49 protein-coding genes, 1 tRNA gene and 1 other annotated feature (2 of these 51 cut by a window edge) are annotated in these 57,671 nt (G+C 41.8%); of the genes, 45 read left to right on the forward strand and 5 right to left on the reverse strand.

Going from position 1 to position 57,671, the window contains the following annotated elements; all coding sequences use genetic code 11:
* A protein-coding gene (gene pyk, locus G5B12_RS07800; RefSeq protein ID WP_021977692.1) for a pyruvate kinase crosses the window boundary here: on the forward strand, positions 1-789 show its 3' portion. The gene continues 648 nt to the left of window position 1, outside the view; only the last 789 of its 1,437 coding nucleotides appear in the window; its start codon lies beyond the left edge, outside the window; the stop codon is at positions 787-789.
* Positions 790-840: 51 nt separating this feature from the next.
* Positions 841-2,130, forward strand: coding sequence for a diaminopimelate decarboxylase (locus G5B12_RS07805; protein WP_021977691.1), 1,290 nt, complete (start codon positions 841-843; stop codon positions 2,128-2,130).
* A 118-nt stretch (positions 2,131-2,248) separates the two neighbouring features.
* Here the strand turns inward: G5B12_RS07805 and G5B12_RS07810 are convergent, their stop codons facing one another.
* Positions 2,249-3,625 (reverse strand): MATE family efflux transporter, encoded by a 1,377-nt coding sequence (locus G5B12_RS07810; RefSeq protein ID WP_174088016.1) that lies wholly within the window; start codon positions 3,623-3,625, stop codon positions 2,249-2,251.
* 77 nt (positions 3,626-3,702) lie between these two features.
* Positions 3,703-3,784, reverse strand: a tRNA-Leu gene (locus tag G5B12_RS07815).
* Between the two features lie 221 nt (positions 3,785-4,005).
* On the opposite strand from G5B12_RS07815, the gene ftsH reads away from it, so the two are divergent.
* Positions 4,006-5,883 carry an ATP-dependent zinc metalloprotease FtsH gene (gene ftsH, locus G5B12_RS07820; protein ID WP_021977689.1) on the forward strand — a complete coding sequence of 626 codons (1,878 nt, stop codon included), beginning with the start codon at positions 4,006-4,008 and terminating at the stop codon, positions 5,881-5,883.
* Positions 5,884-5,943: 60 nt separating this feature from the next.
* On the opposite strand, the gene G5B12_RS07825 is transcribed toward ftsH, so the two are convergent.
* Positions 5,944-6,813, reverse strand: a complete 870-nt coding sequence (locus G5B12_RS07825) for a DegV family protein (RefSeq protein WP_021977688.1) — start codon at positions 6,811-6,813, stop codon at positions 5,944-5,946.
* A gap of 261 nt (positions 6,814-7,074) precedes the next feature.
* Between G5B12_RS07825 and G5B12_RS07830 the strand changes: the two genes are divergently transcribed.
* From G5B12_RS07830 to G5B12_RS07875, 10 genes are all read left to right on the forward strand, one after another.
* A complete protein-coding gene (locus G5B12_RS07830) occupies positions 7,075-7,422 on the forward strand; it encodes an anti-sigma factor family protein (RefSeq protein ID WP_021977687.1) in 348 nt (115 codons plus the stop codon).
* Positions 7,423-7,424: 2 nt separating this feature from the next.
* On the forward strand, positions 7,425-10,064 hold the full coding sequence (gene polA, locus G5B12_RS07835; protein ID WP_021977686.1) for a DNA polymerase I: 2,640 nt from the start codon (positions 7,425-7,427) through the stop codon (positions 10,062-10,064).
* Positions 10,065-10,664 carry a dephospho-CoA kinase gene (gene coaE, locus G5B12_RS07840; protein ID WP_174088017.1) on the forward strand — a complete coding sequence of 200 codons (600 nt, stop codon included), beginning with the start codon at positions 10,065-10,067 and terminating at the stop codon, positions 10,662-10,664.
* Entirely contained in the window at positions 10,651-11,448 is a 798-nt protein-coding gene (locus G5B12_RS07845; RefSeq protein ID WP_021977684.1) for an MBL fold metallo-hydrolase, read from the forward strand. Before coaE ends, G5B12_RS07845 begins: the two co-directional genes overlap by 14 nt.
* A 13-nt stretch (positions 11,449-11,461) precedes the next feature.
* Positions 11,462-11,734, forward strand: a complete 273-nt coding sequence (locus G5B12_RS07850) for an ACT domain-containing protein (RefSeq protein WP_021977683.1) — start codon at positions 11,462-11,464, stop codon at positions 11,732-11,734.
* A 120-nt stretch (positions 11,735-11,854) separates the two neighbouring features.
* Positions 11,855-13,219, forward strand: a complete 1,365-nt coding sequence (locus tag G5B12_RS07855) for a PFL family protein (RefSeq protein WP_118062476.1) — start codon at positions 11,855-11,857, stop codon at positions 13,217-13,219.
* A gap of 117 nt (positions 13,220-13,336) precedes the next feature.
* Positions 13,337-13,587 (forward strand) — a binding site (T-box leader).
* A 133-nt stretch (positions 13,588-13,720) separates the two neighbouring features.
* Positions 13,721-14,749, forward strand: coding sequence for an ABC transporter substrate-binding protein (locus G5B12_RS07860; protein WP_021977681.1), 1,029 nt, complete (start codon positions 13,721-13,723; stop codon positions 14,747-14,749).
* Positions 14,750-14,820: 71 nt separating this feature from the next.
* Positions 14,821-15,732: an ABC transporter permease gene (locus G5B12_RS07865; protein WP_118062515.1), complete on the forward strand. Its 912-nt coding sequence runs from the start codon at positions 14,821-14,823 to the stop codon at positions 15,730-15,732.
* Between the two features lie 3 nt (positions 15,733-15,735).
* Positions 15,736-16,524, forward strand: coding sequence for an ABC transporter ATP-binding protein (locus G5B12_RS07870; protein WP_021977679.1), 789 nt, complete (start codon positions 15,736-15,738; stop codon positions 16,522-16,524).
* A gap of 188 nt (positions 16,525-16,712) precedes the next feature.
* On the forward strand, positions 16,713-17,882 hold the full coding sequence (locus G5B12_RS07875) for a pyridoxal phosphate-dependent aminotransferase (RefSeq protein ID WP_021977678.1): 1,170 nt from the start codon (positions 16,713-16,715) through the stop codon (positions 17,880-17,882).
* Here the strand turns inward: G5B12_RS07875 and G5B12_RS07880 are convergent.
* Positions 17,872-19,149 carry a tRNA(Met) cytidine acetate ligase gene (locus G5B12_RS07880; RefSeq protein ID WP_118071645.1) on the reverse strand — a complete coding sequence of 426 codons (1,278 nt, stop codon included), beginning with the start codon at positions 19,147-19,149 and terminating at the stop codon, positions 17,872-17,874. The two genes, G5B12_RS07875 and G5B12_RS07880, sit on opposite strands and share 11 nt — an antisense overlap.
* Positions 19,150-19,460: 311 nt before the next feature.
* On the opposite strand from G5B12_RS07880, the gene pta reads away from it, so the two are divergent.
* The 6 genes from pta to G5B12_RS18015 all read left to right on the forward strand — a co-directional run bounded on the left by pta (position 19,461) and on the right by G5B12_RS18015 (position 26,247).
* Positions 19,461-20,468, forward strand: coding sequence for a phosphate acetyltransferase (gene pta, locus G5B12_RS07885; protein ID WP_021977676.1), 1,008 nt, complete (start codon positions 19,461-19,463; stop codon positions 20,466-20,468).
* 88 nt (positions 20,469-20,556) lie between these two features.
* Positions 20,557-21,747: an acetate/propionate family kinase gene (locus G5B12_RS07890; RefSeq protein WP_021977675.1), complete on the forward strand. Its 1,191-nt coding sequence runs from the start codon at positions 20,557-20,559 to the stop codon at positions 21,745-21,747.
* A 254-nt stretch (positions 21,748-22,001) separates the two neighbouring features.
* Positions 22,002-22,529, forward strand: coding sequence for a YceD family protein (locus tag G5B12_RS07895; protein WP_118062474.1), 528 nt, complete (start codon positions 22,002-22,004; stop codon positions 22,527-22,529).
* Between the two features lie 3 nt (positions 22,530-22,532).
* Entirely contained in the window at positions 22,533-22,715 is a 183-nt protein-coding gene (rpmF, locus tag G5B12_RS07900; protein WP_015525241.1) for a 50S ribosomal protein L32, read from the forward strand.
* Between the two features lie 95 nt (positions 22,716-22,810).
* A complete protein-coding gene (locus G5B12_RS07905) occupies positions 22,811-24,178 on the forward strand; it encodes an MATE family efflux transporter (RefSeq protein ID WP_021977673.1) in 1,368 nt (455 codons plus the stop codon).
* A 320-nt stretch (positions 24,179-24,498) separates the two neighbouring features.
* Positions 24,499-26,247, forward strand: coding sequence for a sensor histidine kinase (locus G5B12_RS18015; protein WP_118071646.1), 1,749 nt, complete (start codon positions 24,499-24,501; stop codon positions 26,245-26,247).
* Here the strand turns inward: G5B12_RS18015 and G5B12_RS07915 are convergent.
* A complete protein-coding gene (locus tag G5B12_RS07915; protein WP_021977671.1) occupies positions 26,186-26,914 on the reverse strand; it encodes a LytR/AlgR family response regulator transcription factor in 729 nt (242 codons plus the stop codon). The two genes, G5B12_RS18015 and G5B12_RS07915, sit on opposite strands and share 62 nt — an antisense overlap.
* A gap of 516 nt (positions 26,915-27,430) precedes the next feature.
* Here G5B12_RS07915 and G5B12_RS07920 point away from each other — a divergent pair.
* From G5B12_RS07920 to neuC, 26 genes are all read left to right on the forward strand, one after another.
* A complete protein-coding gene (locus G5B12_RS07920) occupies positions 27,431-29,263 on the forward strand; it encodes an ABC-F family ATP-binding cassette domain-containing protein (RefSeq protein WP_118062472.1) in 1,833 nt (610 codons plus the stop codon).
* Positions 29,264-29,511: 248 nt separating this feature from the next.
* The gene (gene plsX / locus G5B12_RS07925; protein ID WP_118062471.1) at positions 29,512-30,558 is read left to right on the forward strand and encodes a phosphate acyltransferase PlsX; all 1,047 of its coding nucleotides are present in this window, start codon (positions 29,512-29,514) and stop codon (positions 30,556-30,558) included.
* 76 nt (positions 30,559-30,634) lie between these two features.
* Complete coding sequence (locus G5B12_RS17435) at positions 30,635-30,883, forward strand: acyl carrier protein (RefSeq protein ID WP_021977668.1); 249 nt, start codon at positions 30,635-30,637, stop codon at positions 30,881-30,883.
* A complete protein-coding gene (gene rnc / locus G5B12_RS07935; protein WP_021977667.1) occupies positions 30,873-31,553 on the forward strand; it encodes a ribonuclease III in 681 nt (226 codons plus the stop codon). Before G5B12_RS17435 ends, rnc begins: the two co-directional genes overlap by 11 nt.
* Before the next feature lie 14 nt (positions 31,554-31,567).
* On the forward strand, positions 31,568-35,128 hold the full coding sequence (gene smc / locus G5B12_RS07940) for a chromosome segregation protein SMC (protein WP_174088018.1): 3,561 nt from the start codon (positions 31,568-31,570) through the stop codon (positions 35,126-35,128).
* A gap of 18 nt (positions 35,129-35,146) precedes the next feature.
* Positions 35,147-36,085 carry a signal recognition particle-docking protein FtsY gene (gene ftsY / locus G5B12_RS07945; RefSeq protein ID WP_118062468.1) on the forward strand — a complete coding sequence of 313 codons (939 nt, stop codon included), beginning with the start codon at positions 35,147-35,149 and terminating at the stop codon, positions 36,083-36,085.
* Between the two features lie 2 nt (positions 36,086-36,087).
* Positions 36,088-37,299, forward strand: a complete 1,212-nt coding sequence (gene ilvA / locus G5B12_RS07950; protein WP_119248029.1) for a threonine ammonia-lyase — start codon at positions 36,088-36,090, stop codon at positions 37,297-37,299.
* A gap of 470 nt (positions 37,300-37,769) precedes the next feature.
* A complete protein-coding gene (locus tag G5B12_RS07955) occupies positions 37,770-38,852 on the forward strand; it encodes a sugar transferase (protein ID WP_330597653.1) in 1,083 nt (360 codons plus the stop codon).
* A gap of 234 nt (positions 38,853-39,086) precedes the next feature.
* Positions 39,087-39,596, forward strand: a complete 510-nt coding sequence (locus tag G5B12_RS07960) for a hypothetical protein (protein ID WP_117636401.1) — start codon at positions 39,087-39,089, stop codon at positions 39,594-39,596.
* 70 nt (positions 39,597-39,666) lie between these two features.
* The gene (locus G5B12_RS07965; protein ID WP_244096061.1) at positions 39,667-41,610 is read left to right on the forward strand and encodes a polysaccharide biosynthesis protein; all 1,944 of its coding nucleotides are present in this window, start codon (positions 39,667-39,669) and stop codon (positions 41,608-41,610) included.
* A 55-nt stretch (positions 41,611-41,665) separates the two neighbouring features.
* Positions 41,666-42,949, forward strand: coding sequence for a DegT/DnrJ/EryC1/StrS family aminotransferase (locus tag G5B12_RS07970; RefSeq protein WP_174088020.1), 1,284 nt, complete (start codon positions 41,666-41,668; stop codon positions 42,947-42,949).
* Positions 42,950-42,971: 22 nt separating this feature from the next.
* Positions 42,972-43,718 (forward strand): sugar transferase, encoded by a 747-nt coding sequence (locus G5B12_RS07975; RefSeq protein WP_272491531.1) that lies wholly within the window; start codon positions 42,972-42,974, stop codon positions 43,716-43,718.
* Complete coding sequence (locus G5B12_RS07980) at positions 43,718-44,482, forward strand: glycosyltransferase family 2 protein (protein ID WP_055282591.1); 765 nt, start codon at positions 43,718-43,720, stop codon at positions 44,480-44,482. The genes G5B12_RS07975 and G5B12_RS07980 overlap by 1 nt, the downstream gene beginning before the upstream one ends.
* Positions 44,483-44,484: 2 nt before the next feature.
* Positions 44,485-45,642, forward strand: a complete 1,158-nt coding sequence (locus G5B12_RS07985) for a hypothetical protein (protein ID WP_117636403.1) — start codon at positions 44,485-44,487, stop codon at positions 45,640-45,642.
* The gene (locus G5B12_RS07990) at positions 45,639-46,136 is read left to right on the forward strand and encodes an acyltransferase (protein ID WP_055282588.1); all 498 of its coding nucleotides are present in this window, start codon (positions 45,639-45,641) and stop codon (positions 46,134-46,136) included. Before G5B12_RS07985 ends, G5B12_RS07990 begins: the two co-directional genes overlap by 4 nt.
* A 12-nt stretch (positions 46,137-46,148) precedes the next feature.
* Positions 46,149-47,456 carry a glycosyltransferase family 4 protein gene (locus G5B12_RS07995; protein ID WP_117636404.1) on the forward strand — a complete coding sequence of 436 codons (1,308 nt, stop codon included), beginning with the start codon at positions 46,149-46,151 and terminating at the stop codon, positions 47,454-47,456.
* A gap of 40 nt (positions 47,457-47,496) precedes the next feature.
* Complete coding sequence (locus tag G5B12_RS08000) at positions 47,497-48,720, forward strand: hypothetical protein (protein ID WP_117636405.1); 1,224 nt, start codon at positions 47,497-47,499, stop codon at positions 48,718-48,720.
* Entirely contained in the window at positions 48,713-50,137 is a 1,425-nt protein-coding gene (locus G5B12_RS08005; protein WP_118238166.1) for a lipopolysaccharide biosynthesis protein, read from the forward strand. Before G5B12_RS08000 ends, G5B12_RS08005 begins: the two co-directional genes overlap by 8 nt.
* A gap of 12 nt (positions 50,138-50,149) precedes the next feature.
* The gene (locus G5B12_RS08010) at positions 50,150-51,289 is read left to right on the forward strand and encodes a polysaccharide pyruvyl transferase family protein (protein ID WP_055282580.1); all 1,140 of its coding nucleotides are present in this window, start codon (positions 50,150-50,152) and stop codon (positions 51,287-51,289) included.
* A 3-nt stretch (positions 51,290-51,292) separates the two neighbouring features.
* Entirely contained in the window at positions 51,293-52,093 is an 801-nt protein-coding gene (locus G5B12_RS08015; RefSeq protein ID WP_117636408.1) for a DUF2334 domain-containing protein, read from the forward strand.
* Between the two features lies 1 nt (position 52,094).
* Entirely contained in the window at positions 52,095-53,231 is a 1,137-nt protein-coding gene (locus G5B12_RS08020) for a Coenzyme F420 hydrogenase/dehydrogenase, beta subunit C-terminal domain (RefSeq protein ID WP_117636409.1), read from the forward strand.
* Between the two features lies 1 nt (position 53,232).
* On the forward strand, positions 53,233-53,877 hold the full coding sequence (locus tag G5B12_RS08025) for a hypothetical protein (protein WP_174088021.1): 645 nt from the start codon (positions 53,233-53,235) through the stop codon (positions 53,875-53,877).
* Positions 53,878-54,241: 364 nt separating this feature from the next.
* Complete coding sequence (locus G5B12_RS08030; RefSeq protein WP_055282573.1) at positions 54,242-54,862, forward strand: acetyltransferase; 621 nt, start codon at positions 54,242-54,244, stop codon at positions 54,860-54,862.
* A gap of 2 nt (positions 54,863-54,864) precedes the next feature.
* A complete protein-coding gene (neuB, locus tag G5B12_RS08035; protein ID WP_055282571.1) occupies positions 54,865-55,896 on the forward strand; it encodes an N-acetylneuraminate synthase in 1,032 nt (343 codons plus the stop codon).
* A complete protein-coding gene (locus G5B12_RS08040) occupies positions 55,889-56,569 on the forward strand; it encodes an acylneuraminate cytidylyltransferase family protein (RefSeq protein WP_055282569.1) in 681 nt (226 codons plus the stop codon). The genes neuB and G5B12_RS08040 overlap by 8 nt, the downstream gene beginning before the upstream one ends.
* 12 nt (positions 56,570-56,581) lie before the next feature.
* Positions 56,582-57,671 carry the 5' portion of a UDP-N-acetylglucosamine 2-epimerase gene (neuC, locus tag G5B12_RS08045; protein WP_055282566.1) on the forward strand. Its footprint extends 53 nt past the window's final position, so only the first 1,090 of its 1,143 coding nucleotides appear in the window; the start codon lies at positions 56,582-56,584; the stop codon falls past the right edge of the window.

Consider the following 57,671-nt stretch of genomic DNA (forward strand, 5'->3'; position numbering starts at 1 on the left):
ATTGCGAAGATTGAGAATGCAGAAGGTGTTGAGAACATTGATTCCATCATTGAAGCATCGGATGGTATCATGGTTGCCAGAGGAGATCTTGGCGTGGAGATTCCTGCAAGCCAGGTGCCGCACATCCAGAAAGAGATCATCCGTAAATGCAATGAACATTATACACCGGTTATCACAGCAACACAGATGCTGGATTCCATGATCCGTAATCCGCGTCCGACACGTGCGGAGGTAGCGGACGTTGCCAATGCGATCTACGATGGAACCGATGCGATCATGCTTTCCGGTGAGACAGCAGCTGGTAAATATCCGGTTGATGCCCTTCAGATGATGGCAGAGATCGCAGAGATGACAGAGCCGCATCTGGATTATAAGGTATTTATTGAGCACCGCTCCATGGATGGAAGAGAGAAGATCTCCAGCGCAGTTGCACTTGCAACAGTCCGCACTGCGAAGAATCTGAAGGCAAATGCTATCGTGACACCGACCATGAGTGGAAATACAGCCAGACTGATTTCCAATTTCCGCCCGAAGGTTCCGATCTATGCCATTACACCGAACTCAACCATCCAGCACAAACTTCAGCTGATCTGGGGTGTAACACCTCTGAAAGGATATCAGAGAGATACCACGGACCATATCATGTCTCAGGCTATGAATGTTGTCCGCAGCCGTCATCTGATCCATAAAGGAGACCTTGTTGTATTTACAGCAGGAGACCCTGCGACCAACATGACAAACGGTCATGGTGCAGTGACAAATATGATGCACGTGATCGAGGCAGAATAAGACCGGGGGTTCTTAAGGAACAGCGGTCGGAAAACAGGAGATACAGTTATTATGAAAAAAGTACCATTTGTGACACTTGAGAAACTCAACGAGATTACCGAAAAATATCCGACACCTTTCCATCTTTATGATGAGAAGGGAATCCGTGAGAATGCAAAAGCTCTGAAAGAGGCTTTCGCCTGGAACAAAGGATTCAAGGAATTTTTTGCAGTAAAAGCAACACCGAACCCTTATCTGATCAACATTCTTCAGGAGTATGGCTGCGGCTGTGACTGCTCCTCCGCCACAGAGCTTATGATGGCAAAAGCAGTGGGCTGCAAGAAGGGCGATATCATGTTCTCCTCCAACGATACACCGGAGAAAGAGTTCAAATATGCAGATGAGATCGGTGGAATCATCAATCTTGATGATATCACACATATTGAGAGCGTAGAGAGAGCTCTCGGAAGAATTCCGGAAGTGATCAGCTGCCGTTATAATCCAGGCGGAGTATTCAAGATCAGCAACGGTATCATGGATAATCCTGGAGATGCAAAATACGGAATGACTACCGAGCAGATTTTTGATGCATTCCGCATCCTGAAATCCAAAGGTGCCAAAGAATTTGGAATCCATGCATTCCTTGCCAGCAACACCGTAACCAACGACTACTATCCGATGCTTGCAAAAGTTATGTTTGAGCTTGCCGTAAAGCTTCAGAAAGAGACTGGCGCACATATTAAATTTATCAACCTTTCAGGCGGTATCGGAATTCCTTACAAACCGGATCAGGAGCCAAATGACATCCGCGTGATCGGTGAGGGTGTCCGCAAGGTTTACGAGGAAGTTCTTGTTCCGGAAGGAATGGGTGATGTTGCGATCTACACAGAGCTTGGCCGTTTCATGATGGGACCGTATGGCTGTCTTGTTACAAAAGCCATCCACGAAAAACATACACATAAGGAGTACATCGGTGTAGATGCCTGTGCGGTAAACCTGATGCGTCCGGCTATGTATGGTGCTTACCATCACATTACCGTTATGGGAAAAGAGAACGAGCCATGTGACCATAAATATGATGTGACAGGTTCCCTTTGTGAGAACAATGATAAATTTGCCATTGACCGTATGCTTCCGAAGATCGACATGGGAGATCTCCTTGTGATCCACGATGCAGGCGCTCATGGTTTTGCAATGGGCTATAACTACAATGGTAAACTGAAATCTGCAGAGATCCTTCTTCATGAGGATGGCAGCTTTGAGATGATCCGCCGTGCCGAGACACCAAGAGATTATTTTGCAACATTTGACTGCTTCCCTGTTTTTGAAAAACTTCTTCAGGATGAAGACGAACTGAAATAAAATAGCAGAAAGATATAGAAATAGCCTTCCATGCATCTTGGTAATGATGCAGGAAGGCTGTTTTATATTTAAGCGTCTGGTAAGAACTGTAAGATCGCTGGCAGGGTCAAATGCAGGGTTACTGCGTCTTGCTGTCGGAAATTTCTGCCAGAGCTTTTTTAAACTCAAAGAAAAACAGGATGGCAGTGAAGGTAACAGCCAGGATATCTGCAACCGGCTCAGCCATATAAACTGCATTTGTTTGATCAGCACGAAAAATATTGGGCAGGATATAGATCAGCGGGATGACCAGGACAAATTTCCGGACAATAGCCACAATGATGGAATCCTTGGCTCTGCCAAGGGAGATAAAGGTCATCTGGCAGGCAATCTGGATACCAAAGATAAACACAACTGCCATATAGATCCGGAGAGCTGTCTTTGTGAAAGCAAGTAATGTACTGTCCGAAGTAAACATTCCGGCAAAGATCTGCGGGAAGATCATAATGATCAGCCACAGGATCACGGAATAAGAAACACTTGTTTTTACAAGAAGCTTAAATGTAGAACGTACACGCTTTTCGTTACGTGCACCATAGTTGTAGCTGATGATAGGCTGTGCACCCTGACCAAGTCCCTGAAGAGGAAGCATGGCAAACTGCATGACGCTGGTGAGGATGGTCATGGCTCCTACGGCAACATCCCCGCCGTATTTTAAGAGTGAGGAGTTGTAGCAGACAGAGATAATGCTTTCACTGAGCTGCATGACAAAGAGAGAAGAGCCAAGAGCCATACAGGGCAGAATGATATCGGCTTTCAGTTTCATGGTGCTTTTCCGAAGCTTCAGGAAGGTCTTTTTTCCAAAGAGGAATGAGAGGACCCAGATGCAGGAAAATGCCTGGGAGATCACTGTTGCCAGAGCAGCACCGCGGACACCCATGTGGAATCCGAAAATAAAAACTGGATCCAGAATAATATTGGAGACTGCACCGATCAGTACGGAGAGCATTCCTGTTTTTGCGAATCCCTGGGCTGTGATGAAATTATTCATGCCAAGGGTCAGCTGTACAAAGATGGTTCCCACTGCATAGATATTCATGTAGCCCACTGCATAGTCGATGGTATTTGCGCTGGCGCCGAAGGCAAGGAGAAAGCTGCGGTTTCCGAGAAACAGGATAACAGTCAAGATCAGGGAGATGATGATCTGCATGGTGAAGCAGTTTCCGAGAGTCTGTTCAGCTTTTGAGGTGTCATTTTTACCCATAAAGATGCTGGCTCTGGGAGCACCTCCGTTTCCGACAAGAGCAGCAAAGGCAGATACGACCATAATAAGCGGCATACAGACACCTACACCGGTAAGGGCAAGAGCACCCTCTCCGGGAATATGACCAATATAGATACGATCGACGATATTGTAGAGCATATTGATGAGCTGTGCAGCAACTGTGGGAAGTGCAAGCTGCAGAAGCAGCTTTCCGACAGGCTTGGTTCCTAAAAAGCTTTTGTCTTTTTCCATTTTTTGTTCCTTTCGTGATTTTTTTGTATCATATAATAAAGACCTGACAAATCTCTCCGTCAGGTCTTTTATGCGAATGCCGCTGGCCGGACTCGAACCGGCACGGATTGCTCCGCTTGATTTTGAGTCAAGTGCGTCTGCCAATTCCGCCACAGCGGCATAACCGTTTATTATAATAGCACAGCACCAGTTGGTTTGCAAGGATTTTTTCAGAATAAAGGGATTATTTGGAAATATTTTCAATTCTAAAAAGTTTATGAAATCGGAGGCTGGCTCCTTGAAATTGACTGAAAAAAGTGGTAGAGTGTGCTACAAGGCTGTACCACCTGATATAGCACTGTGGATATAGCAATATACTATAAGATAACGGAGGAGACTGCATGAATCTGAATTCCAAAAAACCAGAGAAGCGGCCGTTGTATGTATATTACATCATCGCGGTCGTAATTATTATTCTGCTGAATGTTTTTGCTCTTCCTGCCCTTTCTGAGCGAAGTGTAAAGGAAACCGATTACACCACCTTTCTGAAAGCCGTAGACGGAGGAAAAGTATATGAGGCAACCATTGATTCTGATTACATTTACTATACGATGAAAGTAGATGGAAATGATGTCTATTGTAAGACCGTATCGGTAGATGATCAGGATCTTGTATCCCATCTTTATGATGCAGGTGTAAGCATTGAGGGTACTGCACCTCAGAGGCAGTCCCTGCTTTTGTCCCTGATCCTGGGATATGTATTTCCGATTGCCATTTTTGTTCTGCTGGGACGCTGGCTCAGCAAGAAGATGATGAGTTCCATGGGCAATGGTGGCCCTGGAGGCATGATGTCCTTTGGTAAAAGTAATGCCAAGGTTTATGTAAAGTCCTCCACAGGAATTAAATTTACAGACGTGGCAGGCGAGGATGAAGCCAAGGAGCTTCTGACGGAGATTGTGGATTTCCTCCATAACCCGGCGAAATACAAAGAGATCGGTGCTTCCATGCCAAAAGGTGCCCTGCTTGTGGGCCCTCCTGGAACCGGTAAAACTCTTCTTGCCAAGGCTGTTGCCGGCGAGGCAGAGGTTCCGTTTTTCTCCATTTCCGGTTCGGAATTTGTGGAGATGTTTGTTGGTATGGGTGCTGCCAAGGTTCGAGATCTTTTTAAACAGGCCAATGAGAAAGCACCATGTATTGTATTTATTGATGAGATTGATACCATCGGTAAGAAACGTGACGGCTCCGGAATGGGCGGCGGAAACGATGAGCGTGAGCAGACACTGAACCAGCTTCTGACAGAGATGGACGGTTTTGACGGCTCCAAGGGTGTTGTGATCCTGGCGGCTACCAACAGACCGGATTCCCTTGACCCGGCACTTCTTCGACCGGGACGTTTTGACAGAAGAATTCCGGTTGAGCTTCCGGATCTGCAGGGACGTGAGGAAATCCTGAAAGTTCATGCCAAGAAGATCAAGATTGCAGATAGTGTTCGTTTTGACGAGATCGCCAAGGCTGCAGTTGGTGCTTCCGGTGCGGAACTTGCCAACATTGTCAATGAGGCGGCTCTCCGTGCAGTCCGTGACGGACGGAAATTTGCCACACAGGCGGATTTTGAAGAGAGTATTGAGGTTGTTATTGCCGGATACCAGAAGAAGAACCGTGTGCTTTCCAACAAGGAGAAACTGATCGTTTCCTATCATGAGGTTGGACATGCACTGGTTGCTGCCAAGCAGACAGATTCTGCACCGGTCCATAAGATTACGATCATTCCGCGTACTTCCGGTGCGCTGGGTTATACCATGCAGGTAGATGAGCAGGAACATTTCCTGATGTCCAAGGAAGAACTTGAGAATAAGATCGCTACTTTTACAGGTGGCCGTGCAGCAGAGGAGTTGATTTTCCATTCCATTACCACTGGTGCATCCAATGATATTGAGCAGGCGACCAAGATTGCCAGGGCGATGATCAGTCGGTATGGTATGAGTGATGATTTTGATATGGTTGCCATGGAAAATGTAAGCAACCAGTATCTTGGAGGAGATGCCAGCCTGACTTGTTCTTTTGAGACGCAGACGCTTCTGGATAAGAAGGTTGTGGAGCTTGTGAGACGGGAGCATGAGAAGGCTACGAAGATCCTGACGGATAATATCGGAAAGCTTCATGAGATTGCCAAGTATCTGTATGAGCATGAAACAATTACTGGTGAGGAGTTTATGAAGATTCTGAATGAAAAACCGGATGAGATTGAAGAAATTCAGGAAAATGAAACAAGACAGTAAGAAGAAAGCGGGGCCCTGGGGCTCCGCTTTTGCTGTAAAAATATAAATTGTTCAGATTGTTTACCAGATTTCCGGATGTACCTTAGAACAGGTGAGAGCCAGGCTTCCCGGGCCGATGTGGCAGGAGACGCTTAATGACAGAGGGAAGATATTGATCTCACCGATGTCCGGGAAGGTGGCGAGAACTTCTTTTCGGAATTCCTGGGCTGCTTCCAGGTTGTGGGAGTGGATGACATCCAGGTTGATCTTTTCTCCGAAGCGGTTTGCGATATCATCTTTGATGGCTTTGGTCATAGTGTTTTTGGCCTGGTTCATGGTGCGGGCTTTGGAGAAGGCGTCCAGTTTTTCGCCCTGGATCTGAAGAACCGGTTTCAGGCGGAGCAGGGTTCCGATAGCTGCAGCAGCAGGGGTGATGCGTCCACCCTGTTTCAGGTATTTCAGGGTTGCTACAGTGATATAAATGCTGGAATCGAAGCGGGTTTCTTCCAGCCAGGTTCCGATTTCATCGGCAGAGAGGCCGTTTTTGGCCTGCTGGATGGCTTCTATGGCGGAATAGCGTAAGGTTCCGGAGATTCTCTGGTTGTTTACAACGCGTACATGGCCATCATAGTCCTCCGCCAGCATGCGGGCGGTCTGCATGGAACTGGAGAGACCGCTGGACATGGGAATATGTACGATCTCGTCATAGTCTTTGAGCAGGCTGTCCCACAGTGTAGTTACGGATTCGGGAGTGGGCTGCGAGGTGGATACGTGACATTCGGGGTGCTGCTCAAGATACTGGAAGAACTCGGCCTGGTTCATGTCGATATCTTCAAGATATTCTTTTTCATCTATAAAAAATGGCATTGGAAGCATGTAGATGCCAAGGTCTTTTGCCTGGGATGGAGATATACCGCAGTTGCTGTCTGTAACGATTGCAATAGATTTCATAGTGATGGTCCTCCTTGCTGGATTTGCATATTCGGTCGGTGTTCTTGTTTTCTGACCGGGATATCTCAAGTATATCACAGGAAACTGCCCTTGTCATTCACTGTTTAATTAGCTATAATGATAACATTCTGGGAAACGTTTGAACGCAAAGTGCTGAATATTGCGTTCATGAACATGCAGTAAAGTGGAATAGGAATATCTGCTTTACGTAATTGAGAGAAACGGAAGATCGATGTCCGTTGTGCTGAAAGAGAGGAATTTATGAATTGTCGTATTGCAGAGGGAATGGTGAATAAATACATCAATCATACGTTGCCATTGAATGATCTGGAGGATTTTCTGGAGCATATTGAGAATTGTTCTTCCTGTTACGACGAGCTTGCTACGTATTTTATTGTGCATAAAGCCATGCAGCAGCTGGATGAGAAACAGGAGGATACGGTTTTGGATTTTAAAGAACTTCTGGAAGAAGATATCCGGAAGTCAAGAAGATATATCCGCAGAAAGAAATTCCACAGAGCAGTTGTGGCGATTGCGTTTTGTGCATTGATTGCTGTACTGGTGGTTTTTCTCTTTTTTGTGATCCTGGAACTGAAGGAGGGAATTTAATTTTGAGTGAAAAAATATTACTGATCGATGGACATAGTATTTTGAACAGGGCATTTTATGGCCTGCCGGATCTTACCAATGCAGAGGGACGCCATACAGGAGCAGTATATGGATTTCTGAATATTATGTTCAGAATTATGGAAGAAGAGAAGCCGGAGTACCTTACCGTTGCCTTTGACCTGAGTGCACCTACGTTCCGGCATAAGCGTTACGAAGCTTATAAAGGAACCCGAAAACCCATGCCGGAGGAACTTCGGGAACAGGTTCCGCTGATCAAAGAGATGCTTGCTGCCATGGGGATCAACATCATGTCGTTGGAAGGATATGAGGCAGATGACCTTCTTGGCACAGTTGCAAGAAGAAGTGAAGCGAAAGGCATGGATGTCACCATTCTTTCCGGAGACCGGGATCTTCTTCAGCTTGCCACGGATAAGGTTCTGATTCGACTTCCGAAGACCGTCCGGGGCAAGACTACCATTGAGAATTATCATACTGCGGAAGTGCTCGAAAAATATCAGGTAACGCCGCCGCAGATCATAGAACTGAAAGCTCTGATGGGTGACAGTTCCGATAATATTCCGGGAATTCCAGGCGTTGGAGAAAAAACCGCAACCAAGATGATCGTGCAGTTCGGTTCCATTGAGAATGCCCATGAGCATCTGGAAGAAGTGAAGCCCAATAAGGCGAAAGAATCTCTCCGTGAACATTACGATATGGCACAGCTTTCCAAAGAACTTGCGACCATCAATACAGACAGTCCGCTGGAATTCTCCTACGAAAAGGCGAAAGTGGAGAATCCCTATACTCCGGAAGCCTATGAACTGTGCAAACGACTGGAATTTAAAAACATGCTGAACCGTTTTGATCCGGTTACGGCAGCAGATTCCTCCATGGAACTGGAATTTTTTACCTGTAATGATCTTTCAGGGGTGGAGGCCCTGTTTGAAAAAGCAGCGAGGAAAGAGCAGGTGGGTATTTCCGTTCTTGCAGACCCGGATCAGGTGTATGCCGTAGGACTGGTCCTGGATGAAAAAGAAATCTATCAGATTCCGGTGGGAGGACTTCTTACCGGGGATTACCTTTGTGGAAAGCTGAAAGCCCTGGCGGATAGTACAGTGCTCTGTGCCATGGACATCAAGGCAGTTCTCAAACATGTTCCGCTGGAAGAACCGGAAAAAGTTTTTGACACAGGGGTTGCGGCGTACCTTCTGAATCCGCTGAAATCTTCCTATACCTATGACGATATTGCCAGAGAATATCTGGATGGCATGATGCTCCCGGCAAAAGAAGATCTTCTTGGAAAAACTTCCCTGAAAAAAGCCTGGGAAGAAGAAATGGAATGCCTTGGAAATTATGCCTGTTATCAGGCTTTTGTTCCATGTATGGCCCGTGGCGTTCTTCTTGAAAAACTGGACGAAACAGGCATGCGTAAAGTTTACGATGAGATCGAGCTTCCTCTTGTCTTTACTCTGGATTCCATGGAAAAATGGGGAATTTCCGTTAAAGGTGAAGAACTTAAAAGTTATGGCGAAAAGCTGAAAGTCCGCATCCAGGAGCTGGAAAAAACCATCTGGCAGGAAGCAGGGGAGGAATTTAACATCAATTCCCCGAAACAGCTGGGTGTGATTCTTTTTGAAAAACTGGGACTTCCCGGTGGAAAGAAAACCAAGACGGGTTACTCCACCGCAGCGGATATCCTGGATAAACTGGCAGCGGATCATGCTATTGTAAAAGATATTCTGGAGTACCGTCAGCTGACCAAGCTGAAATCCACTTATGCAGATGGTCTTGGAAATGTGATCGGAAAAGACGGACGAATTCACTCCACTTTCAATCAGACAATCACGGCAACCGGACGTATCAGCAGCACGGACCCAAATCTTCAGAACATTCCGGTACGTATGGAACTGGGAAGGCTGATCCGCAAGGTTTTTGTGCCGGAGGAAGGATTTGTATTTCTGGATGCGGATTATTCTCAGATTGAACTTCGTGTACTGGCCCATATGTCCGGCGATGAAAAACTGATCCAGGCTTACCGTGAGGCAGAGGATATCCACCGCCTTACCGCATCCCAGGTGTTCCATGTACCGCTGGACGAGGTGACACCTCTTCAGAGACGAAATGCCAAGGCGGTAAACTTTGGAATTGTTTACGGCATCAGTTCCTTTGGATTGAGCCAGGATTTAAGTATTACCAGAAAAGAGGCAGCTGCCTACATCGAAAAATATTTTGAAACCTATCCGAAGATCAAGGGATTTCTGGATGGCCTGGTAAAAGAAGGCAGGGAACATGGTTATGTGACTACCATGTTTGGCAGACGAAGACCTGTGCCGGAACTGAAATCCAGCAATTTCATGCAGCGTTCTTTCGGAGAACGTGTGGCCATGAATTCCCCGATCCAGGGTACTGCGGCGGACATCATCAAGATCGCCATGAACCATGTTTATGAACGGATGAAAAAAGAAGGCCTGCACTCAAGACTGGTGCTTCAGGTACACGATGAGCTTTTGATCGAGACAAAGAAGGAAGAAATCGAGATCGTTTCCCGCATTCTGGAAGAAGAGATGAAGGGAGCCGCAGATCTTGCAGTGGAACTTGAAGTGGATATGCACCAGGGCGACAGCTGGTATGAGGCGAAATAAATGAGAGTGATCGGAGTAACCGGCGGAGTAGGCGCCGGAAAAAGTACAGTACTTGGAATCCTGGAAAAAGAGTTTCAGGCATATGTGATTCAGGCAGACCAGCTTGGCCATATTTTGATGGAACCGGGAGAAGAATGTTACGATGCGGTGATCGCATTGTTTGGAAAAGAAATCATAAAAAAAGATAAAACTATTGACCGGAGAAGGATTTCTGATGTAGTATTCACAGATAAGGATATGCTTTTGAAATTAAACGGGATCATTCATCCGGCCGTAAAACAGAGAATCCTCCGTCTTCTTGGAGAACAGAAGGAAGCGGGAAGAGGAATCTGCGTTGTGGAGGCTGCTCTTTTTCTGGAAGAAAATTATCAAGAATTCTGTGATGAAGTCTGGTATGTGTATACAGAAGAAGAGATCCGGATCCAGCGCCTGATGGAAAGCCGCGGCTATTCCAGAGAGAAATCTCTTGGCATTATCCGAAACCAGGTATCTGATCAGGTTTTCAGAGAACACACGGATTATGTGATCGAAAACAACGGAGATCTTTCAGATACCCGGAGACAGATCAGAGAAGGGATAGAGAGAAATGAGACTTTGTAGTATTGCCAGCGGAAGCAGCGGCAACTGTATTTATGTGGGTTCTGAGGAGGCGCATGTCCTGGTAGATGTGGGGATCAGCGGGAAAAATATCGAGAAAGGCCTGAATACCCTTGACCTTACCGGAAAAGATGTGGACGGAATCCTGATCACCCATGAACATTCCGACCATATCAAGGGCCTGGGAGTGATCTCCAGAAAATACGGAATTCCCATTTACGCCACAGGCGGGACTGCAGACGCCATGCTTCGGATGAAATCCCTTGGAAAAATGCCGGAGGGACTGATCCACGAGATCCGGGAAGACGAACCTTTTGAGATCAAAGACCTGACAGTAAATCCTTTTACCATTTCCCATGATGCGGCACAGCCGGTAGGTTACCGCCTGGAATGCGGAGAACATTCTGTGGGCATTGCCACAGACCTTGGAAAATATAATGATTACATTGTAAAAAATCTGGAGAATCTGGATGCGGTGCTTCTGGAAGCCAACCACGACATCCGCATGCTCCAGGTTGGAAAATACCCTTATTATCTGAAACAGAGAATCCTGGGAGACAGAGGCCATCTTTCCAACGAGAATGCAGGCCGCCTGCTTTGCCGGATTCTCCATGATAATCTGAAAGCTGTTTTTCTCGGCCATTTAAGCCGGGAAAACAACTACGAAGAACTTGCCTATGAGACTGTTTGCTCGGAGGTAACGCTTGGTGACAACCCGTATCGTTCCAGGGATTTTAAGATCCAGGTAGCGAAGAGGGATCACATATCAGAAATAATCACAGTGTAGAAAGGAAAAAACGATGAAGAAGACAATTATCACAGTAGTAGGAAATGACACAGTAGGAATTATCGCAAAGGTTTGTACATACCTTGCAGAGAATCAGGTTAACATTCTGGATATTTCTCAGACCATCGTTCAGGGGTACTTCAACATGATGATGATCGCAGACACAGCAAAATGTGAAAAAGATGGCGGCACACTTGCAAAAGAGCTGGAAAATCTTGGCAAAGAGATCGGCGTTGTGATCCACTGCCAGCATGAAGATATTTTTAACATGATGCATCGAGTATAATAAAATAACGGTATACCGTTATTTAACCTATAAACTGTGAAGCAGTTTATGGGCTATGAGCAAGTAGCGAAGCGGATTGCGAATATCCGCTTGACCATCAATCATCAGGGAGAAAATAAAATGATCAATATTTTTGAGGTAAACGAGACAAATAAAATGATCGAACAGGAGAATCTGGATGTGCGTACCATTACCATGGGTATCAGCCTTTTAGACTGTATCGATCCTGACCTGGATGCACTGAATCAGAAAATATATGAGAAGATCACCACAAAAGCCAGAAACCTGGTAGCTACCGGTGATGAGATTGCAACCGAGTACGGGATCCCGGTTGTAAATAAACGAATTTCCGTAACACCCATTGCTCTGGTTGGCGGGGCTGCATGTAAGAAACCGGAGGATTTTGTGACCATCGCAAGAACACTGGATAAATGTGCCAAGGAAGTTGGAGTGAACTTTATCGGCGGATATTCCGCACTGGTAAGCAAGGGAATGACTCCGGCAGAGGAACTTCTCATCCGCTCCATCCCGCAGGCAATGGCAGAGACAGAGCGTGTCTGCAGTTCTGTAAACGTTGGTTCCACCAAGACCGGTATTAACATGGATGCCGTAAAACTGATGGGCGAGATCGTCCTTGCAACCGCAGAGGCAACCAAAGAGCAGGATTCCCTTGGCTGTGCCAAACTTGTAGTGTTCTGCAACGCACCGGATGACAACCCGTTTATGGCAGGCGCTTTCCACGGTGTTACAGAGGCAGACTGCATCATCAATGTAGGTGTCAGCGGCCCTGGCGTTGTAAAAAAAGCCCTGGAGCAGGTTCGTGGAGAGGATTTCGGAACACTTTGCGAGATGATCAAACGTACCGCATTTAAGGTAACACGAGTTGGACAGCTGGTTGCACGTGAGGCATCCAGACGTCTGGATGTGCCGTTTGGTATTGTGGATCTTTCTCTTGCACCGACACCGGCCATCGGTGATTCCGTAGCGGAGATCCTGGAGGAGATCGGTCTTGAGAGAGCCGGCGCACCGGGAACAACTGCAGCACTTGCCCTTCTTAATGACCAGGTGAAAAAAGGCGGTGTTATGGCAGCAGCAGCTGTAGGAGGCTTAAGCGGTGCCTTTATTCCGGTCAGTGAGGATCAGGGAATGATCGATGCGGTAAACGAAGGAGCTCTTACTCTTGAAAAACTGGAAGCCATGACCTGCGTATGCTCGGTCGGCCTGGATATGATCGCAGTTCCGGGAGATACCAAAGCTACCACACTGGCAGGTATCATTGCAGATGAGTCTGCCATCGGTATGGTAAACCAGAAGACAACTGCAGTACGTCTGATCCCGGTAATTGGCAAAGGCGTAGGCGAAACTGTTGAGTTTGGCGGACTTCTTGGCTATGCACCGATCATGCCGGTAAATTCCTTCTCCTGCGATGCGTTTGTACAGAGAGGTGGAAGAATCCCGGCACCGATCCACAGCTTTAAGAACTAAGGTACTGTTTACTTTATGACCGGCAACACGTTTCGCGATGCACAGAATTTCTGAAATTAATTTCATTTCGGGGTTGACAGACTCACGTTGATGTGCTAAAGTAAACACAACTTAAAAAACAAACCAGTGAGAAAGAGAAGTAAACATTTCAGGAAGCTTCGCAGAGAGCGGTGATGGTGGGAATCCGCAGGGAACCAGATGTTGAATGGACTTTCGAGGGCGGCCCGAACTATTTATCTGTACAGTAGGCGCCGACGGGAACCGAACCCGTTATCAATGAGGAGTGTATGTTAGTACACCGGAAAGTGGACGATTCGTCAATTTGAGTGGTACCGCGATAATAAAGAACTTTTATTACCGTCTCAAGCATAATATAAGCTTGAGACGGTTTTTGTGTTACAGGAAAAAGAAATTCTGTTGCATAAAAGTTGTTCCGGAAAAGCAGACCGCAGGGTGTACAAAAAGTAATCATAAGCGGAAATAAGAAGGGAGAACAAAATTATGAAAAAAAGAATGTTAGTAATCGCAGCAGCAGTAGCAGCAACAAGTATGATGATGGCCAGTCCGGTTATGGCAGAGGATTTTAAAGTCGGTATCTGCAATTATGTAGATGATGCTTCCCTGAATCAGATCGTAGACAATATCCAGTCCCGTCTGGAAGAGATCGGCAAAGAAAAAGGTATCACATTTGATGTATCCTATGATAACTGCAATGCAGATGCCAGTGTTATGGAACAGATCATTTCCGATTTCCAGGCAGATAACGTTGACCTGATGGTAGGTGTGGCTACACCGGTGGCAATGCGTATGCAGTCTGCTACAGAGGGAAGTGATACACCGGTTGTTTTCTCCGCAGTATCCGATCCGGTTGGCTCCGGCCTTGTAGATTCTCTGGATGCTCCTGGAGCAAATATTACAGGAACCAGTGATTATCTGGATACTTCTTCTATCATGAAACTGATCCAGGCACAGAATCCGGATGTAAAGAAAATCGGTCTTCTTTATGATGTAGGACAGGACTCCTCCACAACAGCGATCCAGGAAGCAAAAGATTACCTGGATGAGCAGGGAATCGAATATGTAGAACGTACCGGAACGACTACCGATGAAGTCCAGCTTGCGGCAGATGCACTGATCGCAGATGGTGTGGATGCCGTATTTACACCTACAGACAATACCATCATGACAGCAGAGCTTTCTATTTATGAGAAATTTATTGACGCAGGAATCCCTCACTACACAGGTGCTGACTCCTTTGCATTAAATGGTGCTTTTGTAGGATATGGTGTTGATTATGCAAATCTTGGACAGAAAACAGCCGATATGATCGCAGATATCCTGGTAGATAACGCAGATCCGGCCAAAACCGCTGTGGAAACATTTGATAATGGTACTGCAACAGTTAATACAGAAACCTGCAAAGAACTTGGTCTTGATTTTGATACCGTAAAGAAAGCATTTGAGCCGCTCTGCACACAGGTAAATGAGATCACAACCGCAGAGAGCTTCGATGAAGTAGACGCAAAATAAATAACCGTTCACCTTGTAGAACAGTTATGAAATAAATCCAATTGGAGGAAATCACTGTGACGATTGCAACTATGTTCTCCCTCGGGGAGACTGCTCTGAAGCTTGGACTGATCTGTTCCCTGACAGTTCTTGCTCTGTTTCTTAGTTATTCTATGCTGAATGTCTGCGACCTTTCTACAGATGGCTGCTTTACTTTTGGAGCCGCTGTAGGAGCCGTAGTAGCTGTAAGCGGACATCCGTTTCTGTCCATAGTGGCAGCTATGGCAGCAGGTGTTACGTCGGGATTTGTAACTGCCATCTTGCAGACAAAGCTGGGAGTAGACAGCCTGCTTGCAGGTATCATTGTAAATACGGCCTTATATTCCGTAAATATTGCGGTCATGGGAGGCTCTTCTCTCATTAATATGAACCGGACAACCACGGTATTTACCATGATGAAGGATGCACTTGCAGGTACACCTTTAAAAGGCAGAGAAGATATTATCATTGCAGCCATCGCAGTGATACTTGTGATCGTATTTCTGGTATTTTTCCTGAGAACAAGACTTGGTCTTGCAATCCGGGCAACCGGAAATAATTCCGATATGGTAAAATCTTCCTCCATCAATCCGGTCTTTACAACTGTGATCGGCCTTTGTGTGGCAAATGCATTTACCGCACTTTCCGGATGCCTTCTGTCCCAGTCACAGAAATCCGTAGATATCAACATCGGACAGGGTATGGTCACCATCGCACTGGCATCTCTGCTGATCGGAGGTACTCTTCTTGGTCATGGAGGAATTTTTGTAAGGGCGGTAGGAATGGTGCTTGGTTCCTTTATCTTCCGCCTTGTGTACACCATTGCACTTCGTTTCAATATGCCGGCGTTTATGCTGAAACTGGTATCTTCTGTGATCGTTGTTCTTGCAATTTCCGGTCCATATCTTAAGAAACAGTGGCCGCAGATCCGAAGAAGAATGACTCATACAAAAGGAGGCAGATGATCCATGTTAAAAATCAGCCATATTTCAAAAACATTTAATCCGGGAACTGTAAACGAAAAAAAGGCAATCGAAGATCTTTCCCTGGAACTGAAAAAAGGCGACTTTGCTACGATCATCGGTTCCAATGGTGCGGGAAAATCAACACTTTTCAACGCAATCTGCGGTGATTTCCTTACAGATGCAGGCTCTATCGAGCTGGACGGCAGGGATATCACATTTATGCCGCAGCACGCACGTGCAAAAGAAATCGGCCGTCTTTATCAGGACCCGATGCGCGGAACTGCTCCGGGTATGACGATCGAAGAGAATCTTGCGCTTGCAGCCGGGAAGGGCGGATGGCTTTCCCACACAACCCGGCAGGAAAAAGAACGTTTTCGTGAGGAACTGAAGAAACTGGACATCGGCCTGGAAGAGCGGATGAGTCATCCGGTAGGACTTCTTTCCGGTGGGCAGAGACAGGCCTTGACACTTCTGATGGCGACCATGAACCCGCCGAAACTGCTTCTTCTGGATGAGCATACTGCAGCACTTGACCCGGGAACTGCAGAGAAAGTCCTGAATCTCACAAAACGGATCGTGGAAGAACATCAGCTGACCTGTCTGATGATCACACACAATATGCAGTCAGCAATTGATCTTGGAAACCGTATTTTGATGATGGATTCCGGTAATATCGTACTGGATATCGGAGGAGAAGAGAAAAAGAACATGACTGTGGACGGTCTTCTTGAGAAGTTTAAGACAGGAGCCGGCAAGGCCTTGGATAATGACCGTATTCTTTTGTCGGAATAATGAATGATAAGTAGAAGAGCCATCACTATCTGAAACAGGTGGTGGTTCTTTTTTTGTGGAAAATTCTTGAGTATATCACGTTACCGTGGTAAAATAAATGAAATCGCTTTGTGATTTTATTTATGAGCAAGTAGCGAAGCGGATTGCGAATATCCGATTAACTTTATTATGGAAGAGGGACGAATGATATGCAGTTTTCAAAAAGACTGGACCGATTTGGGGATGAAATTTTTGCTGCTCTGAACAACCGGCGCATGGAGCTGGAAGCCCAGGGCATGAAGATCTATAACATGAGTGTGGGAACCCCGGATTTTAAAACTCCGGAATACATCAAAAAAGCCGTAGCGGAAGCGGCCATGGATGACAACAACTGGAAGTACAGCCTCCGGGATCTGCCGGAGCTTCTGGAAGCAGTCTGTACTTATTATAAAAAACGTTTTGACGTGGAACTGACACCGGATATGGTAATGACCGTTTATGGAAGCCAGGAAGGAATGGGACATCTCGGCATGGCCCTCTGTGACGAAGGAGATACCGTCCTTCTTCCGGACCCGTGCTATCCGGTATTTGCAGCAGGAAGCCTGATGGCCGGAGCGGTTCCTTACTACTATCCACTGGTTGCGGAACATGACTTTCTCCCCTATGTAAAGGGAATCCCGGAAGAAGTGGCAAAAAAGGCCAAATACATGGTGGTATCCCTTCCGTCCAATCCGGTAGGAAGTATAGCCACACCAGGACTTTACGAAGAAATCGTGGAATTTGCGAAAAAATATGATATTCTCATTATTCATGATAATGCATACAGCGATATTATCTTTGACGGAGCATTTGGAGGAAGCTTCCTTGCAACACCAGGGGCAAAAGAGATCGGAGTGGAGTTCTTCAGCCTTTCCAAATCCTTCAATGTTACCGGTGCAAGGCTCAGCTTTCTGGTAGGTCGGCCGGACGTGATCGCAGCACTTCGCAAGCTGAGAAGCCAGATTGATTTCGGCATGTTCCTGCCACTTCAGAAAGCCGCTGTTGCAGCACTTGAGGGACCGCTGGACAGCGTAAAAGAACAGTGTCAGATGTACGAGGAGAGAAGAGATGCCCTCTGCCAGGGACTTCGCGACATTGGCTGGGAACTTCCAAATGGAAAAGGTACCATGTTCGTCTGGGCAAAGATCCCGGGTGGCCGCACGGACAGCATGGCATTTTGTATGGAACTGATGGAAAAAGCCGGCGTCATCGTAACACCGGGAGCAAGCTTCGGTCCTCACGGAGAAGGCTACGTACGTTTCGCTCTGGTACTTCCGCCGGAGAAGATCCGGGAAGCAGTGGAAGCGATTGGGAACAGCGGAATTACCGTTACAAAATGATCCGCGGTGACTTCTGAAATTCATGGATAAACGGCTGGCCTGTTTTCCGGCAGAGAAGCATCTCATAAAGACCGGAAGCTTTGCAGGTTTTTTGGAAAATATCCAATCCGTCTTTATCAAGAACAGAAGAAGCATCGGCAGATTTGGTCAGGAGAGGAATGGAAGCATTTCGTTTGATCTGGCCAAGGAGTGGCGTACTGTTTTTGCAAAAACCAAGTACCTGGGCATAGGGGATATGTCCGGGTGCTTTTTCTTTCAGATCAAGAAAGATCCGGACAAGACCACGGCAGATGGCGGAGCGGGTGATATCTCTGGTTTTCAGAAGATCCGCAAACTGGGAAAAACTTTCATACTGGTTCCGGTATTTTAAGATCCGGCGGATCAATGCATCGGAAAGATCCGGATACTGACGCAGCGTTTCTTCCGTTTCCAGAAGAAGCTTATAGTGCAGAGGAAGATCCAGAGTTGTTTCCGAAAGCCAGCAGCCCTTTTTAAGCGCAGAGGAAAAAACCGGAAATGCCGCAGCCGGAATAAAACGGGAAAAATCCATGGCGTCCTTTTTGGCGGAAAGAAGTTCCCGGATACCGGAAGCAGACGGGAAAAAATCTCCGGAAACATCCGAGAGATCCGCATCGTGATACCCACTTCCTTTTCGGAGAAGCGCATGGGGACGGATGGAGCTGTTCTGGCGCAGCAGGGCTTTGCAGTATTCAATACCAAGAATATTGTTGGGCGAAGAAAGGATAGAATCCATCTGCTCCGGAAAAATAAAATGTCCGTCACCGGAAGACACATCAGAGATGGCAGATTTTGCAACATAACTTGTCAGCGCACGGCTTCTTGCCAGAGGAAAACTCATTCCGTCACGCAGGTTTTTCTGAAGAAAATCTCTGTATACAGGCGGTTCCGCAACAAGAATACGAGCTGTTTCCATAAGGATCTCCGTATCGCCGCATTCGCTTCCAAAACAAAGTTCATCTACGCACCCAAGTCCATCCAGAAGACTTACGCCGCCTGCGGCAAAGCCCTCCGCACTGGCAGTGGAAACCTGGATGGGAAGCTCCAGGACAAGATCGGCACCGCCAAGAAGAGCCATCTCCGCCCGGAGATATTTTTCCATAAGCGCAGGTGCGCCTCTCTGCACAAAATCTCCGCTCATGGCGACGATCACATAATCAGCACCAAGAGTTTCTCTGACATAACGGATCTGATATTCATGCCCCCTGTGAAAAGGATTGTATTCTGCAATAATTCCAACAACTTTCATATAAAAAACCTGCCATTTCTGAAAAGTTAAATTTTACTCAGAGCCTTACCACGAGACAGACTGCATATACCTGCCTGGCACTGCGTTTTTCCGTAATGAAGCTATTCTAACATAAGCACTGCAAAAAGTTAAGTCATACATAATCCACTTCGCAGTCAGCCCGTAAATTGCACCTCAAAAAATACGCCGCACATCCATTTTCTGACAATGAAAAGCTTGAAATACAAAGTGTAAGGAGGTATAATAAACACAGTGTAGTGCCCGAACAGACACTAGCGTTTTTGTTACATCAAGAAAGGAGCCATTTAATCATGGGATTTGTTGAACTGCTTAAAAAAAGAGCAAAAGAAAGCGTAAAAACAATTGTACTGCCAGAGACAGAGGATATGAGAACTCTTGAGGCAACTGACAAGATTCTGAAAGAGGGAGTTGCCAAGATCATCCTTATCGGTAACGAGGAAGAGATCAATAAGAAAGCAGCAGAAGGCGGCTTTGATATTTCCGGCGCACAGATCGTAGATCCGGAGACATCTGACAGAACTCAGGCATACATTGATAAATTCGTAGAGCTGAGAGCCAAGAAAGGAATGACACCTGAGAAAGCAAAAGAGATCCTTCATACTCAGTACCCATACTATGGCGTAATGATGGTTAAAATGGGTGATGCAGACGGTATGGTATCCGGTGCATGCCACTCTACAGCAGATACACTTCGTCCATGCCTTCAGATCCTGAAGACAAAACCGGGAACCAAGCTTGTATCCGCATTCTTCCTGATCGTAGTTCCGGATTGCGAGTATGGTGCAAACGGTGCATTCGTATTTGCGGATTCCGGTCTGAACCAGAACCCGACTCCGGATGAACTTTCCGCAATCGCAGCATCTTCCGCTGAGTCCTTCAAGCTTCTTGTTCAGGAGGAGCCGATGGTAGCTATGCTTTCCCACTCCACCAAGGGAAGTGCAAAACATCCTGACGTAGATAAGATGGTAGAGGCTACCAGAATCGCCAAAGAGGAGCATCCGGAGCTTAAACTTGACGGAGAGTTCCAGCTTGACGCTGCTATCGTTCCAAGCGTAGGCGCATCCAAAGCACCTGGAAGCGAAGTAGCAGGTAAAGCAAATGTCCTTATCTTCCCAGACCTTGATGCAGGTAACATCGGATACAAGCTTGCTCAGCGTCTTGGTAAAGCAGAAGCATACGGACCTGTTACACAGGGTATCGCGAAACCTGTAAACGACCTGTCCCGTGGATGCTCTGCAGATGATATCGTAGGTGTTGTAGCGATCACAGCAGTACAGTGCCAGGCAGAGGATAAATAATCCGGTTATCATCCTTACATATCATGTTAGGGGCAAAACACCTTTTGCCCCTAACCTTATATTATAAAAAATCAGGAGAGTAAATATCATGAACGTATTGGTTATCAACTGTGGAAGTTCTTCATTAAAATATCAGTTAATCAACTCCGATACAGAGGCAGTCCTTGCAAAAGGTCTCTGCGAGAGAATCGGTATCGACGGAAGACTGGTATACCAGAAAGCCGGCTGTGACAAGGAGATCACAGAGGCAGCTATGCCAACACATAAAGAGGCAATCCAGATGGTACTGGATGCACTTACCAATGACAAGACAGGCGCAATCGGAAGCCTGAAAGAAGTTAACGCGATCGGACACCGTGTCGTACACGGCGGTGAGAAATTCGCTTCCTCCGCAGTGATCACAGATGAGATGATCAAAGCCGTAGAAGAGTGCAACGATCTTGCACCGCTTCACAACCCGGCAAACCTGATCGGTATCCGCGTATGTGCAGACCTTATGCCAGGTGTACCACAGGTAGCAGTATTTGATACCGCTTTCCATCAGACAATGCCGGCTAAGGCTTATCTCTACGGACTTCCGCTTGACTTCTACAAGAAATATAAAGTAAGAAGATACGGTTTCCACGGAACATCCCACAGCTTTGTATCCAAGAGAGCTGTTGAGTTCCTTGGCCTTGACAAAGATAACTCCAAAGTTATCGTTTGCCACCTTGGAAACGGATCCTCTATCAGCGCTGTTGTAAACGGTAAATGTGTAGATACCACAATGGGTCTTACACCACTGGAAGGTGTTGTTATGGGAACACGTTCCGGTAACATCGATCCGGCTATCATGGAGTTCATCGCCAAGAAAGAGAACCTTGATATCGAGGGCGTTATGAACGTACTCAACAAGAAATCCGGTCTTCTCGGACTTTCCGGCGGACTTTCCAGTGACTTCCGTGACCTTAACGAGGCAGCTGAGGGCGGAAACGAAGATGCAGCAAACGCAATCGACGTTCTCTGCTATGGCATCGCTAAATTCGTAGGCGGATATGTTGCAGCAATGAACGGTGTTGACGCAATCGTCTTCACAGCAGGTATCGGTGAGAACGCAATCCCGGTACGTGAGAAAGTTGTAAGCTATCTTGGATACCTTGGTGTAACACTTGACAAAGATGCAAACGGACATCGTGGCGAGGAGATCGTAATCTCCACACCAGATTCCAAAGTGAAAGTTGCAGTTATCCCGACAAATGAGGAGCTTGCAATCTGCCGTGAGACTGTAGCGTTGGTATAATCAGCCGTTTCAGCACTGGCACAGATGGTATAGAACCGTTCGGGCATAGCCGGAGATCAGGCAGAATATTACTGCGAACCAGCAGTATACATTCGGGGGCGGACAGTTAAAAGTCCACCCCCGAAATTTACCCCGAATTTCCGATTAAGCCAACAGTAACAAAAAATTAAAAAAATGTAATATTTTCCCGAAAATAGCGTTGACAAATCACAAGACCATATGTATAATGGATTGAGTGTGGATAGGAGAGACTTATGCAGATTCATTTATTAGACATTTCTTCCTGTGATGGCAAGACGATCCAGGAATCAGTTGTTCCTGAACTGGAGAAGATTGATTTTCAGATGGGAAGTTTCCCGGTACTTGCGAAAGAACCGGTAGAGCTTACGATCACCAATACCGGTGACAAGGTTCTTGAACTTACAGGAACCGGTAAGATTACAGTTGGAATCCCTTGTGACCGCTGTCTTGAGACAGTAGCCGTAGAGATATCACTGGAATTTAAGAAGAAGCTTGATATGAAGCTTTCTGATGAAGAACGTGTCAATGATCTGGATGAAAGCAGCTATCTCACAGGTATGAACCTGGATGTGGACCGGTTGGTCTATCTTGAGGTATTGATATGCTGGCCTTTGAAGGTCTTATGTAAAGAAGACTGTAAAGGTATCTGCAGCCGCTGCGGGAAGAACCTGAACGAAGGTCCCTGCGGATGCAAGGAGGAGCCTAAGGATCCCCGCATGGCAGCTATCAGTGATATATTCAGTAAATTTAAGGAGGTGTAACCTATGTCCATTTGTCCTAAGAACAAATCTTCCAAAGCTAGACGTGACAAGAGAAGAGCGAACTGGAAAATGAGCGCTATGAACCTTGTTAAATGTAGCAAATGTGGAGCACTTATGATGCCACACAGAGTTTGCAAAGCTTGCGGAAGCTACAATAAGAAGGAAATCATCAAAGTTGAGGACTAATTTTGATTGGTCAGTCAATATATGATGCAGAAAAGAGTCTGGTATGCTGAGATAAGTATACCGGCTTTTTTTATACTCTGAGGGGAAATAAAAATATGAAAGAGAACAAAAATCAGAAAAATACCGCCGTAAACCAGATCACAGAGGGCGTGATCTGGAAACAGCTTCTGTTTTTCTTTTTTCCGATCTTGTTTGGAACTCTGTTCCAGCAGATTTATAATACCGCCGATACGGTTGTGGTAGGCCGTTTTGTGGGAAAAGAAGCGCTGGCTGCAGTCGGTGGTTCGTCCAGCATGATCGTGAATCTGATTGTAGGATTTTTTGTGGGCCTATGTTCTGGTGCGGCTGTGGTGATTTCACAGTTCTACGGCGCAAAAGACCACAAAAATCTCAAAAAAGCGCTTCACACATCCATGATTTTTTGTCTGGCAGCCAGCATAATTGTGGGAACAGCAGGATTTATCCTGGCAGAGCCGATCCTTCACCTGATGAAAACACCGGCAGAAGTAATTCCGGATTCTGTACTGTACCTGCATATCTATTTTGCGGGAACTTTTTTCAATCTGGTTTACAACATGGTATCCAGTATCTTAAGAGCAGTAGGAGACTCCAAAAGACCCCTTTATGTGCTGATCATCACCTGCCTTTTGAATATTCTTCTGGATGTTGTGTTTGTTGTAATCTTCCATATGGGAGTTCTTGGCGTTGCACTTGCAACAGTCAGCTGTCAGGCAGTCAGTGCCATTCTTGTAACCTGGTTTTTGATGCGGGCAGAAGATATTTACCGTCTGGAATTCCATGAGATCCGTTTTGATCTCCGGTCTCTTGGAGCAGTTTTAAGGATTGGACTTCCAGCAGGACTGGAATCTGTGATGTACAACATTGCCAATCTTACTATTCAGATTTTTGTCAATGAGCTGGGAACGGATACCGTGGCAGCCTGGGGAACCCTGGGAAAAATTGACGCGGTATTCTGGATGGTCTGCAATGCCTTTGCTATCTCAATTACCACCTTTGTGGGACAGAACTACGGTGCCGGAAAATACCACCGCATGCGAAAAAGCGTCCGTGTCTGTATGGCAATGGCATATATTACCGCATTTATTGTAAGTGGTGCAATTGTTCTGTTTGCGGGATCAATTTACCGCCTATTTACCACAGATCAGACAGTGGTGAAAATTGGAGTCCATATGATCCGGTTCCTGATCCCATCGTATGCGCTTTATGTTGTGATCGGAATTCTGTCCGGCGCCCTGCGTGGTGCCGGAAGAGTTCTGATCCCCATGATTCTGACATGCGGAGGCGTCTGCATGATCCGGATTATCTGGCTGTTTGCCTTTGTAAAATCCCATCCCGGAATTAACAGCATTATGCTCAGCTATCCGGTGTCCTGGGTAATTACTGCGGTGCTGTTTGTCATTTACTATTTCCGGCGTTTTCCCGGTATACAAAAAAAGAAATAACCATATAAAAAGGGTGCTGATTCTGCGTGATAGCAGTGATTGGCACCTTTGTTTTTCTCGGAAAATGTCGATTTATTACGAATTGATTTCATTGCCTGAAAAGAGAAAAAGCGGTATTCTGGACGCATATAGATGGATATTTAAAACAGCACAAAAGGGGATGAATCACATGCACAATCTGCGAAAAACAATAAGATATGGGATTTTATCAATACTTGGAGTGATTGTTATGGGGATCTGCATGAGGTACGCCATAAAAACGGCAATGGCAGCAATCACAGCCCTGACGGTGGGAATCCGAAACCGATCCGGAAAGCGGGGTGGCAGCCATAGAGAAGAAAAATAAGCTGTGGACTCTTATTTTCGGAATTACAGTGATTTTATCCATGACGGCATTTTTTCTGATGTACCGCATGAACAATGAATATACGGCCAGAGGAGAGCAGCCCATTCAGGGAATTCTCTGTCTGGATGAGGAAAAAGCAGCGGGGAAACTGCATTATCTGGCCAGAGAATGGCAGTATTTTCCGGGGAAACTTCTTACTCCAGATATGCTGAAAGAAAACACCGGATATTACAGCCGGTATATTTCCATTGGAGAATACGGAGGAATGGAACTGGGTGACAAAAATGCCTCTCCCTATGGCTGCGGAACCTATCGGATGATTCTGATTCTGCCGAAAAAAGAACAGACATGGGCCCTTTCTCTTAAGAAGGTCTTTTCCGCATACCGGATTTATATCAACGGAGAACTGGCAGGAGAAGTGGGAGATCCGGATGAAAAAACTTATAAAGAGCAGATTATGAACCGTGTTTTTACATTTCAGGGATCTGAAATGGCGGAAATTGTCATAGCAGTGGCAGACAAAAACCATGTCAAATCCGGAATTCAGTATATTCCGGTGTTCGGGTCCCCGGTTCAGATCAATATGCAGAGAGGATTGCGGGTACTTGGGAGCGGATTTGCCATGGCATTTTGTATTTGCGTCATGTTTGGAGTGCTTACAGTACATATCCGCACCAGGACATATCTGTCTCTTATGATTGATGTCTGGATTGTGGCAGCTTTTCTTCTGGAAATTTTTGTGGATATTCTTCCCTCAGCAGGAATTTTCTATGAAGCATCCTGGATCAGCGAAGCTGTCAAATGGGTTGCGGCGTTTTATATGCTGGTAAATACTTTCGGGGAAACTGACTGCGGATATGGGAAAATTGTTCTGGTGGGAACAACGGTTTACGCCTGTTCCCTTGCAGCAGATCGGATCTGGCCTCTTTACGAACCTATCATCGGAGGCCGGTTTCCGGAGACCGGAGGGATGGTACTGGCCATTGCGTTTGCCTGCGTGCTGTGGAGAGATCTTTCAGAAGCGTACAAAATCCGTCTCACCTATGAGATATACAGCAAACAGACAGAACTGCGTCTGCTTGCTCAGAAAAAACATTACGAAAAACTGAAAGCGCAGATGGATGAAACCAGCCGTGTCCGTCATGATATGCGGCAACATCTCCGGGTGCTGGCTGCCCTTCTGGAACAGAAACAGTATGAGGAAATGCAGACGTATCTTTGCCGGTATACAAGGGAGTTTCAGGAGAGGCTTACATATCAGACCTACTGTAAAAATCAGGTAACCGATGCAATTCTTCATTATTATGAGGAGATCTGCCGGGAAAAAAGAATCTCTTTTCAGTGCCAGGTGGAGGCACCGGAGAATACAGGAATCGAAGATACAGACTTCTGCCGGCTTTTTGGAAATCTGCTGGAAAACGCAGTTGAGGCAGCCGAAAGGTGCCCGGATGGCAGCCCGAGATTTATCCGGGTACAGATCCGGGCCAGAAATAATAAACTGCTGATCGAAGAAGAAAATAGTTGTACAGGTTCTCTTCGAAGAGGCAGGGACGGAATTTTCTCCGGAAAACATTCCGGACAGGGAATCGGAACCGCATCCATCTCGGAGATTGCGGCACGTTATGGTGGTCTTGCAGACTTTCAGGACCATAATGGGATTTTTAAGGCAGAGATTTTCCTTCGCCTGACGAAAAAAGATACTGAAGATAAGCTTTTCGGATAGCGGCAGAACCACGTTTCCGGATCTGGACAGTTTCTCCGTTATCCAGAAGGAATCCGTCGTCGGTGGCTTCCTGGATGCGGTCCATATTTACCATACATCCACGGTAACAGGAGAGAAAATTGTGGCAGTCACGGATCTGCTCCTCAAATTTATGGAATGTAAGGTAAGAACGCAGCGGGCCGGCATCTGTATGCAGGCAGACGGCATTGCGGAATGTATCTGCATACAGAATGCTGTGCAGCGGCACACGCACAGGAACACGGTCAGAAATAATTTCGATATATCGTGCATGAAGAGCCTCTTTCAGACGAAAAGAATCCAGAATCTGACACAGCTTTTCCGGCTGAAAAGGTTTCAGAAGATAGTAGGCGGCATTTACGTCGTAGCTTTCCACCGCAAATTCACTGCTGGTAGTCACAAAAACAAGAATGCAGTCATCAGACTGATTTCGGATTCTTCTGGCTGCTTCCATGCCGGTAATGCCATCCATATAGATATCCAGAAACAGGATCTGGAAATTTCCGGGCCGGTAATCGTCAAAGAAAGCCTCCGCACTGGAAAAGTACCGGATTTCCGTGGGAATCTGTCTGTTTTCAAAATAAGAAGTAATAATACGTTTCAGCTGTTCTGCGTCCGATGCAATGTCATCAATAATAGCAATATTCAAAATCTGTAACCTCCGGAGAAATAAGTGTAAAGGTAGTATAGCATAACTTTTAGGAATGTCCAGAGGCAGTTTACGATTTTACATAAGTTTTACGGGGGAGATTTTGTAGAGAAATGTCGTAAGATCTCATATTCTCTCAAAATCATTAGTAAATTCTGGAAAAAGAGTGCAAGATATCATGGAAAACGTCATTTCGTCACAGGTTGGTTGTCATTTGCCGGGAAATATTTTACAATGATGTCATCCAAAAAGAAAGGCGGTAGATATACGGAAAGTAAAAAAGAAACCTGGCGACATGAGAAACTGTCAACAAAAATCCAGACAAAATCCTTAAAAAAAACCTTACAACAACGGCTGTATTTCAGAGCATGAAACGCAGCCGTTTTCCCCGTTCCCAAAATACATGCTTCTTGACGGAAAGCAGGAAATTCGTTATTATTCGTTGTAGAGTGAAAAAGCCAATGCGGATATCTTTATCTGCAGGAACTTACGAAAAAAGAAAATGGAGAAACACACATGAACATTCTTAATATAGAACATATCCACAAGATTTTTGGAGACAAGGTGATTTTTGACGATATTTCCTGTGGCATTGACCAGGGAGAAAAGATCGGGATCATCGGTGTCAACGGAACGGGAAAAACTACCCTGCTCCGGGTAATAGCAGGAGAAGAAGAACCGGATGAGGGCCAGGTGATCACCCAGAACGGGATCCGTATCAGCTGGCTTCCCCAGACTCCGGAATTTCCACAGCATATGACCATTCTGGACTATGTGGCAGAGGGTAAGTGGCAGAAAGACTGGAGTACAGAGAGCGAGGCACGCCGTATGCTGAACACTCTCGGAATTACAGATCAGAACAGCAATATGGACAATCTATCCGGCGGTGAGAAGAAGAGAGTGGCGCTGGCCAGAATGCTTTTAAACCCGGCAGACATCCTGATCCTGGATGAGCCCACCAACCACCTGGACGGGGAGATGGTTACCTGGCTGGAAGATTTCCTCAGGAATTTCCGTGGAACCGTGATCATGGTTACACATGACCGATACTTTCTGGATCGTGTAGCCAACCGTATCCTGGAGATCAGTCACGGGAAATTATATTCCTACGCAGGAGATTACTCCAGGTTTCTGGAATTGAAAGCCCAGAGAGAAGAGATGGAGCTTGCCAGCGACCGTAAACGCCGCAGTGTCCTTCGGATGGAACTGGAATGGGCGGCGAGAGGCTGCCGGGCCAGAAGTACCAAGCAGAGGGCAAGGCTTGACCGTCTGGAAGCACTGAAAGCAGGAAAAACTCCGGTAAAAGATCAGAATGTAGAGATGGACTCCGTGGAAACCCGTATGGGCAAAAAGACCGTAGAGTTCCATCACGTGAGTAAAGCCATAGAAGGCCGCCTTCTGATCAATGATTTTGATTATATTGTTCTAAGAGATCAGCGCCTTGGAATCATCGGCCCCAACGGCTGTGGAAAATCCACCCTCCTTAAGATGGTAGAAGGACTGGTTGCTCCGGATTCCGGAGAAATTCAGATCGGCGAAACCATCCGCATCGGATATCTCGCCCAGAACGTTCCGGATATGGATGGAAGACAGCGAGTGATCGATTATATTCGCGAAGTGGCAGAATATGTTCCGACGAAAGAAGGAAGAATCACCGCCTCCCAGATGCTGGAGAGATTTCTTTTTGACCCGGCCATGCAGTACACACCTGTAGAAAAACTTTCCGGAGGAGAGAAGAGAAGACTGTACCTTCTGAAAGTCTTGATGGAGGCACCGAACGTCCTGCTCCTGGATGAGCCAGGAAATGATCTGGATATCCCTACTATGACTATCCTGGAAGATTATCTGGATTCTTTTTCCGGTATTGTGATTACCGTATCTCATGACCGTTATTTCCTTGATAATGTAGTGAACCGCATTATGGCATTTGAAGGGGATGGACAGCTGGTACAGTATGAAGGCGGATACACCGATTACCTGGAGGCGAAAGCCAGAAAAGGACAGACTCTGGAAACACGTTCGGATATGGCAGGCAGCAGCCAGAACGAAACGCCGGAACCGGAAAAAAAGAAATCCTCTGCAGATACCTGGAAACAGAACCGGAAACAGAAGCTGAAATTTACCTATAAAGAACAGAAAGAATTCGAAACCATCGATGATGACATTGCGGCTCTGGAAGACCGTCTGGAACAGATCGATAAAGAAATGGCAGCCAATGCCACCAATGCCGGAAAACTCAGGGAGCTTTCCGAAGAACAGCAGGAAACCCAGCAGAAGCTGGATGAAAAAATGGATCGTTGGGTGTATTTAAACGACCTTGCGGAACAGATCGAGGCGCAGAAAGAATAAGATATATCAGCAGAGAGCTTATAGCATTTCGGGGAATACCGCTATAAGCTCTCTGTTTTCAACTGTTTTATTTTCAGGGTTTGCGCGAAACGTATTGACTTCCCGGGCAGAATTTTAGTATCATAAGTAACGGTACATTTGTTTTGGTACTCTGCAGTGAAAATCCTTGTACCGCTGGGTCTGAGGATTTTCACTACAGTGTACCATATGCATTCCGAAAAGGTTTTCGGACAGAGAAAGGACAACATATGTCAGAAATGGTAAAAGTCGTTGTAGACGCAATGGGCGGTGACAATGCCCCTGTAGAGCCGGTAAAAGCAGCAGTAGAAGCCGTAAAAGAGAAACAGAATATCCAGGTCATCCTCACAGGACAGGAAGACGTGATCCAGGCAGAACTTCAGAAATACCCGGATTATCCGAAAGACAGAATCCGTGTAGTACACGCTTCCCAGGTGATCGAGACCGCGGAGCCTCCGGTAATGGCGATCCAGAAAAAGAAAGACTCCTCTATTGTAGTAGGTTTAAATCTTGTAAAAAAACAGGAAGCAGATGCCTTCGTATCTTCCGGAAGCACCGGAGCTGTTCTGGTAGGCGGCCAGGTGATCGTAGGCAGGATCAAAGGTATCCAGAGACCGCCTCTTGCCCCGCTGATCCCGACAGCCAAAGGCGTTTCCCTTCTGATCGACTGCGGAGCCAACGTAGACGCCAGACCGAATCATCTGGTACAGTTTGCACAGATGGGTTCCATTTATATGGAGAACGTAGTGGGAGTTAAGAAACCAAGAGTAGCCATCGTAAATAACGGTGCAGAGGAAGAAAAAGGCAATGCCCTGGTTAAGGCCACTTTCCCTCTCTTAAAAGCATGCAAAGATATTAATTTCATCGGAAGCATTGAGGCAAGGGACATCCCGGCAGGATACGCAGATGTAGTTGTCTGCGAAGCATTTGTGGGAAATGTGATCCTCAAGCTTTATGAAGGCGTGGGAGCTACCATGGTATCCATGATCAAAAAAGGCATGATGACAAGCCTCCGAAGTAAAGTAGGAGCCCTGATGGTGAAACCGGCCCTCAAGGAAACCCTGAAAGCTTTTGACGCCAGTGAATATGGCGGAGCCCCGCTTCTTGGACTGAAAGGTCTGGTAGTAAAGAGTCACGGAAGCGCGAAGAGTGTGGAGATCCGCCATGCTATCTTCCAGTGCGAGCAGTTTAAGGAAGAAAAGATCAACGAAAAGATCGAAGAATTTATTGCAGCTGAACAGAAAGCACAGGCAGAAGCAAAAACCGAAGAAAAATAAAAAACAGAAATCAAAATACGGGGTACAGACAGATAAGTCCCGAAAGTATTACAGACAGAACAGGAGGCGAGCAGTCTTGGAACTGGAAATACTGAAAACAATCATCGAGAAAACTCTGGGAAAGACCATGGGTACCATTACCGAGAAAACTACGTTTGTAGATGATCTGGGAATTGATTCTCTGGATTTCTTTCAGATCCTCATTGATCTGGAAGAAACTTATGATATCCATATTGATCAGCAGGAAGCAGAAGAGATCGTTACCATAGGAGATGCAGTGGAGACTCTTCGCCGCGCAACGAAGGGAAAAAGAAATGGAAAATAATTTAAAAAAACTGGAACAGACCATCGGATATCAGTTTACCGCAAAATCTTTGCTGGAACAGGCAATGACGCACAGTTCCTACGCCAATGAGAAACATCTTGGAAAACTTGGCTGCAACGAGCGCCTGGAATTTCTGGGGGATGCAGTGCTGGAACTGATCAGCAGTGACTTTCTGTACAAAAAATTCCGCAATAACCAGGAGGGAGAACTTACCAAAAAGCGCGCCAGCATGGTGTGCGAAAAGAGCCTTGCCTACTGTGCAAGAGAATTCGGCCTTCCGGAGTTCATTCTTCTTGGAAGAGGCGAAGAGATGATGGGCGGCCGGAAACGTGACTCCATCGTATCCGATGCTCTGGAATCCCTCATTGGAGCCATGTATCTGGACGGCGGTTTTGAACCGGCCCAGACATTTGTGCTGAAATTTATCCTCAATGACCTGGAAGATAAGAGGATTTTTTATGACAGCAAGACCGTACTGCAGGAGATGGTGCAGGAAGGTGGAAACCATCCGGTGGAATACCGTCTTCTGAAAGAAGAAGGACCGGATCACAGCAAGAGCTTTACCGTAGAAGCCCTGATCAACGGAGAGAGTATGGGAACCGGAACCGGCCATACCAAGAAAGCGGCAGAGCAGGCCGCAGCCCTTGAGGCGATCCGCAGGATCAAATAAACAGCAGGTGTCCAATGTATCTGAAAAATATAGAGGTGCAGGGATTCAAATCTTTTGCACAGAAAATCAATTTTGAATTTCATAACGGGATCACCGGTATTGTAGGGCCTAACGGCAGTGGAAAAAGCAACGTCGGCGATGCAGTCCGCTGGGTTCTGGGCGAGCAGAGTGCCAAGCAGCTGCGAGGCGGAAACATGCAGGACGTTATTTTTTCCGGAACAGAACTCAGGAAGCCCTTAAGCTTTGCATCCGTAGCCATTACTCTGGATAACAGCGACCATAAGCTTCCGGTGGATTTTGAGGAAGTGACCGTAACCAGAAGACTGTACCGCTCCGGGGAAAGTGAGTACCGCATCAACGGAAGCTCCTGCCGTCTGAAAGACATCAACGAGATGTTTTATGATACCGGTATCGGAAAAGAAGGCTATTCCATCATCGGCCAGGGCCAGATTGACAAGATCTTAAGTGGTAAACCGGAAGACCGCCGTGAGCTTTTTGATGAGGCAGCAGGAATCGTCAAGTTCAAAAGACGAAAGAACACTACCTTGAAAAAACTGGAAGAAGAACAGCAGAACCTGGTCCGTGTCACTGATATTTTAAGCGAGCTGACCAAACAGCTGGAACCTCTGGAACGCCAGTCTGAAACCGCGAAGATCTATCTGGCAAAAAGAGAAAGCTTAAAAGAACTGGATGTAAACATGTTCCTTCTGGAATATGAACACACCGGCAAGCTGATCAGAGAGCTGGAAGAAAAGACCAGAATCGCGGAAAATCAGTTACAGGAGGCAAAAGACGCCCACAGCCGCACCAAAGACGAGTATGAACGCCTGGAAAAATCTCTGGAAGAGCTGAACCAGCGTATGGATGCTCTCAGGGAGGAAAGCCGGGACCGTGCCATCCGCAAGCAGCAGCTTTCCGGTGAGATCAATGTCCTTCATGAACAGATCCTTGCAGGTGAGCAGAATGACAGCCATTATCGCAGCCGCCTTTTGGCCATTCAGGAAGACACGGAGAAAAAATCCGCAGACAGAGAGGAACTGGAAGAGCAGAGGGCAGATCTGCAGGCAAAGCTTCGCGAAGTCAGCAGAGAGCTTTCCGATGAACAGGAAAAACTGGATAACATCCAGAGCAACATCGAAGAATGTACCCAGGCAGTAGAAGATGGAAAAAACGAGATTATCGAAATCCTCAACTCCCGTGCCAACACCAAAGGTAAAGCGCAGCGTTTTGATGCCATGATGGAGCAGCTGGATATCCGGAAGGCCGGAATCAGCCAGAGAATGCTTTCTCTGAAAACTCAGGAAGAAGAGCAGCAGTCGGCCATCACTCAGGCAAAAAAAGAGTACGATACAATCACCGAATCCATTCAGGCCATCAGGGAAGAAGGAAGTAACCTCACAAAAGAGATCAAAGCCATCCAGGAAACCCTGAAACAGCAGAATACAGAGCTGGAAGAAAGCCAGAGAGCCTACCACAGAGAGGCTTCCCGTCTGGAATCCTTAAGGAATATTACGGAACGCTACGATGGCTACGGAAACAGCATCCGCCGCGTCATGGAGCAGAAAGACCATGTACCGGGCATCCGTGGCGTTGTGGCAGATATCATCCATGTGGAGAAAAACTACGAGATCGCCATTGAGACGGCACTTGGCGGAAGCATCCAGAATATTGTCACAGACAATGAACAGACTGCCAAGGAGATGATCGAATTCCTGAAGAAAAACCGGTACGGACGTGCTACGTTTCTTCCCTTAAACAGCATTTCCCAGAGAGGCGAGTTCACTCAGCGGGGAGCTTTAAACGAACCGGGAGCCATCGGTCTTGCAAGTGGTCTGGTAAGTGCAGATAAAGAGTACACAGGACTGATCGGCTATCTTCTTGGAAAAGTACTGGTTGTGGACAATATTGATCACGCCATTGCCATTGCCAGGAAATACCGCCACAGTATCCGGATGGTAACTCTGGAGGGCGAGTCCTTAAGCCCGGGTGGTTCCATGACAGGTGGAGCTTTTAAGAACAACAGCAATCTTCTCGGTCGCCGCCGTGAGATCGAAGAACTGGAAAAGAAAGTGAAAGAACTGGCGGCCAGGTACAACGAAATCCGTCAGTCTATGGAGGATAACCGCAGTAAACGAAACGAAATGCGGGATACCGTAAATTCCCTGCAGCAGAAATTCCAGGAACAGTCCATCGGGCAGAATACAGCCAGGATGAACATCGAGCAGCTGGAGAAAAAAGCAGAAGAAATCCGGGGCGGTTATGCAAGGATCGAGCGGGAAGAGGAAGAAATCCGCCGCCAGACAAGAGAAATGCAGGCAGATAACGCCCAGATCACCCAGGAACTGGAAACTTCCAAAAAGGACGAGGAAGAGCTGGAAACCTTCATCGAAACCCGGCAGAAGGAACTGGAAGACTGGAAAAAGGATGAGGCACAAACCCTGGAAACTCTGGAAAAGATCCGTCTGGACGCATCCGCATCCCAGCAGAAAGAAAGCTTCATAAAGGAAAACCTGAAACGTCTGAAAGAAGAGATCGATGTTCTTTTAAAAGAAAAAGAAGAAATCCTGGATTCCCTGGAAAAAGGCAGCCAGGAAACAGCACAGAAAAGAAAAACCATCGAGAATGTCCGTGTAGAGATCGAGAGCTTTGCCGCAAAAGAAGAAGCATCCGAAAAACAGCTTGAAAAGCTGCAGCAGGAAAAAGAAGAAAGTACAAAGAGTCATAAAGAGTTCTTTGAAAAACGGGATGAGCTGTCCAATCAGATCAGTCTTCTGGATAAAGAATGTTTCCGTCTGAAAACCCAGGCGGAAAAGATCGAGGAAAACCGGGAAGCCCGTATTTCCTATATGTGGGAAGAATACGAGATTACCCCGAATAATGCGCTGCAGTACCGAAAAGAAGAACTTGGTGATCGCCATGTGATGAAACAGCAGATCCACAAATTAAAGGATGAGATCCGGGCCCTTGGTTCTGTCAATGTCAATGCCATTGAGGATTACAAGGAACTTCTGGAACGCCATACCTTCTTAAGCGGCCAGTACAACGATCTTCTGGAAGCGGAAAAAACGCTGGAACAGATCATTCAGGAGCTGGATGAGGGAATGCGGAAACAGTTCACCGAAAAATTCGGAGAGATCCAGAAAGAATTTGACAAGGCATTTAAGGAGCTGTTCGGCGGAGGCCGGGGAACTCTGGAACTTGCGGAAGACGAGGATATTCTGGAGGCAGGAATCAAAATTATTTCCCAGCCGCCCGGAAAAAAACTTCAGAACATGATGCAGCTTTCCGGTGGAGAGAAGGCACTGACAGCCATTGCCCTTCTTTTTGCCATCCAGAACCTGAAACCATCACCGTTCTGTTTTCTGGATGAGATCGAGGCAGCCCTGGATGACTCAAACGTAGGCCGTTTTGCAGGATATTTACAGAAGTTGACGAAGAACACACAATTTATTATAATAACACATAGACGTGGTACCATGAATGCTGCAGACCGCCTTTATGGAATTACCATGCAGGAAAAAGGGGTATCAACGCTGGTATCAGTAGACCTGGTAGAGAACCAGCTTACCCGGTAGCAGAGGGGATGAAACAGTATGGCAGAAGAAAAAAAAGGATTTTTTAAACGTCTGGTAAGCGGACTTACCAAAACGCGAGACAATATCGTTGCCGGATTTGATTCCATTTTCAGCGGTTTTTCCAGTATTGATGATGATTTTTACGAAGAGCTGGAAGAAATCCTGATCATGGGAGACATCGGCATTAACGCTACTACCTCCATTCTGGAGCACCTGAAGGAACAGGTGGCTGAACAGCATATCAAAGAGCCGTCCCAGTGCAAGCAGCTTCTGATCGACAGTATCAAGAAGCAGATGCAGGTGGAGAGCACAGAATATGAATTCGAGAACCGGAAATCCGTGATCCTGGTGATCGGTGTCAACGGAGTCGGTAAGACTACCTCCGTTGGTAAACTTGCCGGTAAACTGAAGGATCAGGGAAAGAAAGTAATCCTTGGTGCGGCAGATACCTTCCGTGCGGCAGCCGGAGAACAGCTGACACAGTGGGCCAACCGTGCAGGAGTCGAGATCATCGGCGGACAGGACGGTGCAGACCCGGCATCGGTTGTCTATGATGCGGTGGCAGCAGCCAAGGCCAGAAATGCCGATGTACTGATCTGCGACACAGCAGGAAGACTTCACAATAAGAAGAACCTGATGGAGGAGCTTCGCAAAATTTACCGTATTCTGGAACGTGAGTACCCGGAAGCCTATCTGGAAACCCTGGTTGTTCTTGACGGAACCACCGGTCAGAATGCACTTTCCCAGGCAAGACAGTTTGCTGAGGTAGCCAACGTCACCGGAATTATCCTTACCAAACTTGATGGTACAGCCAAGGGTGGAATCGCCGTAGCGATCCAGTCCGAGCTTGATATACCAGTAAAATACATCGGAGTAGGCGAGAGCATCGATGACTTGCAGAAATTCGACGCAGACGCATTTGTAAACGCCCTCTTTGACGTAGAAGAAAGGAGCTAATTATGCTTACATTAGAAAGCTTTGAAGAAGCGGCAGCAAAAGTAAAAGAAGTGACACAGGAAACAAAGCTGATATACAGCAGTTATTTCTCTGACATGACAGGAAACAAGGTTTACCTGAAACCGGAGAACATGCAGCGTACCGGCGCCTACAAAGTACGTGGTGCATATTACAAGATCAGCACACTTTCTGACGAAGAGAGAAACAAAGGACTGATTACCGCATCTGCCGGAAATCATGCACAGGGTGTTGCCTATGCTGCACATAAATACGGAGTAAAAGCCGTCATTGTCATGCCTACCACCACACCACTGATCAAGGTGGAGCGTACCAAGAGCTACGGAGCGGAAGTCATCCTTCACGGAGATGTTTACGATGAGGCATGTGCCCATGCGCTTCAGCTTGCAGAGGAGAACGGATATACCTTTATCCATCCTTTTGACGACCCGGCAGTAGCCACCGGACAGGGAACCATCGCCATGGAGATCGTACAGGAACTCCCGCTGGTAGATTATATCCTGGTACCTATTGGAGGAGGTGGACTTGCAACAGGTGTTTCCACACTTGCCAAGCTTCTGAACCCTCATATCAAAGTCATCGGCGTGGAGCCAGCAGGAGCAGCCTGCATGAAAGCTTCCCTGGAGAAAGGTGAGGTTGTAACTCTTCCTCACGTAAATACCATTGCAGATGGTACTGCAGTGCAGACCCCGGGAAAAAATATCTTCCCGTATATCCAGGAGAACCTGGACGACATCATCACCATTGATGATGATGAACTGATCGTAGCTTTCCTGGATATGGTAGAAAATCACAAGATGATCGTAGAGAACTCCGGTCTTCTTACCGTAGCAGCTCTCCGTCACCTGGACGTAAAGAACAAAAAGATCGTTTCTATCTTAAGTGGCGGAAATATGGATGTGATCACAATGTCCTCTGTTGTACAGCACGGACTCATCCAGCGTGACCGAATCTTCACAGTATCCGTTCTCATTCCGGACAAGCCGGGTGAACTGGTACGGGTAGCCAGCGTCATCGCTGAAAATCAGGGTAATGTCATTAAGTTGGATCATAACCAGTTTGTAAGCACCAACCGAAATGCAGCCGTGGAACTTCGGATCACCATGGAGGCATTTGGAACAGACCACAAGAATCAGATCGTTGCAGCACTGGAGAAAGCAGGATGCAAACCCAGAGTTGTGCGGGCGATCCTGTAAGAAACAGGATATAGCGAAATAAAAGCGAATATGAAAAACGTCTCAGAGTACATATCAACCTGGGACGTTTTTTATGGTGGAAATGCAGCCGAACAACGAACTATGACAACTACCAGGCATAAACAACACAAAAGCGGTAAGTTATATCCTTGACAAGACAAAATACGACTGGTAACATTATATTACATACGGGAAATTTTATATTTTGATAAAAAATGGTAAATCCCAACAAAAACAACAGATAAAATGCTAAAACGGCATAAAGTCCACAGGGAGTGAAGAAGGAAAAGATGTATCAAAAGAAATCACATGGTTGGTATAAACATAAAGACTTTATTTTGCTTGATTTAATATGCATGTTCGGTGCGTTTATTTTAGCATACATAATACGAAATCATAATTACATTGATTTTTTCAGCAATCAGATCTATTGTAACACATTAATTTTTCTATTATTTGCAGATTTGATCGTGATCATACTGTTTGAAAGCTATACAGGTGTCCTTCGAAGAGGCTATTACCGGGAATTAAATATGCTTATCAAGCAGATCATCATTATAGAACTTGCGGCAGGTCTGTATCTGTTCACTGTAGATGACGGCAGAGGCTTTTCAAGAGCGGTTCTGTATTTTACAGGTGTTATTTACGTCATCTTATCTTATGCAGTCAGACTCCTTTGGAAAAAACATCTTATACGTATGATGGCGGAAAGAGGAGAGCATTCCCTTTATATTGTAACTTCATCAGATGTGGCAGAATCTGTAATACAGTCTATTCGCCAGCATAATTATAACCGCTATGATATCAATGGCATTATCATAACAGACTGTACCATGGTAGGGAAAGAGATTGCAGGAATACCGGTAGTGGCAACGATTGAAGATGCTGCAGGATACATTTGCCAGCATTGGGTTGACGAGGTACTGATCAACGTTGGAGATGAGCATCTTTATCCACAGAAACTTTACGAAGAACTGATAGAGATGGGAATCGTTGTCCACGTAAATCTTTCAAAAATACATAAAACTCCAGGACAGAAACAGTTTGTGGAAAGAATTGGAGATTACACTGTGATCACCACAAGTATGAATTATTCCACAGACAGACAGGCCATGTTGAAAAGATTGCTGGATATAGCCGGCGGACTTGTAGGCTGCGTACTGACCGGTATTATTTTTATTTTCATTGCACCGGCCATTTACATCAGTTCTCCCGGCCCGATCTTCTTTTCACAGACCAGAATCGGAAAAAATGGAAAGCCATTTAAGATGTATAAGTTCCGAAGCATGTACATGGATGCGGAAGCCCGTAAAGCAGAACTGATGTCCCAGAACAAAATGAGCGATGGCCGTATGTTCAAACTGGATTTTGACCCACGTGTGATCGGAAACAAGATCCTGCCAGATGGACGAAAGAAAACCGGCATTGGAGAATTTATCCGAAAAACATCTCTGGATGAGTTTCCACAGTTCTGGAATGTACTTAACGGAGATAGCGGTATAATAGGAACAACCAAGAAAAACCTTGATTTTACAGGGGTTTCGCTGGCTTAGTCGAATTTTGTTATGATAATTTTTCTTTGTGTTGTGTCGATTGAGCGGGGGAACAAATATAAAAGAATGGTTTCTTGGATGCTTATTTTGACCCACACTATAAGCTGAAAAATTATGATAAGGAGGTTTGACCTAGCCTGCGAATGATCTTTTTAATAAGAACATTCACAGGCTAGTCGTCGTGTTGAAAAACTTACCTAATAAAAATAAATAATTATGAGGAGTGTATTGAAAATGAGAAGAAAATTATTAATTGTAGCCTCTAAAAGATATGGAGATTATGTGAAAGAGATAGCAGAGTCAATGGGTTGCTTTGAAGAAATCTCCTTTGTAGATAATGACAGAGAAGGTGCTATTGGAAAACTGGAAGAAGTAGAAACTTTTTATCCAGAATATAACTGTGCGATAGCTGCATGTGATGATGGAACAGAAAGACTTGAATGGAATAAGAAATTAGAAACACTTTATAATATTCCGGTTTTATTCCATATGGATTCTACAATTTCTCCATCAGCTAATTTAATGCCTGGTTGTATTGTTGAGCCGAGAGCAGTTGTTGGTTGTGGAAGCACTATCGGTCAGGCAACAGTTATAGGTGCTAATACAGTAGTGGAGCCATATAGCTTTATTGGAGATAGCTGTACATTAAAATCTGGAACGATTGTGAAATCAACAAGTGTACTTGAAATGGGAACTGAAACAGAGCAGGGAACTGTTTTATTTACACCGCTTGAAAAGAAGTAAATCACGAAATTGAAAAGAATTATGAAAGGATGAAACCCGCCCAATTTTCGTGGGGGGGGGGGGGTAAACAATGAATAGAGCGAATGAGAATAATATGAACGTGAATCGGATAAAGCAGAACAGTACGCCAAATATCAGATGGATGCTGGTCGGGTATGATTTGATTGTGTATGCAGTAGTAGCAGTAATACTGTTGGTGCTGTACGGAGGAATGGATAAGTTATCAACTACAGGAATACTTCAACAAGTATGCCTCTCTGTACTGTGTATTTTTGTAGCACGTCTTATTGGTAAAATATATGGGCAGGTATGGAGATATGGTGGGATACAATGTTATATCCGGCTGCTGTTTACCGATTCTATTGCTTTTGTTGCCTATCTGTGTCTGGAGTTATTACTTCCAGTTCAAAAAATTACATTTGCCAGAATGCTTTCGCTTGTCTGCCTCAATCTCTTAGGGGCTTTAGCACTTCGTATGATGTATCGCTACGCATATAAGTGCGGAAATCAGGAAACAACAAGAGGAAAAATTCTTTCTACATTATTACATATGTTTTCTGGTATAGAGGCAGGAAATGAAAAAGAAGTTCAGAAAATCAAAGTTGCAATTATTGGCGCTGGTCGAGTAGGAGTCAGTTTAGCTGAGGAACTTTTGAATAACTCAGAAGCAGCTTATATTCCAAGGGGATTTATTGATGTAAACAAAGAGAAAGTTGGGCGTGAAATTCATGACATTCCAGTTTGGTCAGAAGATGAGGCAACACTTCAGAAGTTAGGAGAGTTTGAAGTGCAGGAGATTATTTTTGCTATTCCATCTATGGATGCCGAAAAGAAGAAAGCTCTTTATGAATATTACAAAAACGCAGGATATAAGTTAAAGGTTTACGATTATCCGACCATGTACACTGCAGGTGGAAAGAGGCATCTTAGAGAATTTGATATTGAAGAACTTCTGTTTAGAAAGCCATTAGTGGTTTCTGATGAAAGAACAAATGCTTACTACAAAGACAAGATAGTACTTATCACTGGCGGTGGTGGTTCCATTGGATCAGAGCTTTGCAGACAGTTGGCAAAGATGAATCCAAAGAAGATTATCATTTTAGATATTTATGAGAATGGTGCATATGACGTTCAACAGGAATTAAAGATTGCTTACGGAAACCGTTTGGATCTTCAGATTGAGATTTGCTCTATTACACATAGAAAAGCTCTTGAGAAAGTATTTGAGAAATACCACCCACAGATCATCATTAATGCAGCAGCTCATAAGCATGTTCCGTTAATGGAGCATAACTGTGTGGAAGCCATTTACAATAATGTATTCGGCACACAGAATCTTGTAGAGCTTTGCGAGGAATACGGAGCAGAACGCTTTATGATGGTATCTACAGATAAAGCGGTCAATCCAACCAACGTTATGGGTGCGACAAAGAGAATGTGTGAAATGATTGTGCAGAGTGCAAGTACACATGGAAAAGTAAAATACAGTGCTACACGATTTGGAAATGTACTGGGCAGTGCAGGATCAGTTATTCCGTTGTTTAAGCGTCAGATCGCAAATGGGGGTCCGGTTACTGTTACAGATAAGAGGATTATCAGATACTTTATGACAATTCCAGAGGCTTCACAGCTTGTTCTTCAGAGTGGGGCGATTGCGAATAATGGAGAATTATTTGTTCTGGATATGGGACAACCGGTTAAGATTATGGATCTGGCAGAGAATATGATCCGTTTATCTGGTGTCCAGGGAATTGAAATTGTTGAAACTGGATTAAGGCCAGGAGAAAAGTTGTATGAGGAACTGTTAGTTAAGACAGAAGAACTCGATAAAACAGACAACAGTATGATTTTCATTGAAAGAGATAATGCACTGAGTAAAGAAGAAATCTATAAAAAGATTAATGTACTTAGAGATGCATGTGATACAGGTGATGATCTGATTGCAAAAGAAGCTCTCCGAAGTGTTGTTCCAACATTTAAAAGACCGGAAGACGTAAATAAAGAGATTGCTTAATAACAAGTTAATACATTCTGAAAAAATGAGATTAGGCGAAAAGAGGTAGAAAGTTATGTTTAAAGAAAATAATAAATTTGAAAAATTTGAGTCTAAAGTATGGTTGAGCAGCCCAACCATGCATGGTCCGGAAATTGAATATGTGAAAGAAGCGTATGAAACAAACTGGATGTCCACAGTTGGTAAGAATATCAATGAAGTAGAAAGAATGGCATGTGAATATATCGGCTGCAAATACGCAGTTGCATTATCAGCAGGAACAGCGTCACTTCATCTTGCAATGAAATTGGCTGGTATTGAAGCATATGGAATGCCGAAAGTTGGACATGGTGCATTAGAAGGGAAAAAAGTATTTTGTTCTGATATGACATTTGATGCAACTGTAAATCCGGTAGTCTACGAAGGCGGAGAACCTGTATTTATTGATACAGAGTATGATACTTGGAATATGGATCCGGTTGCGTTAGAAAAAGCATTTGAAATTTATCCAGATACAAAAGTAGTTGTGGTTGCACATTTGTATGGTACACCTGGTAAAGTAGATGAGTTAAATGCAATCATTAAAAAGCATGGTGCCATTTTAGTAGAAGATGCAGCAGAATCTATGGGAGCTACATATAAAGGCGTGCAGACAGGTACATTTGGAAAATATAACACTATTTCTTTTAATGGAAATAAGATCATTACCGGCAGTGCTGGTGGATGCTTCCTGACAGATGATGAAGAAGCAGCAAATAAGGTTCGTAAATGGTCTACTCAGGCGAGGGAAAATGCTGCATGGTATCAGCATGAAGAACTGGGATACAACTATCGTATGAGTAATGTGGTTGCTGGTGTTGTTCGTGGACAGTTCCCTTACCTGAAAGAACATATTGCACAGAAGAAAGCAATTTATGAGAGATATAAAGAGGGCTTAAAAGGACTGCCGGTATCTATGAATCCAATGGATCTGGAAAACTCTGAACCAAACTATTGGCTGTCTTGTCTGATTATTAATAAGGAAGCCATGTGCAAACAGGTTCGTGGCGAGCAGGATGTGTGCTATGTAAAAGAAACAGGAAAGTCTTGCCCGACAGAGATTCTGGAAGCGATTGCATCTATTAATGCTGAGGGGCGTCCAATTTGGAAACCAATGCATATGCAGCCGATTTATCGTTTGAATCCATTTGTTGTCAGAGATGGAAACGGACGTGCCAGATCAAATGCGTATATTGCAGGCGGAGTAGCTGATGTAGGTATGGATATTTTTACAAGAGGATTATGTCTGCCAAGTGACAATAAAATGACAGCAGAGCAGCAGGATAGAATTATTGAAGTAATAAAGGCTTGCTTTGAATAAGGAAGTGTTTTAGGAGAGATTTATGAAGAAAGAAAAAAATCATAAATTGTACCGTAAAATGGGATTTTACGAAAGATACATAAAAAGAGCGATTGATATTTTTTGCTCTGGATTGGCAATTATTGTATTCTGTTGGCTGTATGCAATCATCGCTCTGCTGGTTCGAATCAAACTGGGAAGTCCAGTGTTGTTTACTCAATATAGACCTGGACTGATTGATCCGAAAACGGGAAAAGAACGAATTTTTAAAATGTATAAATTTCGGACTATGACAGACAAGAAAGATGCAGAGGGAAACTTGCTGCCCGATGAAGTGCGTCTGACAAAATTTGGTGCATGGCTTAGATCTACCTCTTTGGATGAACTGCCAGAAGCATTTTGCATTTTAAATGGCACGATGACACTGATAGGGCCACGTCCGCAGTTAGTTCGAGATATGGTGTTTATGTCAGAAGAACAAAGAATGCGTCATACTGCAAAACCTGGATTGTCTGGGCTTGCACAGGTAAGTGGCAGAAATGCAATTTCATGGGATAGAAAATTGCAGTATGACTTGGAGTATATAGAACATGTTTCTTTTGGGCGTGATTTAAAAATTCTTTTTAAAACTGTTGAAAAAGCATTTATTAAGCAGGAGGGAATTACAGAAGAAGGTAGTGTAACTGCTGCAGATTATGGGGATTATCTTCTCCAAACAAAACAGATAAGTAAAGAAGAATACGATAAAAAACAGAACGAAGCAAAAGAACTACTAAAAGGATTGAAGTAATGAACGAGTTAGTTTCAATAATAATGCCCTCATATAATACTGCGAAATTTATTAGTAAGACAATAGAATCTGTATTAGAGCAAACATACAAAAATTGGGAACTGTTGATAGTTGATGATTGTTCAACTGATAATACAGATGAGATTGTATCGAAGTATGATGATGACCGAATTATTTATTTAAAAAACAAAAAAAATTCTGGTGCTGCCGTATCAAGAAATAAAGCATTAAAAAATGCAAAGGGTAAGTGGATTGCATTTTTGGACAGTGATGATTTATGGTATCCGACTAAGCTGGAAGAACAAATAAAGTATATGAAAAAAAATAAATACTCTTTTTCATATACTAGTTATGAAGAAATTGATGAAAATGATGTGACGAATGGAGTGAAAGTAACCGGACCTAAGAAGATTACGAAAATGGGAATGTATCGTTATTGTTGGCCGGGGTGTTTGACCGTAATGTATGATGCGGAGAAGATTGGCAAAATACAGATTGCAGATATTAAAAAGAATAACGATTATGCCATGTGGCTGAAAGTAATCAAAAAGGCAAACTGTTATCATTATGATAAAGTGCTGGCGCAGTATAGAAAACGGTCAGGATCAATATCTAATCATGGCTATTTAAAATTAGTAAAATGGCACTATAAGTTATTCAAGGAAGCAGATAATAAGAATAGTATTGCATCGTTATTTTTGACTTTACAAAATTTAATTTATGGATGCTGGAAAAAGGTGCGGTACGTTAAAAAGGTGAGTTAATTATGGGTATGAATGATATGCTGCGTAAAATGGCTGTTCTTTTGGAAAGAAGGCAAGACGCATTATTCTCATATGATGTCAGTAAACAAAAAAAATACATTGCTAAATTAGGAAATCCACGAGATGAGATTGAAAGATCGTATTTTCAGTATAAGTGTCAGATGCAGTTTAATGGAAAAGGAATCACTTTTTTGTTAAATCTGGTTTCATTTCCAGTGGCGATTCTCTATTGGTTCAAATATGGAAAAAAGGTTCAGGTGAATCGGCTAGAGCATAAAAACTTGGTATTTTTTAGAGATGGTAAACCGGAAAACATTTTGCCAAAGTCTTTGAAAAAAAGGTATAAAGCAATTGAAAGTAATCCGGTAGAAGGAACTTTATTAACTGCAAAAGATAAAAAGTTTATAAAAGGAATAATATGTAGATATCCATTTTCTTGGCAGTTTATTTTAAAATGTTTGATTAAAATTGGAAGATATAGTTTTGCCATTGAAGAATATTCACCTGAAGCAATAGCGGTTTGTGCGGAATACTCTTTTACGTCTTCAGTACTGACAGCTTACTGTAAACAAAGAAATATCAAGCATATAGATGTCATGCATGGAGAAAAAATGTACTATATGAGAGATTCGTTCTTTAAATTTGATGAATGCTATATTTGGGATGAATACTATGGAAAAATATTAGCTTCTATGAAGGCAGATAAAAATCAGTTTGTTGTTGAAGTTCCGGCTTCTTTGAAATTCGATGGAGAGCTGATCAGAACACAGAAATATGATTATACATATTATTTAGGTGCAGAATCGGAAGAGGTATTAAAGGAAATATCAAAAATATTGGAACAGTTATATAAGAGTGGAAATAAAATTTCAATACGTCCACATCCGAGATATTCTAATATGGATATTGTTAAAAAGATATTTACTTTTGCAGATGTAGAGGATACAACCCAAATTTCGATAGAGCAATCTTTATTACAATCTGGTGCCGCAATTTCGCTTTATTCAACGGTATTGAATCAGGCATTATGCAATTCAATTCCAATAATAATAGATAATATGAGTAATCCTGAAAATTTTAATAAATTGAAAGAATTGGGATATGTTTGTCTTTATAAGGAACATAGACTTTTATCAGAAGTATTGGAGAAAAGCGTATGATAGGAAAAATTATAAAAAAAATACGAACAGGTTTTTATACAAATCTATGTAAAAAAACAGCCAAGCAATATGGAAAGGGATTACATATAAACCATTGGAGTAAATTTACATCTAAGACTTATATCGGAGATAATTGTCATTTTAATGGGATGAAAGTTACAGGAAATGGAAATGTTACTATTGGAAATAATTTTCATTCAGGAGGAGGAATATTGATATTAACCTCTAATCATAACTATGAGGGAAAATCTATTCCTTATGACGAAACGACTATAGACGGTGATGTCGTGATAGAAGATAATGTTTGGCTTGGGCAAAATGTTACAATTTTACAAGGGGTTAAAATTGGTGAAGGGGCTATTATTCAAGCTGGAAGCGTTGTTGTATCGGATATTCCATCATGTTCAATTGCAGGAGGACATCCGGCGAAAGTATTTAAAATGAGAAACGAACAACATTATTATGAATTAAAATCAGAAAACAAATTTTTTTAGGTGACGATATAAATGAAAGTAATGATTATTGCTCCGTATATATATGATGACAATATAATTGAATTTACTAAAAATAAGACTGGATTTGGAATAATGGTTCAAAATATAGTAAGTTCAGTGGCCGAATTAGAAAATGTTGTTTTATTAACACGAGTTATTACAAAGGGAAAAAATGAAAAGAATTTTAAAATCCTTTCTCATACATGGGGACAGTTCTTTTCTAATGCAAAATTAAAGGATTGGTTAATAGGAATAAAAGCATTTTTTGCGAATGGTGTTACAGTAAAAGATAGAGCCAGACATGTTTTTTATGAAGTAGATGGTGGATATGTTAGAAAACAAATTCAAATGGAAAAACCGGATATAGTTCATATACATGGTATAGGAACTATTACAGAAAGCTATATTAGAATTTGTGAAGAAATGAAAGTAAGGTATACAGTTACTTTACATGGTTTAATTGGTTTGAATGATTCGGTTTCTGCACCGGTATATGAAAAGCAGATAGAACGTGATTTTTTAATAAAAGCAGAAAAAAACAATATACCAATTAGTGTAATTAGTAGTGGTATGAAAGCCAGAATAGAAGAAAACTATTTAGGAAAAAAAGCAAATAATATCACTGTTATTACGAATGGAACGAAAAAAAACGATGAAAATGATACAAAGTTTATTCGAGAAGAAGGCACTTTAACGCAAGAAAAGTTTCAGGAATATTATAGCGATTGTTTGAATCAGAATGATTTATATCCAAAGTTGAGTGATACATATGCTTATTTGCAGCATAGCAAAAAAAATGGTAAGAAAATTCTCTTTTTCGTGGGAAATATAACCAAAAACAAAAATCAAATGCAAGCAGTAGAAATATTGAAAAATACAAAAGTATTTGAAAACACCCTGTTGGTGCTTTGGGGAAGAGAAGTAGATAATGGAGAAGTCCGAAAAAAAATTGTGGAATATCAATTACATAAAAATGTTATTTTAGGCGGATTTAATGATCGAATGGATATTTTTTGGAAATTCTGTGATGTAAATTTATTTTTGAGTTTAAATGATGGGTTTGGATTGCCTATTGTTGAGGGATATATGCATGGAGTACCATGCGTTACCTTTGAGGATTTAGATGCAACACAGGATTTATATTATCCAGAAGCAATGTTAAAAGTAAAAGATAGAAGTAATGAATCAGTTACAGATACATTAAAGACAGCATTGGATAAAAATTGGAAATATGAAGAGATTATTGAAATAGGTAATATGTTTTCGATTGATATTATGTCTGAAAAATATGTGAATTGGTATAAAGAGGTCATGGCGTAGTCAAAGCCTTAGAAAGATTTTATTGATGTGAGGGAAAATAATGAATGAAGGAATAAATAATAGACAAAAAAAGAAGATAAGTTTGATGGAAATTTTTATCCCATTGTTTTGCCTGATCAATCAGTATGAAATTGCAGGTCTTCATTTAGGATTAATTTGTGTAATTGCTGTTGTAGCTATTTATTTTATAAAATATAGAGAATTTTATTTATATAAACCATTATTTATATTTTTTCTATTTATGATAGTACATGATTTTTTCAGGATGTTTATAACTGGATTTAATACAGGACTCTGGGTAGAGAGAGTTTTATACTTATTAATTTTATCGTGTATATATAAAAAAGTTGATGAAGAAAATCTATTTAGGGTTTGGAAAATTATAGGAATTATTGTTATGGCTGGAATTTTTTACCAATCTTTCCAGGTATATATATTGGGACAATCAGTGTCTACAATTAATATATTTCCATTTTTGCAGTCAAATAGCGAAAATTATTTATTGGGTTATGATAGACCACATTCTTTCTTTTTAGAACCGGCAGCATACTGTACATGGATATTACCGCTTTTATGTATGTGTATGAAAAGAAAAAAGCATATCTGGATGGTATTTATTTCGATAAGCATTTTATTATCGACATCTTCAACGGGAATATTAATGACCGGAGTAATATGGCTGTTTTATGCGTTTGTAAGTGCCAGAAGCGAAGGGAAATATTTTAATTCGTTAATGATAGTAGGTGTTTTGATAATAGGTATAGGAGCATTTTCAAACTTGAGTATTTTTTCAATGGCATTAAATAAGTTGACGAATATTTCGGTTACAAATACATCTAATTCAGTTAGGCTTGTGTTGGGATTTCAATTGTTTTGGGCTGCACCTTTGATCTATAAAGTATTAGGAATACCATATATGAATGTAGAGAATTATATGCGTTCTGGAGAAGTGGCATTAAGTAAATATAAATTAAGTCTTAATCTTTCATATTTGGGCTTTGTTAATGCTATTGGAAATTGCATGTTAATTTACGGTGTATTTGGATTGCTTTTATATTTGAAACTTTTTTGGAATATATGGAAAGAATCAGATTTATATAGTAAATGTTATGTTTTAACATGTATCATTTCAATATTTGGTCAATCGGTATTTTGGAATAGTCTTTTCGTAACGCAATTTGCGGTGATGTTATGCTCAGTAGAAAGAACATCATTTATTAGAGTGACGTTGGGGCAAGGAGTAACGAGCAATTCATATGAATAAGAAATATAAATATTTATCGAAAAATTTTATTTTGTTTGGGATAAGTAGTTTTGGTCCTAAGATAATAGCATTCCTTATGGTTCCTTTATATACTAATTGTTTATCCACAGCAGACTATGGAATCGGGGACATAGTAAGTACTTCTGCCAATTTGGTATTACCAATCATTATCCTTTGCATCGAAAGTGCAATATTAAGATTTTGCTTTGATAAAGAGTATGAATCCGATGAAGTAATATCAAGCGGGTTATTTGTTTGCCTGAAGGGAATGGTGTTATGTGCTATTTGTACAATTATAATAGGAATACTTCCTTTCTTTAAAATTAATACATCATATTTAGTTGCATTTTATTTAATGGTATTGTCTACAGGACTGTATAATGTACTGACTAATTATGCCAGAGGCATTGATAAAGTACAATATATGGTTGAAATGAGTTTGATTACCACAATAGCATCATGTGTATTAAATGTTGTTTTGTTGGTTGTGCTGAAGTGTGGATTAAATGGATATTTAATAGCTAATTACCTGGGAACCTTTATGGCTGTAGCTTGGGGATCTGTACGACTGAAAATACATAAACACATTAAGTTTAATAAAGTAAATAAAACTACAGTTAAGGAATTGCAAAAATTTGGGTTCCCATTAATTTTTAATAAAATTGGTTGGTGGATTAATAGTTCATCGGATAGATATATTGTTACATGGATTTTAGGTGCAACTGCGAATGGAATTTATACGGTATCATATAAAATACCGACTATGCTGACTGCATGTAGTGATATATTTACGCAGGCATGGCAGTTATCAGCCATAAAAGATTTTGATCCAGAAGATAGTGATCATTTTGTTGCTGATATGTATGAGGCATATAATGGTTTTTTAGTTTTGTGTTGTTCAATGTTAATTATATTAACTATTCCATTTGCACATATTTTATATGCAAAGAGCTTTTTTGTAGCATGGAAATATGTTCCTCCATTGATGATTTCTTTCGTCTTTGGTGGTTTGGCTGGCTTTTTAGGGAGCATTTTTACAGCAGTAAAAGATACTAAAATATTCTCATATTCAACTATGATAGGTGCAGTCGTAAATACCATATTAAATTTTGTATTAGTGTCTTATATTGGTGTAATGGGTGCTGCAGTTGCAACACTTGTGTCTAATATTGTTATTTGGTTAGTTAGATTACAAAGAAGTAAAAGATATATACATATACGAGTGAATTTTCTAAAACATACAATAATGTATATCTTGTTAGTTGTACAATTCATAGTCTGTTTAGGTGGATTTACTATAGTGCCTGTAATAATACAATTAATAATTCTTGTTGCTTTGATTGCTGCTAATAGAAAATTGATAATTAATATAATGAGAAAAGGAAAAATAATGTTAGCAAAATATTTACATCGTTAGGAGAAATAAATTATGAAAACAATAGGAATAATTACATATCATCATTATTATAATTACGGTACAATGCTGCAGGCTCTTGCCTTGCAGGAAAAGGTAGAACAACTAGGCTATCAGGCAGAGTTAATAGATTTTAAACAAGATAATTCTCTATCAAGATATGAAATGCTTAAATTAAGAATAAAAAGAATGCCAGTGTATATTAAAGAAAGAAAAAAATATCGAGCGTTGGCTGATTCGAGAGAAAAAATAAAGGAAAAGAATGAATTATTTGAACAGTTTTATAAAACATATTTGCATGTAGGAAAAAAGAAATATACAACCACACAGCAGTTAATGGAAAATCCACCAGTATATGATGGATATGTAGTAGGTAGTGACCAGACTTGGAATCCTTTTGTTGCGAACTCGCCGGAAGCATTTTTTTTACCATTTGTTGAAAACAAATCGAAAAAAGGCAGTTATGGTCCGAGCTTAGCGGTAAAATCATTATCTGACGAGAAAGAAAAGGAATATAGAAAAAAATTATCTAATTTTTCCTTTTTATCATGCAGAGAGCAGGATGGAGCGCAATTGTTAAGCCGTATTACACAAAAAGAAGTTAAATGTGTATTAGATCCAACATTGTTATTATCTGCTAAAGAGTGGGGAAAATATTGCGAGTTTGAGATACCTAAAGAGCCATATATTTTGGTTTATTTTTTGGGAGAAAAATCAGAACATAGAAGGGCTGTAGAAAAGATACAAAAATTAACAAATTGGAAAATAATAAGTCTTCCGGCAGCATATTTAGAAATGGAAAATAATGATTATAAAAAAGTATGGGGAGGTCCTAAAGAATTTTTATCATTGATAAGAGGAGCTGCTTTAATTTGTACAGATTCATTTCATGGAACTATGTTTTCGATAAATTTCCAAAGAAATTTTTTCTCTTTTTGTAAAAGCAGTGATTCAGAGGAATCATCTGAAAATTCCAGATTATATAGTGCTTTAAATATCTTTGGATTATCAAATAGAATAATTCATAATATGGATAATTTGACTGCAGAAGATATTTCTATAGATTACAAAAATGTGATTCCGATTTTGGAGGAACAGAGAAGGGATTCGATTGAGTATTTAGAAAACATGTTATTCGAGATGACGAAAGGATAAAAAATGAAAGTTGCTATTCGGGATGATGATACATCATATTTTACAAAACCTAAAGATTTACAAAGAGCATATGATTTTTTAAATGAGGATGATTGTGTATCTCTTTCAGTTGTGCCGTATACGGTTCCAGTTCATAGAGATGATGTGTTTCCATATGGAAAAGAAATTGGAATGGGATATTATGATATAGCTGAAAATACAGAATTATTAGAATATTTAAAGAAAAAATATAAACAGGGAAAAGTTGATATATTGTTACATGGCTATTCACATGAATATCAGCTAAGTGAAAACAAATGGCTTGCTGAAATGAAATGGAAAAGTAGTAGTCAATTAAAAGAGGAAATACCGAAAGGAAAAAAACATTTAGAGAAATTGTTAGGTATGAATATATCAGTATTTGTTGCACCTAATAATAGTATTGATAAAAAAGCTATTTCAGTATTAGAAGATCTTCAAATGAATTACTCTGGCATTATTGGGGTGAGAGATAGAAAAGTAAATTTAAGATATATATATAATTTTATAATTCGTTGGGGATTTAGGATAGTAAAAAAAGTACAGTATCCAGGTATTATGAACTATGGAAAGCATAAAGAACTGAATGCATATACAATAGATAATTATGAACGGCTGATTTATGAGTACCATATTTGCAAAGCAAGAAAAGTGCCATTTGTTATATATACTCATTATTGGCAATTAAATACAGATGAAAAAGCGAAAAAGTTAATTAAACAAATATATAATTATGTAATTAAAGATGGTGCAGAAATAGTTCCTTTAAGTGAGTGTTTTAAATAATATGATAAATTTTGATTTTAAAGAAAAATGTTACTCTTGTTCAGCATGTGCAGAAGCTTGTCCAACCAAAGCAATATCATTTGATGAAAACATACATCCAGAAATTGATTTGCAAAAGTGTATTAATTGCAATAGATGTGAAAGAGTATGTATTGAATTGAATAAACCTGAAGATATAGAAGAACTGAATTGTATTGAGGGATATATAGTTAAAAACAAAAACAATGAAATCAGAAAAGTAAGTTCGTCAGGCGGTGTTTTTTTTCAAATAGCACAAAAAGTATTAGAAATGGACGGATATGTTTGTGGTTGTATATATGATGACAAGTTTATGCCCAAACATATTGTTTCTAATGAGATAGAAATTTGCAAAAAAATGATGGGATCAAAATATGTGAAAAGTGACTTAAATGATTGCATAGTGAAAATCAAGCAGATTGTAGAAAAGGGAAAAATAGTACTTTTTTCAGGAGTCCCATGTCAAGTTGCAGCAGTAAAAAAGTGTGTTAAAAGTGATAAATTAATTACGCTGGCAGTTGTATGTCATGGATCTATAGAACGTAAAATATGGAAAAAATATTTAGCTGAAGAGGAAAGAATGAGTGAAAGTTCAATTATTAAAGTGTCTATGAGAGATAAAACAAAAGGATGCTTAAATTATGGATTGAAGTTTCAATTTAAGAATGGAACTGAACATATAACGTTTAGAAAAAATGATGGTTACTTTTTGAAATGCTTTACAGATGGTTTGTTTGAAAGAAATAGATGTTTGAGTTGCGAATATAAGGGACAGAATATTATGAGTGATCTATTGATAGGAGATGCGTGGGGAATGGAAAAAGTATGTCCCGAATTTACAGATAGTCTTGGGTGTTCGGCAGTATTAGTGTTGACTGAAAAAGGAAAAAAAATTTTTAATGAAGTAGAAAAATACTTTTTAATTAGAAATGTAGATAGCCAAGAAATAATTCGTAATAATCCAAGAATTATATTACCAGCGCCACGAAATACTTTTCAGAAGAGTTTTGAAAAGAAGTTAGAAAAATCAGATGCGAATATTCATTTCTGGACAGAAAAGTATGCAAAACCAACTATTTTGAATCGTATAAAATGGAAAGTATTGGGAGGAGAAAATTAAAATGTTTAGTATAAAAAAGATGTTGGTAGATTTATATGATAGTAGAACAGCTCAGTCATGTAGTGCTTCTATTGGAGATATAATGAATTTAAGAAGAAATGTAGAACATAATCAGTTTCTAGCTACTACGAGGTATTTGGATATAAAGGATTATGTAGAATATAATAAACAAACATTTGTATGGCAAAATACGGTTAGTAGGGCAGCATATGGTAATAAACATCGGGAGGAAGATGGGAACATGGCTTTCTCAAAATTAATTACATCATATCAAAGCAAAGGATATGATCCGAATTCTTTATTTATAGTAGATAAGGATATGAGGCTTCTAGATGGTAATCATAGAATGGGGATGAATTTATATACAGATCAACATAAAATAAATGTTCGAGTTTTGAAGAGAAAAAGCAAAAATCCAGGTAATTTGGATTGGTATTTACAAAAGAAAATATCGGCAGATTTTTTGAAAAAAGTCTATAATGCATATTTACAAATACAAGAATGGTTAATTGAAACGGGAGATACTTTTTGTTGTATTGTGCCTGAAAATGAAAAATTATCCGAATTGGATTTAATGGTTAATATAAAAAGTGTACACAGATATAGATTACAGAGTCCATTATTCGTGGGGGGGCATAAAGCTTAATCAAGCAGGAAAACTTATACAGTTTACGTTAGATGAACCAGAATATATGATTGAGGATAGTAAAGCTGTATCAAAAAGGATAAGAGATATAAAAAATATTTTGGAAATGAGATATGGTATGGAATTTGTTTCACAAATTTATTTTTCACAATCTTGTCTTGAGGGTAAGGAAATTTTTGATAAAGTAAAGAACGATTTTATAGAATAAAAGTGAGTGGATTAAATGGAAAAGTTTATATTGATAGCCACATGTACATATGTAAAAAATGAATAAAAGAATAGTGTCATCATTTGTTAAAATAGGTATAAAAAATTGGAATAAACTGAGAGAGTATCTTAGAAAATAGATTTGAGGTGATTTTAGATGAAAAAACTGATTTTAATAGGAGCTGGTGGACATGCAAAGTCAGTTGCAGATTCAATTAATAAATCAGAATATGAATTATGTGGATTCATAGATAGCAACAAAAAAGGTATGCATATGGGATTACCAATCTTGGGTACGGGACTTGAAGATATTCCAAATTGTGAAAAATATAGTTATTTTGTTTCTATTGGAGATGTTGGATACCGTAAGTTATGGTTTGACAGAATTAGAGAACGAAGATTGAACATAATCAATATTATTGATTCTTCAGCAATTATATCGGCCAGTGCAAAAATGGGAATAGGGAATTTTGTAGGTAAAATGGCAGTAATAAATGCTGATGCAGAGATAGGAAATAATAATGTTATAAATACAAAGGCTTTGATTGAACACGAATGTAAAGTGGGTGATCACAATCATTTATCAACAAATTCTGTCATAAATGGAAATGTTATTGTAGGAAATAGTGTTTTTTTGGGCAGTTCATCTGTGTGTAACGGTCAATTGAAAATCGGTTCCAATGCAATTATTGGTTCAGGTAGTGTGATTATTAAAGATATACCGGAGAAAGTAACTGTAGTAGGTGTACCTGCTAGAGTTATAAAGAGGAGAGATTAGAAATGAGTGATATTCAAATTGTTGCAGAGATTGGCTGCAATCATAATGGAAGTGTTGAATTGGCAAAAAAAATGATGAAAAAAGCGAAAGAAGCTGGAGCAGATGCAGTTAAATTCCAAAGTTTTGTGCCAGAAAATCTTGTTTCAAGATATGCCCCTAAAGCCGAATATCAGAAAAAAAATGATGGAAATGGTTCACAGCTAGATATGTTAAAAAAATTGGCATTAACGGAAACTGAATATTTGGAATTGGTACAGTATGCTTCTACTTTAGATATTCAGATTTTTTCTACGCCATTTGATTTTGAATCTTTTTCATTTTTGCAAAAAATCGGTCAGAATATATGGAAAGTACCATCAGGAGAGATTACAAATCTTCCTTATTTACAGAGGGTAGCAGCAATTGAATGTCAAAATAAACAAGTAATTCTATCAACAGGAATGTCTACGATTGATGAAGTTAAATATGCAATAAATGTTTTGCAACAAAGTAAAGACACAAGTTTTACGGTATTACATTGTAATACACAATATCCAACAGAGCCGGAAGATATGAATTTGCTTGCCATGAATAAGCTTCAAGAATTAGCACCAGATTGGAAAATCGGACTTTCAGATCATTCAGAAGGAATTGTTGCTTCTCTTGTGGCTGTTGGATTGGGAGCTAAATTTATCGAAAAACATTTTACTTTAGATAAAGCTATGCCAGGACCTGATCATAAAGCGTCTATTACACCAGAAGAACTAAAAGAATTGTGTGTAGGTGTGCATAAAGCTGAAATTATGCTTGGAAATGAAACGAAAGAAGTGACTGAATCTGAACGAAGCAATATATTCGTTGCAAGAAAATCTATTGTAGCAAAAAGAAAAATCATGAGAGGTGAAATGTTTTCCGAAGAGAATATCACTTGTAAAAGACCAGGAAATGGAATTTCTCCGATTCATTGGTATGAGGTGTTGGGGAAAGAAGCTGAAAAAGATTTTGAAATAGATGAATTGATTTCTTGTAAAGGAGTGAATAGAGAAGATGAATAATTTAGCAATAATACCTGCAAGAAGCGGTTCGAAAGGCTTGAAAGATAAAAATATAAAATTATTAAATGGAAAACCGTTAATTGCATATAGCATAGAAGCAGCGAAGAAATCAGAGATTTATTCACACATATTGGTTTCTACGGATTCTGAAAGATATGGCGAGATTGCAATACAATATGGAGCAGAAGTACCTTTTTATCGATCAGAAGAAAATGCATCAGATGTAGCGTCATCATGGGATGTTGTAAAAGAAGTATTGAAAAAATATCAGGAGATGGGAATTGTATTTGATACATTTACGCTTTTACAGCCAACATCTCCATTGCGAAAGTACGAAGATATAAAAAAAGCTTATGAATTATTTAAAGAGAAAGATGCAATAGCGGTTGTATCAGTTTGTGAAATGGAGCATTCGCCATTGTGGAGTAATACTTTACCAGAAAATAATTCGTTATCCGGATTTTTGCGGGCAGACAGTAATAAACAAAGACAGAAATTAGAAACGTTTTATAGGATAAATGGGGCAATTTATATGGCAGATGTGAAGGCTTTTTTGGAAAATACAAATCTGTATAGAGAAGATTGTTACGCATATAAAATGCCGGCAGAGCGCAGTATAGATATAGATACAGAACTTGATTTTAAAATTGCCGAAACTATTATAAATCAGTAAAAGAAGGTTAGTATGGGAAAGTATAGAGTAGCGTATGCGACTGGTTCAAGAGCAGATTATGGAATAGTAAAAAATTTTTTAAGATTATTAGATAATGACAAAGATATTGAGTTTTCAGTATTGGTTACAGGTTCACATTTAGAAGATAAGTTTGGTCACTCTGTAGATATAATACGACAGGATGGATTTAAAATCGATTTGGAGATTCCGCTAAATATAGAGAATGACAGTAATGCGAATGTGATGCATTGCATGGCAACAGCTTTAGATTGCTTTGGAAATTATTTTGAAAATAATAAATTTGATTTATTAATTATACTTGGAGATAGATATGAAATGATGGCGGTTGCGATTGCAGCAGCTATGCAAAGAATCCCAATTTTGCATTTACATGGTGGGGAAGTTACATATGGCAATTATGATGAATTTATACGTCATTCTATTACCAAAATGAGTCAGTATCATTTTACCAGTACAGAAGAATATAGAAAACGTGTAATACAGTTGGGAGAAGATCCTAAAAGAGTATTTTATCTTGGGGCATTAGGGGCAGAAAATTGTTGCAAAATAGATGAAGAGAAAGTAATTGAAAAAGTAAAAGAACTTATTCCACAAAAATACTGGGTTGTAGCTTTTCATCCCGAAACACTAACTGATGTGAAAATGGAAGATCAGGTGAAAGAAGTATTGACTGCATTGCAGGAAAATATGAATGGAATGAGTGTTATTTTTATGGGGACGAATGCAGATACAAAATCTGATATCATACGTTCTTCATGGCTCAATTATGTGGATGAACATGAAAATGCGTATTATTATGAAAACTTGAATGTAGATTCGTTTTTATATTTAGTAAAAAATTCTGTGGCATTAATAGGAAATTCGTCATCTGGAATTATTGAAACACCGTCATTAGGAAGGTATACAATTAATATTGGAGATAGACAAAGAGGACGAGTACATGGTAACAGTGTTATTGATGTCACTTGCGACAGTAGTATGATCGGTCAGGCAATGAAAGAGATTACCGGGAAAAATGAAAAAATAATTAATCCGTATTATGTAGAAAATACTGCAGAAAATTATTATAAAAAGACAAAAG

The sequence above is a fragment of the Blautia sp. MSK.20.85 genome (assembly GCF_013317245.1).
Lineage (GTDB): Bacteria > Bacillota > Clostridia > Lachnospirales > Lachnospiraceae > Blautia_A.

Coding starts and splice junctions, on each gene's coding strand:
- G5B12_RS07805 (WP_021977691.1), top strand. CDS start 841: ATGAAAAAAGTACCATTTGTGACACTTGAGAAACTCAACGAGATTACC.
- G5B12_RS07810 (WP_174088016.1), bottom strand. CDS start 3,625: ATGGAAAAAGACAAAAGCTTTTTAGGAACCAAGCCTGTCGGAAAGCTG.
- ftsH (WP_021977689.1), top strand. CDS start 4,006: ATGAATCTGAATTCCAAAAAACCAGAGAAGCGGCCGTTGTATGTATAT.
- G5B12_RS07825 (WP_021977688.1), bottom strand. CDS start 6,813: ATGAAATCTATTGCAATCGTTACAGACAGCAACTGCGGTATATCTCCA.
- G5B12_RS07830 (WP_021977687.1), top strand. CDS start 7,075: ATGAATTGTCGTATTGCAGAGGGAATGGTGAATAAATACATCAATCAT.
- coaE (WP_174088017.1), top strand. CDS start 10,065: ATGAGAGTGATCGGAGTAACCGGCGGAGTAGGCGCCGGAAAAAGTACA.
- G5B12_RS07845 (WP_021977684.1), top strand. CDS start 10,651: ATGAGACTTTGTAGTATTGCCAGCGGAAGCAGCGGCAACTGTATTTAT.
- G5B12_RS07850 (WP_021977683.1), top strand. CDS start 11,462: ATGAAGAAGACAATTATCACAGTAGTAGGAAATGACACAGTAGGAATT.
- G5B12_RS07855 (WP_118062476.1), top strand. CDS start 11,855: ATGATCAATATTTTTGAGGTAAACGAGACAAATAAAATGATCGAACAG.
- G5B12_RS07860 (WP_021977681.1), top strand. CDS start 13,721: ATGAAAAAAAGAATGTTAGTAATCGCAGCAGCAGTAGCAGCAACAAGT.
- G5B12_RS07865 (WP_118062515.1), top strand. CDS start 14,821: ATGTTCTCCCTCGGGGAGACTGCTCTGAAGCTTGGACTGATCTGTTCC.
- G5B12_RS07870 (WP_021977679.1), top strand. CDS start 15,736: ATGTTAAAAATCAGCCATATTTCAAAAACATTTAATCCGGGAACTGTA.
- G5B12_RS07875 (WP_021977678.1), top strand. CDS start 16,713: ATGCAGTTTTCAAAAAGACTGGACCGATTTGGGGATGAAATTTTTGCT.
- G5B12_RS07880 (WP_118071645.1), bottom strand. CDS start 19,149: ATGAAAGTTGTTGGAATTATTGCAGAATACAATCCTTTTCACAGGGGG.
- pta (WP_021977676.1), top strand. CDS start 19,461: ATGGGATTTGTTGAACTGCTTAAAAAAAGAGCAAAAGAAAGCGTAAAA.
- G5B12_RS07890 (WP_021977675.1), top strand. CDS start 20,557: ATGAACGTATTGGTTATCAACTGTGGAAGTTCTTCATTAAAATATCAG.
- G5B12_RS07895 (WP_118062474.1), top strand. CDS start 22,002: ATGCAGATTCATTTATTAGACATTTCTTCCTGTGATGGCAAGACGATC.
- rpmF (WP_015525241.1), top strand. CDS start 22,533: ATGTCCATTTGTCCTAAGAACAAATCTTCCAAAGCTAGACGTGACAAG.
- G5B12_RS07905 (WP_021977673.1), top strand. CDS start 22,811: ATGAAAGAGAACAAAAATCAGAAAAATACCGCCGTAAACCAGATCACA.
- G5B12_RS07920 (WP_118062472.1), top strand. CDS start 27,431: ATGAACATTCTTAATATAGAACATATCCACAAGATTTTTGGAGACAAG.
- plsX (WP_118062471.1), top strand. CDS start 29,512: ATGTCAGAAATGGTAAAAGTCGTTGTAGACGCAATGGGCGGTGACAAT.
- rnc (WP_021977667.1), top strand. CDS start 30,873: ATGGAAAATAATTTAAAAAAACTGGAACAGACCATCGGATATCAGTTT.
- smc (WP_174088018.1), top strand. CDS start 31,568: ATGTATCTGAAAAATATAGAGGTGCAGGGATTCAAATCTTTTGCACAG.
- ftsY (WP_118062468.1), top strand. CDS start 35,147: ATGGCAGAAGAAAAAAAAGGATTTTTTAAACGTCTGGTAAGCGGACTT.
- ilvA (WP_119248029.1), top strand. CDS start 36,088: ATGCTTACATTAGAAAGCTTTGAAGAAGCGGCAGCAAAAGTAAAAGAA.
- G5B12_RS07960 (WP_117636401.1), top strand. CDS start 39,087: ATGAGAAGAAAATTATTAATTGTAGCCTCTAAAAGATATGGAGATTAT.
- G5B12_RS07965 (WP_244096061.1), top strand. CDS start 39,667: ATGAATAGAGCGAATGAGAATAATATGAACGTGAATCGGATAAAGCAG.
- G5B12_RS07970 (WP_174088020.1), top strand. CDS start 41,666: ATGTTTAAAGAAAATAATAAATTTGAAAAATTTGAGTCTAAAGTATGG.
- G5B12_RS07975 (WP_272491531.1), top strand. CDS start 42,972: ATGAAGAAAGAAAAAAATCATAAATTGTACCGTAAAATGGGATTTTAC.
- G5B12_RS07980 (WP_055282591.1), top strand. CDS start 43,718: ATGAACGAGTTAGTTTCAATAATAATGCCCTCATATAATACTGCGAAA.
- G5B12_RS07985 (WP_117636403.1), top strand. CDS start 44,485: ATGGGTATGAATGATATGCTGCGTAAAATGGCTGTTCTTTTGGAAAGA.
- G5B12_RS07990 (WP_055282588.1), top strand. CDS start 45,639: ATGATAGGAAAAATTATAAAAAAAATACGAACAGGTTTTTATACAAAT.
- G5B12_RS07995 (WP_117636404.1), top strand. CDS start 46,149: ATGAAAGTAATGATTATTGCTCCGTATATATATGATGACAATATAATT.
- G5B12_RS08000 (WP_117636405.1), top strand. CDS start 47,497: ATGAATGAAGGAATAAATAATAGACAAAAAAAGAAGATAAGTTTGATG.
- G5B12_RS08005 (WP_118238166.1), top strand. CDS start 48,713: ATGAATAAGAAATATAAATATTTATCGAAAAATTTTATTTTGTTTGGG.
- G5B12_RS08010 (WP_055282580.1), top strand. CDS start 50,150: ATGAAAACAATAGGAATAATTACATATCATCATTATTATAATTACGGT.
- G5B12_RS08015 (WP_117636408.1), top strand. CDS start 51,293: ATGAAAGTTGCTATTCGGGATGATGATACATCATATTTTACAAAACCT.
- G5B12_RS08020 (WP_117636409.1), top strand. CDS start 52,095: ATGATAAATTTTGATTTTAAAGAAAAATGTTACTCTTGTTCAGCATGT.
- G5B12_RS08025 (WP_174088021.1), top strand. CDS start 53,233: ATGTTTAGTATAAAAAAGATGTTGGTAGATTTATATGATAGTAGAACA.
- G5B12_RS08030 (WP_055282573.1), top strand. CDS start 54,242: ATGAAAAAACTGATTTTAATAGGAGCTGGTGGACATGCAAAGTCAGTT.
- neuB (WP_055282571.1), top strand. CDS start 54,865: ATGAGTGATATTCAAATTGTTGCAGAGATTGGCTGCAATCATAATGGA.
- G5B12_RS08040 (WP_055282569.1), top strand. CDS start 55,889: ATGAATAATTTAGCAATAATACCTGCAAGAAGCGGTTCGAAAGGCTTG.